We start from the raw sequence: 53944 nt of genomic DNA on the forward strand, positions 1-53944 counted from the left end.
GAGCCGTTTAGTTTTAGGCTGCTGCTTTGATAGTTTACAGGATTTGATTTTCTATCCTACTTGAGCTACTTAGAAAATCTGAATGGTAGAACCTTTCTCAATTACTACTGCTTGGTCTGCTGCAACATGGAGAGTGCCCGGCAGACTGCCCTCTTTTGAACCATCAAAAGAAATAGTGATATGGCCCAGTCCAGTTAAATTTTTTTCTACTACATTTCCCACGGCAGTAATCGAATATTCCTGATTATCTACCACCAGCTTGCCGCCTTCTAGTATTGAACCTAGCAGATTTTTGTTATCAATCTTAAAACAATACTCTGCTAAGTCTCCCGGAGCTTCTTCTCCAAATAAAATGAGCATATTAGCGTCTTGAATCATATTCTGAGCTTCAGGTCCCACTTGAATTACTTTAGCTTCAAAAATTTTCTTCATCTAATTCCGATCCATCCTTTCTCTAATCTTTCATGTTCCTAATAGATAAGTTTAAGATACTATTTTTTATATGTGTGCACAACCTAACCATGCTCTACTGATAAAGACCAATACTAGCGACCCAAGCTACTAAGACCCGAGGAACACCATTGAGAAAACGTGAATAGAGAACAGAAGGGACACCAACCTCAACAGTTTCAGCTTTCGCCTCAGATAGCCCAAGTGCTACAGGAATGAAATCACAGCCATTTTGAGTGTTGATAGCAAATATAGCTGGCAGAGCCATTTGAGGCGGAATATTTCCTTTTCCGATTTCGACTCCAATTAAGGTTCCGATAATCTGACTGATAACAGCTCCAGGGCCCAACAAAGGAGATAAGAATGGCAAGGAACAGATAAAGCCAATCAAAATGAGTCCCCAAATGTTCCCAGCTAGAGGAACCATTAGTTTTGCCAGCCAATTTCCAACACCAGAACCCTGAATAACCCCAATTAGTAAAGAAACAAAGGCCATGAAAGGAATAATAGTATTGAGCATTGTTTGGATGGCTTCACGAGCAGCCTGGTTGAAAGTCGCAACAACCTTACCAGCCCCCATCCCAATTCTTGCTACAATACTTGTTTCTGCTTTTTGTTCTGTGATTTTTTTACTAGTATCGTAAGTTGGTTTTTCAGTAACCACCGTTGTCGCTTTTTCATCTTCATTAGCAGCGGAAATTTGATCAAGACCAACTGCTGATACATAGATTTCCTCTGTAATATACTGAGCTAGAGGTCCGCTTTTACCTGTAGCGACAATATTGATCGTCGGAATCCCCTTCTTAGGATAGATTCCACAGCGAAGAGTTCCGCCACAATCTACAATTGCCAAAGCAATTTCCTCATCAGGAATAGATGTTTTAAATCCATTAACAGCTTCCATACCTGTCAAATCAGCAATTTTATCCACAATATCTGGCTTTTCTCCGCCGCCAGTGATATAGATAAATTTATGCTTTGCCTCACTAGGAGTAATGACCAAAGGTCCTCCGAAACCGCCATTTCCTTTAACAACTTTTATACTCTTATATGACATAAATTCACTCTTTCTATCAATCAAATGTTTTACTCAAGGTAACCCCTTGCTGTTTCGCAACATAAGCAGTTGTAAAATCTGTTACCCAGCCACCTACAAAGTTCATGACAATCCCAACAAGCATGTAACGAATGGCTAAGTCCATTTGACTCAAGCCTAAAGTTTGAATCCCTGTCGCGATTCCCATCCATACAAACAATTCCCCAGGATTGATATGCGGAAATACACCATTTGAAGTGTGGCAGAACTGCATCTGAGCTGCTACAAAACTAGGTTTATAATATTCTGGTAAAAAACGTCCCATACTGATTGACATCGGGTTCCCCAGCATAAAGGCTGAAATGAAAGGTAAAATCATATACCGGCTAACAGGATTTTTGGCAGAAATCTTAGCCAGGGAATTGACCTTCTCTTCTCCCAAGAAAGCGATAAGGGTATTCATTGCAATCAATAGCATTAGGACAAGCGGTACAATATTTGTCATCCAGCTAATAAAGGTTTCTCCACCTAATTGGAAGAGTTTCATAAAATTCTCTGCAAATTTTGTAATGTGATTCATAAGGAACCCCTTTTCTTATTTTTTTTTAATAACTGTTTAATAGATAATTGTAAGTAATTCGCATAAAAGCCAAATCCCAAAAAAGAATCAGATGAACTTGTCTCTTTCTCAATACCTGCCTCATGCAAAAGATAGACTTTTCTAGCATCTTCTATGGCTGATTGCATCAACTTATTTTCTTTTCTCACAAGAGGATTATACTTGTCAAAATAATGGATGTCTTCTCCAACATAATCGTCCATATTTTGAAAACGCGCTAAGATTGTGACTCCTTGCATTTTGCTAGCTTTAAGAACCCGACCGTTTTCATCAACCGCGAACATGACAATCGTACCGGATTTGATTCTTCCGGACTTCCTGCCAATCGCTACGCGACCCAGTTTTCGGAGCATCGTATAGGTCTTATTGAAGTCTTTGAGTTGCTGCCAGCCGAGGAACATTTGAAATATATAAGCTGCCATTACAAATACGGCGAAAATTATTAGCGAATTCATTAAAATACTCCTTTGCTCTTAGAAAATGATAGAAACTCTGTCTCTGTTTCTACCGATCTCAATGCCTCTTTCAGAGAAGGCTCTCCTGCAATTCTAAAAATATCATCATACAATTCCAGTAATTCACTTTCCATTTTTGTTTCAATTTCTGAGGGAATGGCGACTAGAAAGATAAATTCAATCCATTCATCTCCTTTTTGATAAGGCTCTTCTAGTTTTCCAAACATTAAAATAGTCTTTGCATAACCCTGGTTAATTGTATGGGGGAAGGCAATTCCTCCACCAAAAATGGTTGATTGCTTTTTCTCCCTATCAATTATCCGTTCTATAAAACCTTTATCAATCATCTGAAGTTTCCCTAACTCTGCAACCATATTTAGCAAGTATTGCTGATAGGTTTTTTGGGGGCTTAATCGAAGAAAGCGTAAGCTAACTGTTTCTAGATTTTTTTGATGAAAAGCATTGGCTTTCTGCCATTCTTCCTGCAGCCATTGATCATCAAAAAGATGATTAACTTGAATGACTGGAGATTTAGAATCTTTATATTTTAGAGGAACTGTCGTAAAAATCGCGAAATAGTCCTGATTCAATTCCACATTAAAATCCTCTTCAGAATACTGAGTAATGTCTACATCATTTCCAAGGACTCGTCTGAGTTGCTGAATAATCATCGCAGCGGTTCCTCTTCCTGTTGTGCAAACTACAGCTATCTGCTTGCGAGAACCCTTAACAGCAGAATTTTGCTTTCTTAAAATCATTTCAAAATACAAAGCCAGATATCCGATTTCAGATAATTCCAATTCTGAACCCAAAATTGCAGATAGTTCTTCTCCAGCAATTTTCGCCATTTCAAAAGCAAAAGGATATTGAGTTTGAACCTCGCCATGAAATATATCATTAGCTTGCACATGGAAAATCAGTCGATTGATTAAAGCGCCTAGATGAGACTTTATTTCTTCAAATAATTCTTCATCATCAAAGTGAACCAACATTGTTTCTTTGACTTTCTTGACAATCCCTTGAAAAATGTTTGCAACCTGTTCAGATTGATAAGACGGCTTGCTTAAAGTGTCAATAAAACGGACATTAAACGGAAAACACAAAAAGTCTATTTCAAACTGACTGAGGGAAATCTTATAAGTCATCTCAATATGATAGATTAATTTCTCAGCCAAAGGTGTCTCTGTTAAATCATTCTTATAATAAGGAATAGAACAATTCAACACCTTAGATGTATGAATACGTTCCACCATAATTGAAATGGTCTTTCGAAGGAGTTCCTGTGTTTCTTTAGGGATTTTATAGTCCTGGACTAGCGTCTCCAGAAAAGAAGAGGTTGCCTCAGTGAGTGTCCTTTCTTCAAAGTAAGGAGCCACTTGGTGAATATAGAGCAAGCGCAAATTCAGCTCGCTCCCCAAGACCTCCAGCCCACGGTTGGGCTTTCCTGAAATAGTAATAGAGTAACTCTCTGCCAAAGATTTTACTTGTTTTAAATCCTTATTAAGGGTACTTCTACTAACACCTACTTCCTCAGCCAAGTCGTCAATAAGAAGAGGGGAGGTTGACTCAATTAAACGTTTTAGCAAATAGGCAATTCTTTTACTGGAAGAATTGAAGTCACTCTCCTGTTTTAAACTACCAGATAAAATCCTTTCCAACTCTGTATAGTCATACACTTCCAACATTAACAGATCATCTTGTGAGATAATCTGGATATTAGGAGCCAAAACATCATTTAATTGTTGGATACTCTTTTGCAAGGTTTGCAAACTAATATCCAGTTCTGAGCGCATATCTACCAAGGAATAAGTTGGCTGCGAAACCATTTTGTCTAAAATATTATACCATCGATTTACTAAGGTCAACTCTCTTCCCCACCTTCATTGTTTTATCCGCGAGTTTTACCTCCGGCAATATTTGTAGTGACACCTGTTATATAGCTAGAACGGTCTGAAATATAGAACGCTACAAGATCAGCTACTTCACGTAGTTTCCCACTCCGTCCCAATGGAGTCGTTGAGGTTGAAGCATAACCAGCTCGAATATCTTCTACCGTCTTTCCACGGGTATAAGCAAGAGCTTCCTCATAAGAAAGAGTTCGAAGTCCCGTAGCTTCCATAATTCCTGGAGCAATTCCAACCACACGTACACCATGCTTACCAAGCTCTTTCGCCCATGAACGAGTGTAACTATAGACTGCTGCTTTTGTTGCAGCATAGGCACTTTGTCCTTCAGAACCTTCCAAGCCTGCTTCTGAAGCCATGTTCACAATTACACCTTTTCCATTTTTCACTAAAATACGTCCTACTGCCTGACTAACCAAATACAAACCTTTTTGATTAATCATTGTTATTTTTTCGAACGTCTCATCGTCCAACTCGTAAGGACCTTTAGGATTTTCTGCATCGATTAATAATCTAGGTACATTAATCCCCGCATTATTGACTACCGCATCAATATTGCCAAATCTTTCAACTATTTTAGCGACTCCTGCTTCTACTTCAGAGCGAGAAGTTACATCAACTTTTACAAATAATAGATTCGGGTGACGCAAATCGTTGTCGCTAAGATCAAAATTCGCTACATTGACTCCTAATTCCAACAATTCTTCGACTATTGCCTTACCAATCCCAGATGACGCACCCGTCACAAGAACTGTTTTGCCTTTAATGTCTAACCAATCATTCATTTTGATACCTCTCAAATTTTATTTACAAGGCAATTATACAGCGCTTTCATAAAAGAATTAAGACACTCTTTTTTACACTGTTCAAAAAATTAATAAACTAATTAAGAGGCTTGTACTAAAAAATCCACTAGAAATGAACTTGTGGATCTTTTTATATTCTAAATGAACTCAAAGCATATGAGAATCAAAGACGTGCATTCAACTCAGCACCAAGCTCTTCAAAGCCTGGTTTACCAAGCAAGGCAAACATATTCTTCTTGTATGCTTCCACACCTGGTTGGTCAAATGGATTGATACCATTCAGGTAGCCAGAAAGAGCAATAGCTAACTCAAAGAAGTAAATAGTATAGCCCAAAGTGAACTCATCTTGCTCAGGCAGGGTCACAAACATATTTGGCACTCCGCCGTCTGTATGAGCTAACAGCACTCCATCTGTTGCTTTCTTATTGACAAAGTCAACATCTTTTCCTTGCAGATAGCCAAGGCCATCCAAGTCTTCTGCTAATTCAGGAATCAACACATTTTTGCGAGGCTTATCTACACGAATAACTGTTTCAAAGAGGATACGAGTTCCTTCTTGAATAAATTGCCCCAAAGAGTGCAGGTCTGTTGAGAAGTTCGCTGAAGTTGGGTAAATACCTTTTTGGTCTTTACCTTCTGACTCACCAGCCAATTGCTTCCACCATTCTGAGAAGTATTGCAATGATGGTTCGTAGTTAGCTAGAACTTCTGTCAGATAACCTTTACGGTACAAGATATTGCGTACAACTGCATATTGATATGCTTCATTTTCAGCCAACTTATCAGAAGCATAAGCCTTGCGAGCAGCATTTGCTCCTTCCATCAACTTGCTGATATCAGCCCCTGCAGCTGCGATTGGCAAGAGTCCCACTGCTGTCAATACTGTAAAACGACCACCAACACTATCAGGCACTACAAAAGTATCCCAGCCATTAGCATCTGCTTCAACCTTAACTGCACCTTTAGCGCGGTCTGTAGTTGCATAAATCCGTTTATTTGCTTCTTCCTGACCATACTTCTTAACCAAGAGTTCTTTGAAGACACGGAAAGCAATAGCAGGCTCTGTAGTTGTTCCTGACTTAGAAATAACGTTGACAGAGAAATCTTTGTCTGATACATAGTCTACCAAATCAGCCAAATAGCTTGATGAGATAGAGTTTCCAGCATAGAGGATTTGAGGTGCCTTACGTTCTTCCTTGCTTTGTAGATTTACAAAAGAATTATTCAAGAAATCAATCGCTGCACGTGCCCCTAAATAAGATCCTCCAATACCGATGACGATTAACACTTCACTATCAGATTGGATTTTAGCAGCCGCCTTTTGAATACGAGCAAATTCATCTTTATCATATTCTTCAGGCAGATTCAACCAGCCTGTCATTTCTGCTCCGGGACCTGTTCCGTTTCGTAGAGCATTATCTGCTGCTGTAACTTGTGCTTGCATGTATTCCACTTCATGTGGTGCAACAAATTTGTCTAATACTTTTGAATAATCAAATGTAATATGAGCCATTAGTTTCTCCTTTAAAAAAATCAATTCTACCCTTTATTCTACTCTTTTATTTATCTTTTGACAATACTTTTTACCCTTATTAGGTCAAGATAGGCTACAGTTACTATCTAAATGCAAGGTCTGCTTCAAGGCCATAGTGATCACTTACTAGAGGTTGATTGTTTCCATCAAAAATGACACTAAGGCGATTTACTGTCCACTCTTGGCTTGCAAAGACATAATCGATACGTAAAGGCTCTTCATTGCCCTTCCAGCCATCGATACCAGGTCCAACTGTATAGCTACCAGTTGTTTCTTTAGCTACTTCAAAACTATCTTGAAGATTGAGTGGGCTAGCCAAAATGGCTTGATAACCTTCGCGACCTGCTGGGTTGTTAAAGTCACCTGCTAGGATGAGTGGTTTTCCAATAGCTTTGAAACGTTCCTCAATACGTACCCACTCTTCTTGGAAACCTTTGTCCCACCATGAAAGGTGAACACTAGCAACAGCCACTTCTCGGCCATCTACAGTGGTTTCAGCAACTGCTACACGGCGTGTATGGTAGTCAGTTGGATCATCAACATCTGAAACCAAGATTTCGCTAGCTGTCAATGGTTGACGTGACAAGACGGCAACCCCTTCATTAAGGTGATCATAACCAATGTGATTATAAGCCCAAGTCCAATGGTATTGAAGACCTTCTTCAGCCAACTTTTCCACAAGAAGACGGACAAAGTGATCTTGGTGGATTGGTGTTGCTGATGGAAGTGCATGATAGTAATCATCCGTGTCTACAACAGAAGTCTCTATTTCTTGGTTAACTTCTTGGAAGCAAATAATATCATACTGAGCTTTAAGAATCTGTTCCTTTAAGGTTTGGAATTTCCCTTCTGCATCTTCTTCCATCCAACTGTGGGTATTTAAAGTTAGAAATTTCATAAGTTTATCCCTCTTCTGACTTGCATCTAGAAATGACATAGGGTCATTTACAAACAAAACAGCCCAAGGGCTGTCTGCTTGTTTATCGTTTAGCAAATTAAAGTTCTACTTTTGCAACTGGAGCGTTAGCAGCCAATTTACCTGTATGTTCTACTTTAACTGATTTGATTGCATCTACATTTGTAAAGACAACAACTGTAGATGTTTCACGACCTGCTTCACGGATAGCATCAAGGTTCGCTTCAACCAAGAGATCACCTGCAGCAACTGTTTGACCTTCAGTAACTTTAACGTCGAATGGTTTACCTTCAAGACTAACAGTGTCAAGTCCGATGTGAACCAAAACTTCAAGACCATTGTCTGTTACCAAACCAAGAGCGTGTTTAGTTGGGAAGATGCTTGTCACTTTACCAGCTACTGGTGAAACGATTTTACCGTTTTCTGGTTCTACAGCGAAACCGTCACCCATCATTTTTTGTGAGAATACTGGGTCTTTAACATCTTCGATGTTGATAACTTGACCATCAGCAACTGAATGTACTTCGTCAGTCACACCTTTGAAGGTAGCTTCTGCTTTTTGAACAGCAGTCATTTGACTTGGAAGTGTTTCAGGAATAACTTCACCTGAATCAAGAACGTCTTGAATATCAGATTTCAATACGTCTGCTTTAGGACCATAGATAGCTTGAACCCCTTGTCCTTTCATGACAAGACCCATAGCTCCTTCAGCTTTCCATTGTTCTTCAGTTCCGACTTTATCAGCATCTTTAACAGTAACACGGAGACGAGTCATACATGCGTCAACGTCGACGATGTTAGCACGTCCACCAAGAAGGTTGATGATGTTGATAACTTGTGAGCTTGCTGAGCTTGTTCCAGCACTTGCTGATCCAGCAGATTCTGATGGAGCATCATCACCTTGCTCATAGTTACCGTTACGTCCTGGTGTAGCGTAGTCAAATTTCTTAATCATGAAGTTCGCGATGAAGAACATGATAACACCAAAGAGTACAGTTACCCAAATGAAGTTAACGATATCCATCGCCAAACCAGCGTTAATAGCAAGTGGTGTACGTGTCAAGAACTCGATAGAACCGAATGAGTGAACACGAAGGTTAACGATATCAGCCATGGCAAAGGCACATCCTTGTACCAAAGCATAAACGATGTAAAGTGGAGTAGCCACGAACATGAACATGTACTCGATTGGCTCTGTTACCCCTGTCAAGAATGTTGCAAGTGCAGTTGCAGTCAACATCCCTTTGTATTGATGTTTTTTATCATCATCGACGTTACGGTAGATGGCTACTACGATACCCATCAAGATACCGAATGAACCAATCATTTGTCCAACTTTAAAGCGGGCTGGTGTAACAGATTCAAGAACGTGTTTGTATTGTTCTGGGTGTGCACCTTTAAGGTTTGCAAGGTCAGTAACCCAAGCAAGCCAGAGTGGGTCTTGACCCAATACTTCAGTCCCTTTAGCAGCACCTGTCAAAACTTCATAAGTACCACCCAATTGAGTGTAGTTAATTGGGATAGTCAACATGTGGTGGAGACCAAATGGCAAGAGAAGACGTTCCAAAGTACCGAACAAGAACGGTGCCAAGATTGGAGCAGTTTCTTTTGAGTTGGCAATCCACATACCGAAGCCGTTGATTCCTGATTGGATAACCGGCCATACGATAGCAAGAACGATAGCTGCGATAGCTGAACGAAGAATAACTACGAATGGTACGAAACGTTTACCATTGAAGAATGATAAAGCTTCTGGCAATTTACGGAAGTTATAGTATTTGTTGAAGGCAGTAGCTCCGATGAAACCAGAGATGATACCTACGAACACACCCATGTTGAGGGCTGGAGCTTCCAAAACACTGATGAAGTAATCAGATACCTTGATTGATTGACCAAAAACGGTGTGGACTGTAGCAGCCTTATCAGCAAGAATATCTGAAGTAACACCAAAGATTGAACCAGTCAAACGGTTAATCAAGATAAAGGCAAGACCTGCCGCAAAGGCACCGCCTGCACGTTCCTTAGCCCAGCTACCACCAATGGCAAGGGCGAACAAGATGTGAAGGTTACCAATAACCCCCCAACCAATCTGCTCAAGAAATCCACCAGTAATAACGAGTGGTGCCACGTTTGGATTAATCATGGCAACTGTTTTACCGAGAGAAATCATGAGACCTGCTGCTGGCATAACTGCGATAACAACCATGAGGGCTTTACCGAATTTTTGCCAGAACTCAAAGCCAAATTTTTCTTTTAGCTTATTCATTTCATTTCCTCCTATGTTTCGATGCAAACGTTTGCATAACTTATGTAATTATTATAGCATCTTTTTACGATTTGTAAAGCGTTTTCGTAAACTTTTTTTGAATTTTTTTACAAATTTAAAAACCCCCAGAAAAACAGGGGTTACTTGATTATTTTTAAGCCATCAAAACCATCAAAATTGGGATAACAACCATAGTTGCAAGGGTAGTCTCAGTAACCATAACAGCTGCGTAATCACTATCAGCTCCATAGAGTTTAGCAACTACTGGAGCATTGGTCATGACAGGCATGGCAGACTGGATGATAAAAACTTGTTTCATCAAAGTTGGGAGAGGTGCCCAGTAAACAATGGCAGCCATCAAGAGAGGGGCAACTACAAAGCGTCCCAACAAAATCAATACCTGGTCCTTTTTAAGAACCAACTGCTTGACACCTGCATTTGACACTGACAAACCGATGAAAATCATAGATAAAGGAGTCGTCAAACTACCCAAATACTTCAAGTCAGTGGCTAAAAAAGTTGGTAATTTTATATGAAGGATAACAATAATAAGACCTAACATGAAACCCATTAGAGGGGGAGAGAAGATCTTTTTCAGACTTGTTTTTAAATCAAATTCTGCCTCTCCTTCCCCATCTCGCTGAATAAGGTAAGTTCCCAAGGTCCAGAAAAAGGTCGTATTGCACATATAATAGATAAGAACATAGGGAATACTAGCATCGCCAAAGAGGGCTTGATTGATAGGGAGCCCCACAAAAATAGTATTCGAATTAAAAAACATGGAAATAAAGAGGCCACGACGCTCCTTTTTCACTGCAAAAATGCTAGCCACCGCTGTCGCAATGCCAAGCAAAATCACCATAGACAGAGCAGGAAAACGCAATTCTGGTAACATCTTGAGCAGGTCTGTCGCTGTGAAACGCTGTGTGATTGTATAGAGCATATAACAAGGCAGGGCAATTTGAGTGACTAGCTTAGCTATAAGACCACGTGACTTGTCATCAAACCAGCCTTTTTCGCCCATAACGAATCCCACTAAAATCATACCCAAGATGACTAGTATTCCCGATATACTCGTTAAAAAGATTTCCATGCTTTCTCCTTTTTTGTTACTGTTACAAATAATAGTAGACACCAGAAAAAACTAATCATTTTTTCTGCCTAGAAATCTACCATTCTTATTTTAACTTCTCTCAAAAACCACTTTAGTATATCACAAAAAGAGCTTGATTTCTCAAGCCCTTTTCTTCTATTATCTATTCTGCTTTTAAGAGAGGTTCAAAGATGGATACCAGACCAAAGAAGGCGATGAAGATAAGGGTAATAGTGGCACTAGCTGGTGTTTCCCAATAATAGGAAATAAAAATACCAGAGAGCATGCCAACCAAACCAATACCAATAGCCCAGAAAATGACAGATTTAAAGGTTTGACCTATTTTCATACCAATAGCTGCTGGAAGAATCATGATGGTGGAAACCAAAAGTGATCCTGCTGCTGGAATCATCAGGGCAATAGCTATCCCTGTCACAATATTGAAGAGGAGGGACATGAGACGAACTGGTAAGCCATCTACATGAGCAGTGTCCTCGTCAAAGGTCAACAGATACATAGGACGAATAAAGAGTAGAGTCAAGACCAGTACAATGGCCGCAATAACAAAGAGGGCACGAACCTGCTCAGAGCTAATCGTGATGATAGAACCGAAAAGATAGCTATCCAGACTCATGCTACTGCTACCTGCCTTGTTACTAAGAATAAGAGCCACTGCCAATCCCATTGACATGAGGATAGCTGTTGAAATCTCCATATAATGCTTGTAACTAACCCTGAGATATTCTAAAACCAAAGCAGCGATAACCACAACCACAAGGGTCATCCAAGTGGTTGATTGGCCCAAGAAAATCCCAACAGCCACCCCAGCTAGGGACACGTGACTCAAGGTGTCACTCATCAGACTCTGACGACGAAGAATTAAGAAGAGCCCCAAAATTGGCGAAAAGATGCTGATAGCAATCACGGAGAGAATAGCACGTTGCATAAAATCATAGGCTAATAATTCACTAATCATGTTTGTGCTCCTCTCCATCCTTTTCATGGACATTGAAACAACGCCAAGGCAATTTCTGGTTACGAACCAGATGAATATTACGGTCTGTGTACTCCTTGACTTCCTCTGGGTCGTGGGTAATCATCAAGACAGACTTGCCATGTTTGTGAGCCGAATGGTGCATGAGTTCATAGAAAGTATTGGCTGTTCCTGCATCCATACCCGTCGTTGGCTCATCCAAAACAAAAATATCTGGATCTGAGGCAAAAATACGAGCAATAACAGCACGTTGCTTTTGCCCACCTGAGAGACGCCCAATTTGCTTGTGACGATTTTCCCACATACCTACAGACTCAAGGGCACGTTGAACATGCTCCAAGTCGTGCTTAGTCAAACGACGGAACCAGCCCTGACGAGGATAACGACCAGACTTAACAAACTCGTAGACCGTGCTTGGAAAACCTGCATTAAAGCTGGCAATCTGCTGTGGAAGATAGGCCATGCGAAGCTTTTTACCATCTTTATTGGTTTCAGAGATGGTTACAGTTCCCTTCTTAGGCTTGAGAATTCCTAGGGTAGCCTTAATAAGCGTTGACTTGGCAGCTCCATTTTCCCCAGTTAGGGTCACAAACTCCCCAGAATCCAAATGATAGTGAATATTGTCCAGAACAGGCTCCGCATCATACTGGAAGCTCAGTCCTTCAACTGTAATATAGCGCATCTTATTCCTCGATTTTTTCTGCTAATGTTGTCAAGAAACGTCCAATCACCTGACGCTCTTGATTATCGAACTGATCCAATACAGACCGATAAACCCCCAAGGTCTCTTGGTGGTGTTCCTCATGCTCTTGGGCTATGGGTTTAGCTTCTTGTGTCAAGACAAAGTAGGTCACGCGCCCATCATCCTTGTCTTTCTTAGCCTCCAACATGCCCTCTTTGACCAAGGTTTTAACTGCCTTGGTAACAGCAGCTTGGCTGACATTGAGGGTCTTAGCCAACTCAGAATTGGTCTTTCGTCCCTCAGACAAAAGCATGAGAATATGCTCCTGAGTATTGGTCAACTTAACCTGACTACGGCACTGACCAATGAGGAGCTCATGCTGATTTTCAGCCTTAAGCAAAATCTGATTAATCAATTGATTTACTTGTTCTTCTAGTTCTAGCATTGCTTTCTCCATTTACTTAACCAGTTAATTATATCGAAAACACAGAGGTTTTGCAAGGGTGGACCAAGAAAAAGATTAGCGATAGGCTATTATCACTATCAAGAAAGAATAAAGGTAAAATAAAAACCTAACCAATCTGGTTAAGTTTTCATCATTTATAAATTTATCGTAAAGTCGCAAAGATTTCTTCGACCTGAGCCACAGACTCGGCACGTGAGACTTCGCCACGAACCTTAGCTGCTCCCGCTGTTCCACGAAGATAGTGTGGTGCAAGACCACGGAATTCACGGACAGCAATCTTTTCACCTTTAAGGTCTACCAAACGTTTGAGGTGGTCTTCAGCGATGTCCAATTTCTTATCAAATGGAAGCTCTGGCAACTCCTCTCCTGTTTCGAAGAAGTGGTTGATTTGCGTGAAAATGTAAGGATTGTTCATAGCTGCACGACCCACCATAACAGCATCTACACCAAGTTCTTCAATCATGAGTTTAGCATCTTGAACGCTTCGAACATCACCATTTCCGATAAATGGAATCTTGGTGATAGCCTTAGCAACACGGGCTAAAGTCTCGTGATCACAGTGGCCTGTGTACATCTGCTCACGAGTACGGCCGTGCATAGCAAGGGCAGAAACACCCGCAGACTCAGCCGCAAGAGCATTTTCCACAGCTAAATCACTGTCTGACCAACCTGTACGCATCTTAACGGTCAAAGGAATATCAAGTACTGATGTTACTTCCTTGACGATGTGGTAAATCTTGTCTGGATCCTTGAGCCACTTGGCACCCGCTTCATTTTTGACGACCTTATTGACTGGACAACCCATGTTGATATCAACAATATCAGCCTTGGTATTGGTCTGGATAAAGTCGGCTGCACGCTTCAAGCCCTCAGCATCACCACCGAAAAGCTGGATAGACATCGGATGCTCATTCTCATCAATATGAAGCATATGAAGGGTTTTCTCATTATTGTAGAGGAGACCTTTTTCAGAGATCATCTCCATAACTACGAGACCAGCACCGAATTCCTTGGCAATGGTACGGAAAGCCGAGTTGGTAACACCTGCCATCGGAGCTAATACTGTACGATGAGGAATCTCCACGTTTCCAATCATGAAGGACGAATTAAGTTTAGTCATTGATGAGTTCCTCCAAGTCAGCTTCTGAAAATTCATACTTAGTTTGGCAGAATTGGCAGACGATTTCAGCCCCATGATCCTCGTCTTTCATGGCTTGAAGTTCATCCTTACCAAGCGTCAAGAGGGCATTTTCAAAACGTTCACGTGAGCAATCACACTCAAAGCTAAGCTCCTCTTCAGACAAACGTTTGAAAGGTTCATCCCCATAAATGGCATTCAAGAGAGCTTCGATATGGTCATCAGACTCCAAAAGCGTTGAAATGGCTGGCATCTCTTGGATGCGTTTTTCGTAACGAGCGATTTCTTCTTCGCTAGCTCCTGGTAAAACCTGAAGCATGAAACCACCAGCAACCTTAACCTTGTCCTCTTCGTCAAGAAGTACATTAAGACCAACAGCAGATGGCGTTTGCTCAGATTCTGTCAAATAGTAGGCAAAGTCTTCACCGATTTCACCAGAAATAAGTGGTGTTGATGACGTGTAAGGATTACCAGTTCCATAATCGATGATTGAGACAAACTGCCCTTGCCCCATAAAAGGCCCCACCAAAACTTCACCAGTCGCTGTTTTCTTGATGTCCACACCTGGATTTTGGATATAGCCCTTAACATGTCCTTTGGTATCAGCTACAGAGATGACATGACCAAAAGAGCTGTTTCCGATAACCTTAACCGTAATTTTGCTTTCACCTTTTTGGTTAGCAGCCAAGATTTGGTTGGCAATAAGGGTACGCCCCAAAGCAACTGTCGATGATGATAGAGTATTGTGTTTTTCTTGTGCGGTTCTAACAGTTTCTGTGCTATCAAGAACGTAAGCACGGAAAGAACCTGATTCTGAAATTGTTTTAATTAATTTATCCATAGTGATTCTATTATAACACAAAAAAGAGGGTGGAAAAATCGTAAACGCTCGGCGTTTCGCTTCCACACCCTCTACCAAATTACCATGAAAATTCGGACAGTTTTTCCCTCAAACTTGCTATTTTTCTATCATCAAAATGGTGTTTTTGCCTTATTACAGGTGGCAAATTCTCCAAATACTCAATATAGACGCTGACAAGGAGATTATAGTCATTAGTTGTCAAACGTTTGAGTTGACTATGAATGAAGGTAGTTGCCTGATCATACTGTTCATGGATTAACAAGTCGTCAATGTAGTCATTGCCATCAATCGTGTGACCTTGCTCGTCCTCCACCTGACCTAAATCAATATCCAGAGTCTCAAATTTAAAAGCCTTACTGACCACATTAGCTGTCCCTCGAATTTGATTGAGTAGCCAGTCACTGTTATACACTCCCATATTAGTCCCCTCCATTACTTGCTATTCAAATCTATTATATCTTTTTAAATACCGATTGTAAACGCTTTCTACACTTTGCAATTACTCTGTTACTAACAGTTATCTAGAGCTCATTGCTCGATTTTTCTAGCAAAACAAAAAGGACCATCTGGTCCCTTTAAATTATCAGAGTTTTTACCCAACTGATCCTTCCATTTCATAACTAATCAAGCGGTTAAGCTCAACAGCATATTCCATTGGAAGTTCTTTGGTAAATGGTTCCACAAATCCCATAACAATCATCTCTGTTGCTTCTTGTTCTGAAAGTCCACGACTCATGAGGTAGTAGAGTTGCTCTTCAGAAATCTTAGAAACTTTAGCTTCGTGTTCAAGGGCAACTTGTGAGTTATGGATTTCGTTAAATGGGATAGTGTCTGATTTAGACAAGTCATCCATCAAGATGGTATCACATTCGATGTGAGATACCGATTTCTTAGAATCCTTGTTGAAAGTGACTTGTCCACGGTAGTCAACCTTACCACCGTTACGAGCGATTGATTTAGAAACAATAGATGATGATGTATGCGGTGCATTGTGAATCATCTTAGCCCCTGTATCTTGGTGTTGACCTGCATTGGCGAAGGCAATTGAAAGCATGGTACCACGCGCACCTTCTCCATCAAGGTAAACAGATGGGTACTTCATAGTGACTTCGGCCCCAAGGTTACCATCAATCCACTCAACAGTCGCATTTTTCTTAGCGGTAGCACGTTTAGTTACCAAGTTGTAGACGCTATCTGACCAGTTTTGGATAGTTGAGTAGCGCATGTAGGCACCATCAAGTGCAAAGATTTCAACAATGGCTGCATGAAGGCTAGCCGTTGTGTATGTTGGCGCTGTACATCCTTCAACATAGTGAACGCTGGCACCTTCATCAACGATGATAAGGGTACGTTCAAACTGGGCAGTCGCTTCGTTATTGATACGGAAGTAGGTTTGAAGCGGAATATCCACCTTGACGCCTTTAGGTACATAAATAAAGGTACCACCTGACCAGAAGGCAGAATTAAGGGCCGCAAATTTATTGTCTGTTGGCGGAACCAGTTTTGAGAAGTACTTCTTGAAGAGCTCTGGATGCTCTTTAAGAGCTGAGTCCGTATCTGTAAAGATAATACCCAACTTGTCATACTCTTCTTTCATGTTGTGGTAAACCACTTCTGATTCATACTGAGCTGAGGCTCCAGCAAGATAGGCACGCTCTGCTTCTGGGATACCAATACGTTCAAAAGTTTCCTTGATTTTCTCAGGAACGTCTTCCCAGTCACGAGCAGGTTTGTCTGATGCTTTTTGGAAATATGTCAAGTCATCAAAGTTAATACCAGAAAGGTCTGGTCCCCACTCTTGCATGGCCATTTTGTTAAAGGTTTCCAATGATTTCAAGCGGAATTCAAGCATCCACTCAGGCTCCCCTTTTTCAGCAGACATGGCACGGACCACATCCTCGCTGATTCCTTTTCCTGTTGAAAAGACTGGTGTCACATCGTCATGGAAACCGTATTTATATTCCCCCAAATCAATGGGTTTTGGTTCTACTTTTTCATTTGTTTCAGTCATAGTATTTTCCTTTATTAAAGGTTTGATTCGTTTTCCTTTTTGCTTGGTCAAGGAGACTAACTGCTCCTTGACTTCCTAAAGCTCGCTTCTCTCTATGGCTTTTTTGAGGGCATTCCAAGAGAGTGTTGCACATTTGATACGTTGTGGAAATTTAGAAACCCCCGCCAAGAGCTTGGCTTCGCCTAGCTTATCTTCATCTTTATGATCTCCTTGAATCATAAGAGAGAAAATCTCCGCTAGCTCCAAAGCCTCGGCCTTGTTTTTTCCAATAACTGCATCCGTCATCATACTTGATGAAGCTGTAGAAATGGTACACCCATCACCAGCAAAGGCAATGTCTTCAATCACGTCACCATCAAATTTGACTGACAGATTGATAACATCTCCACAAGTCGGATTATTCAGTTGAAGTTGCTCCACATCAGGTAGGACACCATGATGGTGAGGGCTCTTAGAGTGATCGGCCACAACAGCCATATATAAACTATCTAGTCTAGAGAGTGCCATTGAAAAACTCCTTCGTCGCAAGAATTGCCTCTACAAGCTTGTCGCAATCCTCTTTGGTATTGTAAATATAGAAACTTGCTCGGGCAGCTGATGAGATTCCTAAATGATTAATTAAAGGCTGAGCACAGTGGTGACCCGCACGCACTGCCACTCCTTCATAATCAAGAGCTGTCGCCACATCATGAGGGTGAAGCCCATCAATATTAAAGGCAATAACACCTGCATGCTGACTAGGATCCTCTGGACCATAGACTGTCAGACCATCAATCGCCTGAAGCTTAGGCAAAACATAGTCTACCAATTCTTGCTCGTAAGCATGAATATTTTCCATGCCTAAAGCAGAGAGGTAGTCCACAGCAGTACCAAGAGCAATAGCCCCCGCAATGTTAGGTGTACCAGCCTCAAATTTCCAAGGCAATTCCTTCCAAGTGGCTTCCTGTTCGTAAACGAAATCAATCATCTCACCACCGAATTCAATAGGATTCATCTGGTTAAGAATCTCTTCCTTGCCATAAAGAACCCCAATCCCTGTTGGGCCTAACATCTTATGTCCAGAAAGGGTGAAGAAATCACAATCCAAATCCTGAACATCAATGGCCATGTGGGGCGCCGATTGGGCACCATCCACCACCATATAGGCACCAACTTGGTGAGCAAGCTTGGCAATCTCTTTGACAGGATTGATGCAGCCTAAAACGTTAGAGACCTGAGCTAGACTGACAAATTTTGTCTTTTCAGTAATCTTGTTAGCCAAATCTTCCATATCCAATTGGCCATCTTTCAAGTAGGCGTAAACAAGTTTAGCCCCTGTCTTCTTACAAGCTTCCTGCCAAGGAATGATATTTGAGTGGTGTTCCATAATTGAAATAACCACCTCATCTCCTGGCTCAAGAACCTGCTCTGCAAAACGACCAACCCAGTTAAGACCAGTTGTCGTTCCACGTGTAAAGAGGACCTCTTTGGTTGATTTAGCATTGATAAACTGACGAAGCTTTTCACGACTAGCTTCGTAAGCAGCTGTTGCACGCTCAGCCAAAGTATGCACACCACGGTGAACATTGGCATTGTCCTCATGATAGTAGGCCATGAGAGTGTCCAAAACTACTTGAGGCTTCTGAGTCGTTGCTGCATTATCCAAGTATACCAAAGGTTCATCATTAACTACCTGATCTAAAATGGCAAAATCTTGTCGAATCTTATAGGCATCTAAAGCTGACATCTTATCTCCCTATCTAGATATATCATAGGTTAGACTATCTGCGTCGATAGTTCCTAACGTTTGTTTAGTTTTGTATCAGTTACAGAAATCATTTCATCGCGCACTTCTTTAACTGGGATTTCAGTAATAACTGCTCCTAAGAAACCGCGAATAACCAAACGTTCTGCAGTGTCTTGATCAAGTCCACGACTCATAAGGTAATACATATCCTCTGGATCTACCTGACCGATTGAAGCAGCATGTCCTGCTGTAACTTCGTTTTCGTCAATCAAGAGGATTGGGTTGGCGTCTGAACGTGCCTTGTCAGAAAGCATAAGCACACGGCTTTCTTGTTGTGCATCAGCACCCTTAGCACCTTTGACAATGTGACCAATACCATTGAAAGTCAAAGTACCACGTTCCAAAATAACACCATGTTGTAGGATATGTCCCACAGAGTTGTTACCATAGTTCGTCACACGAGTATCAATCCCTTGAACCTGACGACCTGATGAAAGACCAATAACTTTAAGGTTGGCATGACTTCCATTGCCAATCAAGTCACTATCAAAGTCAGCAATAACATTGCCCTCGTTCATGATCCCGAGAGCCCAGTCAATGCTGGCATCACGACCGATACGACCTCGACGACTAATATAAGTTGTGACGTTTTCACCCAAACGGTCAATAGCCGCAAACTTGACTTGTGCACCGTCTTGAGCAATGACTTCAACTGAAATATTGGCACTAGCTTTTTCAGTCGCTTCACCTAGCGTTTCAAAGCGCTCAAGGTAAGTCAATTTACTGTTTTTACCAGCCACGATCAAAACGTGTTTGTTAAATGGAACATTTGAAGTTCCATCTTGGTAAAAATAGCTTTCAACTGGCAAGTCAACTTCAACATTATCTGGTACATAAAGGACTGCTGCACTATTGAAATAGGCATAGTTATAAGCTGCCAATTTGTCCTCGTCATAGGCTACAGCCTTACCAAAGAAGGCTTCAACGACTTCTGGGATTTCCTCAAGAGCAGTCGTAAGGTCTGTGAAGACCACACCTTGACTAATCAAGTCAGCTGGCAATTGTTCAAGTACAGTATTTGTTCCTACTTGGACCAATTTAGGGTTGTTTCCAAGCGCTGTAAAATCAGGCACATTTGCTGATGGTTCATTTTCAGTAATCGTTCCATCACCGAGATTCCAACGGTGGAATTTAACACGCTCAATTTTTGGAAGAGCCAAACTTTCAATCTTATCAAAGGCTGCTTGACGAAGGTCTTGCAACCAAAGTGGCTCTGCCTTTGCTTGTGAAAAAGCGATAATAGATTCTTTTGACATAGGTTACTCCTTTTCTAGTTATTTCGAGTAACAGACTTACGCTTCTTCGTGGTACTCGTAACCGAGCTCTTCAGCGATTTTCGCATAACCTTCTTGCTCAAGACGAGCAGCCAATTCAGGACCGCCTGAAAGAACCACTTTACCTTCCATCATTACATGTACGACATCTGGAGTGATGTAGTTCAAGAGACGTTGGTAGTGAGTGATAATCATAGCACCGAAGCCTTCGCCACGCATAGCGTTAACCCCTTTTGAAACCACTTTAAGGGCATCGATATCAAGACCTGAGTCAATCTCATCGAGAAGAGCAAACTTAGGTTCCAACATAAGCAATTGAAGAATTTCGTTACGTTTTTTCTCACCACCTGAGAAACCTTCATTAAGGTAACGCTCAGCCATTTCTTCACGCATACCAAGCAATTCCATCTTTTCATCCAATTTAGTGATGAAATCAAGAACAGAAATCTTTTCGTCATCTTCTTTACCAGCGTTCATAGCCGCACGGATGAACTCAGCGTTTGTGATCCCTGGGATTTCAGCTGGATATTGCATAGCAAGGAAAAGACCTAGGCGTGCACGTTCGTCAACTTCCAAGTCAAGGATGCTTTCACCATCAAAAAGGATGTCCCCTTCTGTGATTTCATAGTTTGGGTTACCCATGATAGCAGCTGAGAGGGTAGATTTACCAGTTCCGTTAGGACCCATGATAGCAGCAATCTCACCAGTTTTAAGAGTCAAATTAAGACCCTTCAAGATTTCTTTATCTTCAACAGAAACATGAAGATTTTTGATTTCAAGTACAGACATTGTATACTCCTTTTTCATATATACAGCGAGCACTTGCTCGCTAATTTGCATTATTTTTTTGAAAATAGTCTTGCTATTTTCTGGAAAATAAAAAGAGAACTTCCATTTTCCTTAATTAGAATCATTATAACAAAAAAGCCATTACTTGGCTTTTCAAATGTTTAATTTTTTCGCCCTTGCTTCCATTTTAACATGGTTGCTTGGCGATAATCACTATTCCCGATAAATTTCAGGAAGTTGAAGAGAGGTGTTCGACCAACGCCCCAAATCTCAAGCCCTTCAATCAGAATTTCCATTCCCAAAATCAAACTCAAGAGTAGGAGAATACCACCGAAACGGCTGGAAACGTTTAACAGGAGGGCAATCAATGAAAAGAGGATAGCGATGGCATAAACCACCAGAACCGCCCCTCGATGAGTGAAGCCCATGGCTAGAAGGCGATGATGCAAGTGCATCTTGTCAGCCTCCATGGCTGGACGCCCTGACAATTTCCGGCGGACAATGGCTACCACTGTGTCAACAATAGGCACTCCAAGGATAATAACAGGTGACAAAATAGCCACTGCAGTTGCATTTTTCAATCCTTGCAATGACAAGACACCAATCATAAAGCCAATAAAGAGCGCCCCCGTATCACCTAGATAGATAATTGCTGGATGATAATTGTAGGGGAAGAAGCCCATAATGGCAGCGACCAAGACAAAGATGGTCATGGTCAAGAAAATATCAGTATCATAGAGGAAGAAATAAGAAATCACCCCCATAGTCATAAGGGAAATGATAGAAACTCCTCCAACCAAGCCATCTAAACCATCAATCAGATTAATGGCATTGGTGATGGCCGCAATCCATAACACCGTTAAAATCAAGGTCAGGACTGGCCCAAAATGAATCATGGGACCACCAAATGGAATCTTAAAGCTATCAAATCGGAAGTCTGTAAAAGCCCAAACGATAACAGCTCCAATAACAATACCAAGCATCTTAGGTAGAGGCTTTAATTCCAAGATATCATCAATGAAGCCCGTCAGAGCTACGACAGATCCACCCACAACAACCGGTAAGATATACCTGATGTAGGAAACATGCCAAATATCCTTATGGATAATCATAGGCATAAAGACCAAGGTCGCTAGTACAAAGGCCAACAAAATAGCTAGACCACCAGCACTAGGCATTGGCTTTTTATTGATACGTCTTGCATTGGGATTGTCAACAGCTCCGACACGTAAGGCCAAAGAGCGTACCAAAGGGGTCGTCACGATGGCTATCAAAAAGGTCCCAATCAAAACGAATATATAATTAATGGTCCAAGGCATGTCTTAGCTCCATTTCGTTGCTTGTAGTACCGGTAAGGCGTCCTCTTCCATCAAGATTGTTGCATGCTCTTGTAGGTAGGCACGTGTTCGGTCTGCCACATTCGCATATTCAAGAAAACGCGCATACATATTGTTCGCGTAATAATCAGGCTCATCAGCCAAGTAAAGAAGGACTGTCATATAGTAGACATCCCCAAGTTTATAAAGCTCAGAACCTTCAACAGGCACATCCTTCAAACCTTGCGTAAAAGTCACCACTTGATCAAAGTCAGAGAAGGCCAAGACATAGTGGGTATAGTCTTCACGAATATTTTCTTCAGCCACTTCCTTGGTAGGCTCTGTCATAGCCTTATCAACCTCTTCCAAGGTCTTTTCAAGCTCTTCGAGCTTATGGTGTGCTTCGATGTCACCCTTGTCCATAAAGTTACCCTCAAGAGCCTTGAGGAACTCTTCTGGAGAAAGCCCTGAGTAGTCATCCATATCTGACAAATCGTTGAAATCAAGGTCTTCCTTAAGATCTGATTTAGTCACAAAGACATCCACACGATCCTTGCGTGGCGTGACACGGAAGCTCAGCATCCCACTATTTTTAAAGTTATCAGGCAAGTCCAACTCATCCATGACAGTATAGAAAAATTCCTCTGTTTTTTCCTGGGGAATCAAGAAATCCTTCAATTCCATACCATGTTCTTCAAGATCTTCCATGGTAATCATGATTTTTAGAGTTGTCTCGCTTATTTGTTTCATTTCCATATGTAAAAAACCTCGCACGAGTAGTTATTTCATTATACTAGAAAAGCCAAGAGATAGCAATTTCTGAGCAAGTTTGAGTCTTATTTTGGAAAGGATTTCTAAAAACTTCTTAATACTAACAAAACCTTGTATTTCCCCATTTATACCTGTCATCTATCCTAGATTGGAGTATAATAAAAGTGAAGATATACATGGAGGTGATGACCATGACTGCCTATAAAAAAGGGTGGCTACGAGCTAGCATTGCTGGAGGAATAACGAGTTTATTGACGCTCTTTCTCTACTTATCGGGGCAACCTTATCAAGTAAACAAATCTACCTTTCTTACAGGGCTAATCGTCGCCATCATACTAGCAACTGCACCCATTTACGACGATAATCGTTTATCGCTCAAACAGCAATCTCTTCTCCACTTCTCAATCATGTGTGTTACCATCCTTCCAATTCTCTGTTTGTCCGGATGGTATCCCTTGCATAATATCGTGGACTTCTTGAAAATCCTAGCTAGCTTCTTGACTTGCGGACTGGTCCTATGGTTGCTAGCTTACCTTATCTTTGGAAAACTTCTCCACAAATAATCTCTAAACCAGATAAAAAAGGACTTCAATTGAAGTCCTTTTTCAGTTTACTTGAACGTAATTATCCGAAAATAAGTTTGACAGCTCCATAAAGAAGCACAATAATACCAAGCACGATACGGTATTTTCCGAAAACTGTGAAATCATGTTTCTTAATGTAATTCATCAAGAAGCGAATCACGAACAAGCTGACAACAAAGGCTGTCACACTAGCTACCAAGAGAATAGCCACTTGTCCACCTGTCAAGGTATTCCCGTCAATGAAATACTTAACCGCCTTAAGTCCACTATAACCAAACATGGTTGGAATACCAAGGAAGAAGGTAAAGTCAGCAGCTACGCTACGACTAGTACCAACGATGATACCCCCAAGAATAGTAGCACCTGAACGGCTTGTCCCTGGAATAATACTCAAGACTTGGAAAAGACCAATATAGAAAGCCGTCTTGTAAGACATACGTGCCAAATCCGTTACCTTAGGCTCTACACGTCGATTGCGGTCCTCAATCCAAATAAAGGCAATCCCGTAGACCACCAACATGATAGCTACTACAAAGAAATTACTGAGATGGGCCTCCATCCAGTCATCTAAAAGAAGACCAAAGAAGGCTGAAGGAATACAGGCAATGACCACCTTGAGCCAAAGCTGCCAAGTCAATTGCACTTCACGTGCTGTCTTACCAGGTTGGAAGGGATTCAAACGTTTAAAGTAAATGACCATAACCGCAAGAATAGCACCAAGTTGGATAACGATATTAAACATATCGATGAAGTCTTTACTTTGTCTCAAGTTCAAGAATTCATTCACCAAAATCAAGTGACCCGTAGATGAAATCGGTAGCCACTCAGTGATACCTTCGACAATCCCAAGAAAGACTGCTTTTAGTAATTCAATAATAAATTGTGCCGTTTGCATAATTATCTCCGTTTTAAAATGCTAGCCTCATCACACCAAAAATGATCAAGGCTCCAAATCGTCCTTCCCATTATATCAAATTACAACTTGTATTTGAAGACAATCTTGATATAGAGATTGTTTTTCTAATCCCAACTTATTGTCATTAATCCTAATTTCCTGTAAAATAGTAAGGTATGACATTTTTATAGGAGACATTGTTTCAATGAAAAAAATTATTATAGCCTGCTTTGCAGCGCTCCTCCTCGTTTTTGGCGGAGTATCAAGCGCTCAAGCAGACGAGTATCTCCGTGTGGGTATGGAGGCTGCCTATGCACCTTTCAACTGGACGCAGGACGATAACTCAAACGGAGCCGTTCCAATCGAAGGTACCAAACAGTATGCCAACGGTTATGACGTGCAAATCGCTAAAAAAATCGCTGAAGCTCAAGGCAAGAAACCCTTGGTAGTCAAAACAGCTTGGACAGGTTTGATTCCTGCCCTCACTTCCGGCAAAATCGATATGATCATCGCAGGTATGAGCCCAACAGCTGAACGTCGTCAAGAAATCGACTTTTCAGACAGCTATTACCGAAGCGAACCTGTCATGGTTGTCAGCTCAGACGGTGATTATGCCAACGCTAAGAGTCTCAAAGACTTCAAGGATGCTAAAATCACAGCTCAACAAGGGGTTTATCTCTATAATTTGATTGACCAAATCCCAGGTGTCAGCAAACAAACCGCTATGGGAGACTTCGGTGCTATGCGCCAAGCCCTTGCATCTGGTATCATCGATGGTTATGTTTCAGAGCGTCCTGAAGCAAAAACTGCCGAAGAAGCTAGCTCAAAATATAAGATGATTACGCTTAAAGATGGTGGTTTCCAGGTTTCAGACGATGACGTCTCCTTGGCCGTCGGCCTTCGCAAAGGAGACAGCCAGCAAATGGAACAAGTCAATAAGGTCCTTGCTGGAATCAGCCAAGAGGAACGTGCTAAACTGATGGATCACATCATTGACATCCAACCTGCAGATAAGACTGATGAGGCTAAAAAAGGAAACTTCTTTAGTCAGATGAGCAATATCATCGCTAAGAACTGGCCACAATTCTTACGTGGTACAGGAATTACCCTTCTTATCTCAATTATCGGTACAGTTGTGGGTACTTTCATCGGTCTTATGATTGGTGTTTACCGCACAGCTCCTAAGGCTGCTAATAAATTTGTAGCCTTGCTCCAAAAACTCTTCGGTTGGGTGCTTAATGTCTATATCGAAGTTTTCCGTGGTACGCCAATGATTGTACAATCTATGGTTATCTACTACGGTACTGCCCAGGCCTTTGGTATCAATATTGACCGTACCCTAGCAGCTGTCTTCATCGTTTCTATCAACACTGGAGCCTACATGAGTGAAATCGTTCGTGGTGGTATCTTCGCTGTAGATAAAGGACAATTTGAAGCTGCAACTGCTCTTGGATTTACCCATGGTCAAACCATGCGTAAGATTGTTCTTCCACAGGTTATCCGTAACATCTTGCCAGCTACTGGTAATGAGTTCGTTATCAATATCAAGGATACCTCTGTTTTGAACGTTATCTCTGTTGTGGAACTTTACTTCGCAGGTAACACTGTCGCAAGCCAAACTTATCAATACTTCCAAACATTCTTTGTTATCGCAGCAATCTACTTTGTCCTTACCTTCACAGTGACACGCATCTTGCGTTATGTAGAACGCCGTTTGGATCAAGATACTTACACACAAGGAGGGGTTCACTAATGACTGAGACGATTTTAGAAATTAAAAACCTCAAAAAATCATACGGAAAAAATGAAGTCCTCAAAGATATCTCCCTCAGTGTCAAAAAGGGTGAGGTTATCTCAATTATTGGTTCTTCAGGTTCAGGGAAATCAACCTTCCTTCGCTCTATTAACCTACTCGAATCACCTTCAGGTGGTGAAATCCTCTATCATGGGGACAACGTCCTTGAAAAAGGTTACGACCTCACTACCTATCGTGAAAGACTCGGTATGGTTTTCCAATCCTTCAACCTCTTTGAAAACCTTAATGTCTTGGAAAATGCTATCGTAGCTCAAACAACTGTTCTCAAACGTGACCGTAAAGAAGCTGAAAGCATCGCCAAAGCTAACTTGGAGAAAGTTGGTATGGGGGAACAATACTGGAAAGCTAAACCAAAACAACTTTCAGGGGGACAAAAACAACGTGTAGCAATCGCTCGTGCCCTCTCTGTTGATCCAGAAGCCATCCTCTTTGACGAACCAACTTCAGCCCTTGACCCAGAAATGGTAGGGGAAGTACTCAAGACTATGCAGGAGCTATCCGAAACTGGTTTGACCATGATTATCGTTACCCATGAAATGGAGTTCGCACGTGATGTTTCAGACCGTGTCATCTTCATGGATAAAGGGGTAATCGCTGAACAAGGTAGCCCAGAACAAATCTTTGAAAATCCTAAAGAAGAACGTACTAAGGAATTCCTTAAACGTTTCTTGGGTTAAATACGAAAAAGTTAAGGTTTCGACCTTAACTTTTTTAGATTCTCAGACATATAAAAAAACGGCAACTGCCGTTTTTTTTATTATGATTAGTTACGACGTGTACGTCTGTCAACGAAACCAAGGAAGGCCAATAGTGTCATGAAGATACCTACAAGACTGAATCCTGCTGCAGTTGACTCACCTGTTTCTGGCAAGCTATCTGCTTCTTGTACAGGAGCTTGTTTCTCAGCTTTTGTTTGACCATAATTTACAGGAACTTGCGCTACAGTTTGAGCTGCTTGTTCTTGTGTTGTGAAAGCAATAACTTTACCATCTACATCGTAAACAGGTACTGGTGTGAGACCTTTAGATGTAATGTTAGCGAACTCTTTAGCCAATTGTGTTTGACGCTCTTTGTCTGCCTTAGCTTTCATGTAGTTATCGAAGGCCGTTTGAACAGTCGTGTATTCGCTCGTTAATTTATCACGCTTAGCTGACAATTCAACAAGTTTCGCACGTTCGGTTGAAAGAGCACCTTTGGCTGCAGTAAGTTTAGCAAAGGCTGTTGCACGTTCTGCTTTAGCCTTAGCTAGGTTACCTGAAGCATTTGTAAGGGCTGCTAGACGGTTCTTAGCAGCAGTCAAAGCTTGGTTAGCTTGTGTCAATGCTACTTGTTTCTTAGCAGTATCTTGCTTAGCAGCGTTGTATGCATTTGTCAAACGTTGCAAGGTTGCAGAACTTGTCGCAAGTTTATCTTTAGCTGTTTGAAGCTCTGCTTGTTTTTCATCAAGAGTTGCTTGAGCTTTGCTAAGGGCTGCTGCTTTTTCTTGTGCGTTAGCATTAAGGTTTTCAACTGCAGCGTTAGCTTTTTCCAATTCTGATTTAGCAGTTGCAAGGGCTGCTTGTTTTTCAGAAAGGTTATTCTGAGCAGCTGCCAACTTGCTTGCAGTCGCTTTAAGAGCTGCAAGTTCTGACTGAGTATTCTTAAGCTTAAGAGTTGCTGACTCAGAAGCCGCTTTCTTGCTAGCCAAATCACTTTGAGCTTGATCGTTAGCTTGCTTAGCAGCTTCATAAGCTGCTTTTGCAGCAGCAAGATTTGCATTTGAAGATGATTGAGATTGGTTACCTTCATATGGGTTAGCAATCTTAGTTGTGTCAAAGCTACTATCAGAAGCGATAGAATTTTTATTGACATTGTTTACGTGAACGTTAAAGGCACCGGCAACAACACTGATATCTGTACCAATGTAAGACTCACCACCATCTGCTGTAAGACCAGAGATAGAACGAGCATGGTTCCACTCATTACCGTTAAACATGAAGTCAAGCATAGCTTCATAGACATATTTCTTAATGTCGTTAAGGGTAAATGGTCCTGTCAAACCTTGCCATGTATTAAGGTTTTCACCAATACTTACACTATTAAATGACTTACCAGCACGGTCAAGAGCGGCACTATCATGTCGTTGATGGGTAATAGCTTCCCAACCCCAGTTATCTGCTACATAACCATCTGAAACACGGTCAGCCGCAAGAACACTACCTTTTGAAACAGATGTTTGAGTTGTACCAAAGGCTGTACGAATTTGGTTAATCAAACTTGAAGCATACAATGACAAATCTGTAATTTGAGCTTCACTAAGGTTATTCAAATCACTAATTTTAACATTTTTATCCGCTTCATTATCTTGATAACTATTGTTACCACGATCACGTTTATTAACGTTCTTCAAGACTTGTTCAGCTTGAGCTTTTTCTGCTGCGGTCGCTGTTTTAGACTCATGAATCTTAAGAGCATTGACATACTCTTGTGACACTGAGAATTTTTGACGAACATTAGCTGTTGAAGTTGTTGAAGATTCTGCTTTTTTCTTAGCTGCTTCAGCGGCTGCAAGAGCAGCTGCCTTTTCATTAGCTACTGTTTGAGCAGTCTCATAAGCTGCTTTAGCTTGGTTTGCTGCATTTTGATCTGCAGTCAATTGCCCTTCTTTAGCTGAAATAGCAGTAGCTTTTTCTTTATCAGCTGCCTGAGCGGCTGCCAATTCTTCTTGAGCTTTTTTCTCAGCTGCTGTTGCAGCATCAAAAGCTGATTGTGCTTTAGCCTGATTCGAAGCTGCCTCAGAAGCGCTAGAACCATTAAGGGCTGCTTTAGTGGCATCTACTGATTTTTGAGCATTAGCCACTTCAGTAGCTTTTGCATTGACATTAGCTTGATCTGTATTAACGACAGCTTGCTGTTTGTCTGCTGCATCTTTGGCAGTTTTTTCTGCAGATTGAGCTGTTTCGACTGCTGACTTAGCTTCCTTAGCTGCATTTTCAGCAGTAGTTACTTGACCTTGAGCGGTAGCAATAGTTTCTGGACTTGCTTCATCGGCTGCTGTTTGTGCCTTTTGCAAGTTAGCATCTGCTGTCGCTAGGTTTGCTTGAGCCTGGTTTGCATCTGCTTCATGATTAGCAACTACTGACTCTTGTTGCGATACTGCTTGATTTGCAGCGCTGGCTTGTTCTCTAGCCGCTTCGACTTGGGCTTGAGTTGGGACAGCTTGTGTAGCTGTCGATGATACTGATGCTGTTGTTGAGGCTTGATCGTTTGTCGTTACCTCATCAGCTTTAGCAACTGTAGCAGAAACTGCAAGTGCTGCAATTCCGGCTGTCGCCAAAACCTTTTTATTCATAAGACGAACTCCTTTTTATGTTAAAAATTCACTACTATATAATAACATTTTAATAATCCTGAAACAAGATGCTGACTCCTAATTTTTAAAATTTAATTATTTTATAAGCTTTCATAGCCTGTTTACAAAAATCATTAAATTGTTAGTCAAAAGTAGAGTTGCTGTTTCAAAGTCCTTTTTTAGTCTTTGATTCTGCCTTATCGTTTTATTCTATCAAAACTTCGTTACAGTTTCTTAACTTTCTTTAAACGTTTTTTTGATATAATGTGTACTCATCATATGCAAATGGAGGAGAAAAGTGGCAAAATCATTAAAAACATTGAGTAACATCTTACTAGGAATGCTCTCACTGGCCTTGTCTTATTGGTTTTATAGGGGGCATCTCGAACAGTACGTTCATTACATCGCCCATTATGGCTCCTACTTTCAAGTCTTACTCAACCTAGTCATTATTGTCCTACTGAGTTACTTTGTCTACGCTTTTTTGAAACTCCTTCTTACTAGAAAGCTGAAAAAACAGACACTACTCCTACTCTACTTCATTTACTTTCTTGCTCTCTTCTACCTACTTTTCTTGAAAAACATTGGTACCCAGGGTCTATCACTTAACCCCCTTTCCTTCGCTCGGGAATTATATTGGGGTAGCCACTTCGTTCCCATCATGAACCTGTTAATGTTCATCCCTCTGGGACTCCTCTTTTCTTCACGATTGAGTAATCTCCTACTCTGTCTCCTTACCCTTTTCTCCGTCGAATCCATTCAATACTTCGGACATTTAGGAGTCTTTGATTTGGGAGATATCACCTTAAATATGTTAGGTATCCTTGTCGGAACTGCTATCCATCAACTCCCTCAATTTCAAACAGTTATCAAAAAGATTTTAAGTTAAAAAACTTCCAGAATTAATTTGGGAGTTTTTTTGTTTGTTCTATAGATTAATCATCGTCAGAAATTTTTAGAGGAATGCAGAAAAACAGCCCTCTACATCTAGAGAGCTGTTTTGAACTCGGGCTAAAATCCTAGTGAATAAAAAAACTGCCCCATCATAGAGCAGTTCCATTTTCGTGTATTCAATTGAACAAGGCCTAGGCACTTGTATCTTGAATTAACGACGAAGTCCGAGTGAGCTGATCAACTCACGGTAACGGTTGACGTCTGTGCGGCGAAGGTATGCCAACAAGTTACGACGGTGACCGATTTTTTTCATCAAACCACGGTAAGTAGCGTGGTCTTTTTTGTGTTGTTTAATGTGTTCGTTAAGGTGGTTGATTTCCCAAGTAAGGACAGCAACTTGAACCTCTACTGAACCAGTGTCACCTTCGTGACGTGCGTATTGAGCAATGATTTCATTTTTTTTCTCTTTTGAGATTGCCATGTTTTTTCTCCTTTTTTTGCTCCATCCGAGTCTTAGGATTGGCTCTCCTAAAACCAAGAAAGAGTTGGTTTGTCTTTACGACCTCTCTATTTTAGCTCATCTACTAATCTTTGTCAATCGCAAGATTTCACTGATTAAGTTTTTGAAGCTTAGACTTTTTTGCCATTTTTGCATTCAGAAAGAATCCAAGGAAAAGTAGGAAACTTACGATAGCATAAGCTAGAAAAATCCAACTAAAACTTGGAGATATGAGTGCTAACAATTTCAAAACATAAGGGGAAATGGCTGACCCTAGGTTACACCCTAAGAGGACATAGGCTGTCGCCTTATTCAACAGATTTCTAGCAATAGACTCAGAAAGTCGGTTAAAGATAATTGTCAAAATAATACTATAAAAGAAACCAACACCAACTGAAGATAAAATCAAAATCGGTAAGTTACTAGCCACTGACATCCCAAAGAGACAAACCGCTAACAAGAACATCACTATAAGCAAAAGACGATTTTTAAAATGTCCTATAAGCGAGGCGAAACTCAGTCCAGCTACAATTCCAATTCCCTGATCTAAACTCAGTACTAAGGCTGATTGACCACTCTCAATAGTCTTACCAGCAACTTGAAACAGAGGCACGCGCAAACTAATCGAAGAATTGATACAGATGACAAAACCTGCTAAAAGAGCCATGCCAAGAATCATACCAAGGTCTTTTTTGTTCAGAACTTGTTTTCTTTTTGTAATCTGCTTCTTCTCCACCTGCTCCATCGATGGCACAAAAAGGAGGTACATAATCAAAATCACAAAACCAAAACCATAGATAAGAAAGGCAAAGGTCCAATGAATTTTCAGTAATTGTCCAACTAAAAGAGAACAAGAAGCTCCACCAATCAACTCCATAGAGCCACGAATACCTAACATCTGAACTCGCTCTTTACCTTGATAACGTTGGCTGATAATGGCAATCGCCTTAGCATTGATAAGACCAATCCCCATTCCAAAAGCAATACGTGACAGTAAGACAAGAGGATAGGCTTGTACAAAAAAAGGAAAAATCCCAGCACTACTAAGTAAGAGCAGCCCAGTCACAATTAGCTGTCTATCACTTAGCCATTTGTCAATAAATGAATTAAGTAAGAGCATCGCGACTACGGAAAATGAAGGGACAGATACTAAAAGCTCCACTTGCGCGGCAGAAAAGGTTGGGCTATAGTAGTCCAACATAGGTGGTAACGCTGTTGAAATCGAAAAGGCCGAAATCAAGAGCAAGGATAGCCCAAGCAGGCTCATTTTTTCTAAAATTCGTGTCATAATATAGGGATAAGAATATCCTTTCCTTACTTGTCTAATAGTTATTTTTTCATTATAATCTAAGGAGACTTTAAAAAATAGGACCTAGGTCCTAAAAAAGGAGATGTATGCGTAATCATACCATAAGACCTCAACTTGACCAGGTCTTTCCACCCCCCTACCTCAACCAATTACAGAAAGTCACCTTTCAAAAGAACGATTATATTTGTACCCAAGGGCAAGCTATCACTGAGCTGACCTACATTTTATCAGGAAAGGTAAAAATTGTTCGTTCTCTCTTCAATGGTAAAGAACATATCCTAGAAACGCTCAATCAACCTCAAATATTGGGAGATGTAGAACTTATGACCAACCAACCAGCAGGATCATCAGTCATTGCTTTAGAAGATGTTCAAGCAGTTCAGCTCCCATTAAATAATAAAGAAGAACTCCTCAAAGACCCTGTTTTTCTCTACCAAATTGGACGTAACCTAGCTATGGCACTGCATAAGCAAGGTATCACTGCCTCAACGAATGCTAGCTACTCTGTCAAAGAGCGTCTGGCCACCCATATTTTGAATAGTGAAGAAGAGAATATCTTTCAATTATCGCCATCCATTTTAGCTTCCCGTTTTGGGACTAGCTATCGTCATGTACAGCGAGTCATCAAACAATTTATCGACCAGGGAATTATTGAAAAAGAGGCTTTTAAAACCTATCGTATTTTAGAGAGACAAACCTTGGAGAAACTGGCTTTTATCGATTAGAAAAAGCCTCACTTTAATCCTTGATGGTTTAATTTTCAACCCTTTTGTGCTATAGTTATAAACAAGTAAATCAAAGAAAATAGAGGTAAACAAATGGACGCTCAAACCAAAATTATCCGCGCCAGCCATATGATTGATATGAATGATATCATTCGCGAAGGAAATCCAACCTTGCGTGCTGTCGCTGAAGATGTAACCTTCCCACTGTCAGACGAAGATATTATCCTAGGTGAAAAAATGATGCAGTTTCTTCGTAACTCACAAGATCCTGTTATTGCCGAAAAAATGGGGCTTCGTGGAGGAGTCGGTCTTGCAGCCCCTCAATTAGATATCTCAAAACGCATTATCGCCGTTCTCGTTCCAAATCCTGAAGACGCTGAAGGTAACCCACCAAAAGAAGCATATAGCCTTCAAGAAATCATGTACAACCCTAAAGTAGTTGCCCATTCTGTTCAGGATGCTGCTTTGGGCGATGGCGAAGGATGCCTCTCAGTTGACCGCGACGTCCCTGGTTACGTGGTTCGTCATGCTCGTGTAACTGTTGAATACTTCAACAAAGAAGGCGAAAAGCAACGTGTTAAACTCCGTGGTTACAACTCAATCGTTGTTCAACATGAAATCGACCATACTAACGGTATCATGTTCTACGACCGCATCAATAAAGACAATCCATTCGCCATCAAAGATGGACTCTTAATTATCGAATAAAGAAAACCTCAGTAGAAATACTGGGGTTTTAGTTTGAAGATAAGGCATTAGTACCACTTTATAGCTAAGTCAAAGTAGAAAAGAACCGACTTCGTCGATTCTTTTTTCATTGTCTGAACCTGTCCTCAGACAAGCATATTGTATAGTGTTTCGTTACCGTGAAGGTTGATATAACTTGGGTCAAAGGCCGAAAGACGCTCGAGAAGTCCATCATAGTCGTTCTTATCACTAAGAGCTATACCAATGAGAACCGGACCTTTTCCTTTATTAGCACGTTTGATGTACTCAAAACGAGTGATATCATCATTTGGTCCCAAGATATCATTTACAAATTCACGAAGGGCACCAGGACGTTGTGGGAAGTTAACCACAAAGTAATGCTTGATACCATCGTAGATAAGCGCACGTTCTTCCATCTCTGGCATACGGTTGATGTCATTGTTACCACCTGAAATGATGCAGACGATGGTTTTTCCTTTAATCTCATCTTTGATCACTTCCAAAGCTGCCACTGATGCCGCACCTGCGGGTTCTGCAATGGTACCAACCTTAGAGTACATATCAATTAGGGTTTCTGAAATCAATCCTTCATCAACTCCCAAGAGGCGGTCAACATATTTACGTGCGACTTCATAGGTCTTGACACCTACCTTTTGAACAGCAATCCCGTCCGCAAACTTATCAATTTCTTCGAGTTTTACAGGATAACCACGGTCAAAGGCAGCACGCATACTACGAGCACCACTAGCCTCAACACCAATAACCTCCATAGATGGTGCTACATCCTTGATATAGGTAGATACACCAGAGATAAGGCCACCGCCTCCGACTGGAACCAAGATACTATCAAAGGAAACACCTTCCTCTTGAGCCTGCTCATAAATTTCATAAGCAACAGTTCCTTGCCCCGCTTGGACATTATAATCGTCGAATGGATCAATGAAAGTCATCCCTTCAGACTTGGTATATTCCTGTGCTGCTTGAGCAGAAGCATCAAAGGTATCTCCCACCAATTTGATTGTTACAAACTTGCCACCAAAGAAACGGACTTGACCAATTTTTTGGAGAGGTGTTGTTACTGGCATAAAGATGGTTGCCGGAATCTTCATCTCGTTACAAGTGTAGGCAACCCCCTGAGCATGGTTTCCGGCTGATGCACAAACCACACCACGCGCCTTATCCTCATCACTCAATTGATGGATAGCATAGTAAGCTCCACGCAATTTGAAAGAACGTACCTTTTGCATATTTTCTTTTTTAATATAAATAGTCGCCCCGTATTTTTCAGATAAGTAGCGATCAAAATCCAGTGGTGTGCGTTCCACCACGTTTTTTAAGACTTCATTAGCCTTTACGATATCATTTGCAGTAATCATTGGCTCTCCTTTGACACAATATTCAAACTATTTCTATTGTATCACAATTTTCAGAAAAAATAGCAGCCAGTATAAAGAAAACTCCTTGTTTACACAAAGAGTTCTACTTATTATTTATCAACTTTTTTTGACATCAAGAAGTTACGAAGAGCTGCAAGGGTTGCCGCACCTGCAAGGACAATAGCTGTAAGGATAGCTACAGCGTGTTCTCCCCACTTGTGAGATTTTGCTGTTTTAGCAATTGTAGCCTTAAGATCTTCAGTTGTTCCTTTTTCACCTGCTTGCGTCGTTGTCTTACTTGCAAGGTTAAGATCTTGACTACCATTGTAAGTGTTATCTGACGAAGCTGTATTGACAAGGTCTTGACGGCTACTGCGAGTATAGCTGACATTTGTTGTAATGCTATCAATCATCTCAACAATATTTCTGATTGTTGTTGCATCGTACAAGCCACCCTCAGTATCTTTCAAGATAGATACTGCTAATTTTTCAATAGAAACTTCTGAAGAAGCTGCTACCATAGAGTGAGATTCTGAGCTTGCTGTTTCTGAATATCTTGCATAGTTGCTAAAGAGTGATGCTGCTTCTGTAATCGTTTCAGAAGTACTTGGTAAGGTTTCTGAGACGCGAGGAGCTACAGAGAGTCTATTCCAACTATTGATGTTTTCTGATAGTCCATCAAGGATGACTTCCTCTGATGTGCTTACTGTTTCTGAAATCGCCGAAGTCACTTCTGAAGTGCTCACTTGACTTTCTGATTCTGTCAATGAAACAGCTGGTTCTTCAACTACTTCTGATTCTGAAACGACTGTGCTGATTGAATTCTCTGATTCAGATGCTGAAGTCTCTGAAGTTGATGCTTCTGAGATAATATCAGTTTCTGAGACCTTCGATGATACTGTTGTGCTTTCTGATACTTCTGACGGAGCAACTGAGACAATTGTGCTTGTAGTTTCTGAAACAAGGCTAGTGCTTGCCTGACTCTCTGATTCTGTCAAAGAAGCCACTGGTTCAACTACTGCATGTGATTCTGAAATTGCTGTCGTCGTTGAAATTGCTGACTCTGAAATTGATGCTACTGAACTATTTTCAGTTTCTGATGCTTCCGATGATACTGTTACACTTTCTGATACTTCTGATGAGACTGTTGAGGCAGCTGTGCTTGCAGCCTCTGAAGCTGGTGTAGTGGAATCTGATGCTACTGTACCTTGATCCGTATTAGATACTGAGTTGTCATCTTTCTTATCATGTGCGGTCTCTGACACAGCTATCGCCACTGGAACAGCTGCTGAGTTTACTAACTCGTCAACTGATGGTGCTGGTTTAGTTGTTTCATCGAGTTTAGGAGCTTCAACAGATGGTTTCGTATCAGTTGGAGCCTCTGAACCTTTATTTACTGTTGTATTTTCTGATTTAGCTGTTACTGAGCTTGCTTCAGATGTTACGGTATTATCTACTTTCTTACCAGATCGGTTAGTAACTGGTTTCAAGACAACAGGTTCTACCGGTGTTGCTGTTGTGTCTTCCTTGATATAGAGCATGTTCCAAAGAGTTAGTTTAGGAACTGAAATGACAAGCACTGGTTGACCATTTTCATCTGTTTCAAGACTTGCTTGTGCCTTCTTCATGCTTGAAGTTGCCCAATCATCTGGTGATGTCACATAGACTTGATCAGCAATTTTAGCTGCTTCTTGGGCTGTTTTACCTGCTAGACTAAGACGAACTGTGAGATTTTCTTGTGCGTCCGGTGTTTTATTGTCCGCATAACCCTCTTCATTATGCCAGCCCGCATTGATGCCCATCATATTAATCATTTGAACAGTTGAGAAACCTTTTCCTGATTTAGCAAATGTCCAAACTTGATCTCCTGTAACACCAAGAACATCCTTAGAAAGGATTTCACCAGCAGCATTCTTTGTAGATACAGACTGAGTGCTATTAGTCACACCCTCACCACGGAGAAGATTTTCATAAGCAGTGATAAACTGTTGGTAATTGTAAAGCTTACGAATAGTGTCCTTAGCTACACTGAGGTATTGCGTTGGGTAATAGGCACTTTGAAGAACGTTAAGGGCTGCATTAGCATTGGCAAGGGCTGCAATGGACATGTGATAGCCACCGGCTGCAGCTACTGTCGCATCTACGAGAAGTGTCGCATCAGCTTGCAATGGTTTACCAGCAAGGGCATCTTTACCCGCACCGTTAGTTGCTTTTCCGCCAGGAACAGTATAGTCAATACCTGGTTCTTCCATGTAGGCACCAACGATAAGTGATTTACCAGTTTTATTGCGTACCATATCGATACGTGCTTTCAAATCACCATAGGCAACCTGCATACGTCCTGGAATAACTGAACCACCATTTGTCCAAAGCTCATTATAAACAACATCTTGACGTGCCTTGGCTAGTTTATCGTCATTACCACCATTAACATCATTGATTGTGATGTAGTACTTTTCACCGATGAGATCTTTCATAGCATTAATAAATGACGCATATGAATCAGACATCATGTGTGAGTCAGCCTCGTCTGTGCTGTTACGGTGCTCATAATCAGTCACACGGTTGTCACCAATTGTATCACCTTGCCAACCATCGAATCCCATACGATCCATAGCTGATTTCATGACACCTGCGATATATTTTTGCCAATCTGGATTCGCCGGATCATAGTAAACTTGAGTTGGGTTATCACCGATAGTGTAAGTCATCGGTTCACCCTTCTTACCAAAGCTATCGTAGAAGTTATAAGCCAAAGCAGCAAGTGGAAGGGCTGGATTCTTTGGATTTGAATCTGCTGAAATCATGTTATAAAGCATGGCAACAGCACCTGACTTATGAACTTGGTCAACCAATTCTTTAATAGCCTTAGTGTCAACCTGAGTGTGACTCCAGGTATTCCATTTTTGAACAAAGCTATCGACACCTTCTGGGAAAGGATCTGTAGCTTCATTATAAGCATCATAGAAGAAATATGAGTTAATATTCATAGACTTCATGAGCTCAAGCTCTTTACGGTAGGCTTCAAGATTTTTAACAAGAATACTGTTTTGATCAGTTGGCGAACCTGCTACGATACCGTAACGTGGGAAAACTGTCCAATCATCTTCAACAGACAAGCCAGCACGCTTGCTTGACAAAGTACTACCAGATTTATCGTTGACACTGATTGTCACCAAGTAACCTGTATTGTTTGTCAACCACTCTGACGCTACTGTCAAGTTTGAAACCTTGGCTGAAGCTCCTGCCGCTAGCGTAAGGTCAACGTTATCTTGACCGATAATTTCTGAAGCATGTTGAAGTGTCAAGTTGACAGTCATCGTCTTAGTTTCTGCTGTTGGATTAGACACAACAACGGAATAATTAATATCACCATCTGTCTTGCTATAAGCTGCTTTTGTTGTTTCTGGATCTGTCAAGTAAGCATCACCATTCAAGTTTTGCTCTGTCACTTCTGTAACTGGTGTTACTTGAGCAGTTGAATGGCGTCCTGCCTCAGTAGCATTATCAGATGATGATGTGATAGTTTCCACAGCAGCTGACTCAGGAGCTAATGCTTCACTGGCTACAAGCGTTTCTGAGCTAGCACTCTCTGCTGGCACAGCTTGTGAAAAGATTGTAGAAGCTGTCGCTGTTGTTGCAGTATCTGTCGCAACAGCGGCAGATGATGGACCTACTTCTGTTGTCGCTACTGGAGCAACGGCCTCAGTTGGTACCACCACCAAGTTATCTGCTTCAGTTGTAATAACTGGTTTTGTTGCTTCTGAACTGACCACGTTATCTGCCTTGGTGACCTGATTCATCCCTAGGACACCACCGGCTACAAACAAACCTGATAATAATTTAGTTGACGCTACTTTCTTTGACATATCTCTCTATCCCTCTAAAAAAGTTTAAATCACCTCGGCGTTTCAAATTATCACTATTTGTATTTGCATGCTGTAAACTCGAGTTATTTTTAGTTTCATAAAAATCGCTTGGTGTTTCTTATAAAATTAATGTTAACTTAATCTTTTTTGTAAGACAAGGGAATTTCCGGTAATCCTCGTAAACGGTAATTTTTTCATCATGAATGGTCAGGTTTTTTCAGAAATTTGAGAACAACATTTTCTAATTTCATTAAATATTCACTTGATTCAGTCTACTTAAAATGACAAAAATAAATCCCAAATAATGAAAATCCATCACCTAAATAGTTCATGCGATGAGAATAAAAAACCACCTCTCACACAAGGCGAGAAATGGTTTGTTTATCGATTTTTAGTATCTAAAATAATGGTCACAGGTCCGTCATTAACCAGACTAACCTGCATATCTGCACCAAAGCGGCCTCTTTCTACAGGAACATGAGTTGACAAGGATTGGTTGAAATCGTCATAGAGCTGGCTAGCCATGTCGGGCTTTGCAGCACCCGTAAATGCTGGTCGATTCCCTTTTTTCGTATCTGCAAAAAGCGTAAACTGAGAAATCGACAAAATCTGGCCACTAACATCCTTAACAGAAAGATTCATCTTGCCATCTTCATCTGAAAAAATGCGCATATTGACAATCTTACGAACTGCATACTCTAGGTCCTCTTTGGTGTCCTCGGGACCAACTCCGACCAAGAGTAAGAGCCCCTGCTTAATAGCGCCAACCGTACAATCCTCAATAACCACAGAGGCACTTTGAACACGCTGAATTACAATCTTCATCGCAGAAACTCCTTACCCATTCGTACGTTTAACACTGTAAACGTCAGGAATAATTTTAATCTTATCCACAAGACCAGTCAATTCAATAAGGTTTGCAATTTCAAAGCTAACGTGAATATTGGCAAACTTCATGTCCTTAGTTGGTTGCGCATTGACCGTAGCAATGCTCTTGGTCGTATTTGACAAGATTTGAAGAACATCATTCAACAGACCAGAACGGTTAAGGCCATAGATGTCAATCTCTGCCAAATAAGATTTATTGGCATTACGTTCATCCCACTCCACTTCGATTAAACGTTGCTCATAACCTTCTTGACTCTTGATATTATTACAATCGGAACGGTGAATTGCAATCCCACGGCCCTTGGTGATATAACCTTCAATCTCATCTCCAGGTACTGGGTTACAGCACTTAGCGATACGCATGAGGAGACCTGAAGCACCTTGAATGATGACGCCATTTTCACTCTTAACCTTAAGAACTTCTTTCTTCTCAGTCTTAACTTCGCCACCGTTCATTAGCTCTTCAGCTTCAGCTTTTGCCTTCGCACGCTCTTCTTCACGGCGTTCTTTTTCCGTCAAACGGTTGAAAACAGCAGCAGCACTAATTTCACCAAAACCAACAGCGGCATAGAGAGCTTCTTCACTACGCACACTCATACGAGGGAGAATTTCCTCAATATGTTTCTTGTCTAGGTACTTATTGGCAACATAGCCATGCTCTTGGAAGTAGGCAATCAAAAGCTCACGACCCTTGGTGATAGAGGCTTCCTTGTCCTGATTTTTAAAGAATTGACGAATTTTATTTCTGGCCTTGGTGGTCTTAACCATCTTAATCCAGTCACGGCTAGGGCCAAAGGAATTGGCATTGGTAACAATCTCAACCACATCACCTGTCTTGAGTTTGGCAGTCAAGGGCACCATACGGCCATTAACCTTAGCACCTGTGGCCTTCTCACCGACTTGAGTATGGATGGCATAGGCAAAGTCAATAGGTCCTGAATCTTTAGGCAGTTCCTGAACAGCACCATTTGGCGTAAAGACATAAATACGCTCCGAGAAGATATCCTCTTTAACAGAGTCAACAAACCCCATAGCATCACCATTTGAGGCGTCTTGAAGTTCAACAAGATCTTTAATCCAGTTCATTCCCAAAGCAGACTCTTTCGAATCTACCTTGCCCTTGATACCTTTCTTGTAAGCCCAGTGAGCTGCAACCCCGTATTCGGCAACTTGGTGCATTTCCTTGGTACGGATTTGGATTTCAATAGGTCCTTTTGGCCCATAAACCGTTGTATGGATAGACTGGTAACCATTGGATTTAGGATTGGCAATATAGTCTTTAAAACGGCCAGGCATCGGACGCCAGAGCTCATGGATGTATCCCAACATGGCGTAAACATCACTATGCGTCTCCATAACACAACGGATGGCAATCAAATCATAAATTTGATCGAAGCGCTTTTTCTTGTCGCGCATCTTACGGTAAATAGAGTAGATATGCTTTGGACGACCATACACATCACCAACAAGTCCTTGTTCAGCTGTGTAGGTCTTAATTTTATCGACAATCTCGTCCACAAGTTCCTCACGCTCACGACGTTTTTCCTTCATCATGTGAGAAATCTTGTAGAATTCCACCTCATTAAGGTAACGGAAGGACATGTCTTCCAATTCCCATTTGATACGACTAATACCTAAACGGTGGGCCAAAGGAGCATAGATTTCCATAGTTTCGCGAGAAATGCGCTCTTGCTTATCCTTACGAAGATGCTTAAGGGTACGCATATTGTGCAAACGGTCGGCCAATTTAACCAAGATGACACGGATATCCTTAGACATGGCCATAAGCATCTTACGGTGATTTTCAGCCAACTGCTCCTCATGGGACTTGTACTCAACCTTACCAAGTTTAGTAACACCGTCCACGATATTTCGTACATCTGTGCCAAAATCCGCTTCCAAATCATCAAGCGTTTTTTCGGTGTCTTCAACGACATCGTGTAAGAAACCACAGGCTACTGTCACTGCATCAAGATGGAGATCTGCCAGGATACCTGCCACTTGAATAGGGTGAATAATATAAGGTTCTCCTGACTGACGAAATTGCCCACTATGAGCATCTGTTGCATAATGCCAGGCTTTTTCAACTAATTTCAAATCATCTGCTGACATGTAGGCCGAACAAATGTCTAAAATTTCTTCTCCTGTTACATTTTTATCTTTAGCCATGATTTCTTCCTTCGCTTCTTTTAATAACCTTTATTTTATCACTTTTACAAGTAAAGAAAAAGAGCTAGATAGGCAATTCTTAACCGCAAGGAGCTAACTTGAAAAGCACAATATCTTGTGTTAGAATGATTGAACAAACACAAGATATAGATAGAAAGAGGACGCTTATGTCTCAACTTACCCTCGTTTATATTAGTCTAAGCGGTAATACCCAAAGCTTTGTCAAACGTATGTCTGACTATCTGTCCCTCAACCACGGGATTGAATGTCGCCAAATCAATATTAAAGAGCTTAATCATGAAACCTTCCAAGTAGATGAACCCTTTGTCGCACTCTTGCCAACCTACCTTGAAGGAGGAAATGGCGTTGACAATGGAGATGTTGAAATCCTAACCAATCCACTGGGTGACTTTATCGCAGCCCATGGCAATCACGAACGTTGCTTTGGTATCATCGGTTCTGGTAACCGTAACTTCAATAACCAGTACTGCCTAACCGCCAAACAGTACAGTCAACGTTTTGGTTTCCCAATGTTGGGAGACTTCGAGCTACGCGGCACACAGTCCGATATCGAACGTCTGGCACCTATTATCCTAGAAGCACAAAAGAACTTTAACCAACGCTAAAACTAGAGCAAAAAAGCCCTGATAGGGGCTTTTTCCTTTGCTTAATTTTTTTCGTGTTTTTTGATTCCAAAGAATCCAGCCAAGGTCATAAGAACCAGACCAGCTAAAGTTGCTGACACAGATTCGTCTGAACCAGTGTTTGGCAAGGCCTTAACTGAACTTGAACCTTGGGCTTCTTGTACTTGAGCTTGAGGCAAGATAACGACTTGAGCATTTGACAATTGGATAGCTGGGGCAGGTTTAGCCACGCTAGCACCTACAGTAGCTTTTGGTGTCTCACGCTTAGTTTGATCCGCTGTCTCAGAACCTTTTGGTGACTTCTCAGATTCTTTCTTAGTCGTATCCTCAACTTGATTTGCCTTTTCCTTAACAACCAAACGATACTCTGCAAATCCTGCTTGTGTTGATGGTCCTACATAACTAATGGCATCCTGACCAGCAAGGTGGGCACGCGCATTATCAGATGAGGCAAAACGGATATCTGCATTCGTGATATTAGGGACGAAACTCCAATTTCCATCGGCACTCGGATTAATCGTTTTCTCGCTGACAATATAGTCAATGATGGCCTGACGATTCTCAAGATTGAGGAGACGTTTTTCTGCAGCATCTTTAACACCAGGGAAGTTACCAGTCGCACGATAGTTGTTAGTCACGACAAGGAAAGTCTGATTCAAATCAATAGGTTTCCCTTGATAAGCCAAGTCACGAACACGGCTAGCATCTGGGTTAACCAACTTACCTTCGCGATCGTATTTGTTAGGTTGTGTCAAATCAAACTTATAAGTCAACCCATCAATCACATCGTAATTGTATGAGCGATAGCTACTGTTAATGAGTTGTTGTGGTTCTTTGCTGTTAGGATCAATTTGATTGAACTGTCCTGCAGACATTTCCAACCATTCTTTAATTTGTGCCCCAGTCACTTTGAGTAGGGCAGTAACATTGTCGTAGAGGTAGAGGTCCGCGACGTTCTTAATGGCCAATGGACCAGCTGGGATATCGGTATAGTAGGTCGCATCCCCACGAGTCCCTGCCTTGAAAGGTGCAGCTGCTGAGAGGAGTGGAAGATTTTCATCTGCTGTTCCCGCTACTTGTTTTTTAGCATACCATAGTTGTGCATTATTAACTATTTGAATAGATGGATCATCCTGAACCTGAGCAAAGTAGCTAGTAATTGGTGCTGTAGTCTCACCAACTTCCTTACGAACATAGTTGATTGTTCCATTATGGTCATGAGCTGCCATGTCAATTAAGTCCTTGTCCGCAACATCTGACTTAGTGTCAATCTTTTCAAGCTTAGCCTTACTGTTAACAACTTTCCATTTGCCATTCGTGTAAGTCAATTTGACATCCATGATACCTAGATGATCCCCGAATTTACCAGCCATAACCACAGGTTTCCCATTGATTAGACCATTGACATCATCTACACCAGGGTATTTCGCATAAAAACTTGTGCCATCTCCATTTGGGAAATCCGCATGAGAATGCCCTGTCGCAACAGCATCAACACCTTCGATACCAGCAATTTGGTAACCTTCATTTTCCTCGTTCTTAGTGTATTCATTGTCACCAATACCAGAGTGAGCAGCAACAAGAATATAGTCAGCTCCTGCAGCCTTCATCTTAGGAACGATAGCCTTAACAGCCTCCATTGGATCATCAACGGTTACCTTACCTTCAAGGTTGGCCTTATCCCAAACCAAAATTTGTGTTGGAAGGACACCAGTAATACCGATTTTTAGTGTTACCTGTTTGCCGTCCGTATCGGTAAAGGTCTTGTTAACAATCTTATAAGGATTGTAATAGTAATCACCAGTCTGAGCATTACGCACATTAGCATTGATAATGTTAATCTTAGCAGCCTTAACCATACGATCCAAAAATTCTAGACCATAGTTAAACTCGTGGTTTCCAAGCGTTTCGGCGTCATACCCAAGCATCTCGAAAGCCTTGTACATAGGGTGAGTCTCACCTTGGGCAACAGGATCAATCAAGGCCTTATAAGTCCCAAAAGGAGTTCCCTGAATCGTATCCCCACTATCCACTAAGACCGTATTGGGATTAGTTTCACGGGCTTTTTTGATAAGGACAGCAGTTTTAGACAAACCAACTGTTTGAGACGGCTTATCTTGATAATAATCATAGTTAACTAAGTTGGTATGAAGGTCTGTTGTTGACAAAATCTGCATATCAACGGTCTGCCCCTCATGAGCAGGCTCTGTAACAGTTTCGACCTGTACTGGCACTGCTGGTGTCACCTGATTGGCATTTGTCAAAACAGCACTGGCTTCTTGACTTGCTTGGTTCGTTGAGGTATTAGCTGATGGCTCTGTAGACGCATTTGTCGCTACTGTTGTTGGTGTAGCAGAGACAGTCTCTGTTCCTCCTTGAACAGCTGTCCCAGAAGTTCCTTGTCCTGATACTACTGATGCACCACTATCTGCCACAGTTTCCGTAGAAGTAGTTGATACAGGTGCCGTTGCTTCATCGGCTTGCCCTACGACTTGTGGCACAGTCAAGAGAGCAAAGAGGCCCAAAACCACAGCGGATTGAGTCACATAACGATTCGTTTTCATTAAAAATCTTCCCCTTTTATAAAGATAATACAATTATATTAAACCTATATAAGATTATCAACTTTTTTAGAAATACTCGATTTGTCATACAAAACCAATGACAAGATTCAATCTTAGCTTAAAAGTGTCAAATACAAAAAAGTTGGAACAAGGCCAACTTTCTTTTATTTATTCAATTCTAGGGCATAACTGACACTACTCAAAGCGTAGAGAGGAGCCGTTTCCGTCCGCATAATACGCGGTCCAAGGCCAATTTTAAGGCCACCAGCTTCTTCAAATGCATCAATCTCAGACGGAGAAATACCACCTTCTGGTCCAAAGATAAAGAGAATTTTCTGACCATTCTCTACCTGAGCCAACTCACGAGCTAAAGTAGCCAACTCGCCTGCTTTGGCTGTTTCCTCATAGGCGATAAAAATCTTATCAAAATTATCTAATTCTGATAGAAATTCTCCCTTCTTCTCGAACAATCTAACTTCTGGCACACGATTACGCTTGGATTGTTCTGCAGCTCCTAGAGCAATCTTGGCAAGTTTATCTTCCTTCTTGGCAAGCTTCTTACCATCCCACTTGACCACAGACCAGTCGGCAGGGAAGGCCCAGATAGCCTGAGCTCCAAGCTCTGTTGCCTTTTGTGTCACCAACTCTAGCTTATCTCCCTTGGGAAAGCCAGAGGCAATGGTTACAGATACAGGCATCTCAACATTATCATTTAAGTCTTCAATCACTTCAAAGACATGATTCTCACGGTCAGTCACACGCGCAAGACGCTTGATACCGTCTTCAAAAACTAAGACAACCTGATCATCCTCTGTTAAACGCATAACGTTAAACATATGCTTTACAGTATCCTTGTCTTTGATAGTTACTGGATTTTCAACTTGCCCCTTTATAAAATACTGTTGCATTTAGCCTCCAATCACACCTGAAATATCATCTGTCTTCTTGAAGACACAAGCATTCCACTCTCCCTGAACCATGTGAGTTTCTAGGAAGAAACCTGCTTTCTCAGCCGATGCACGCACCATATCCCATTTTTCAGAGATAATCCCTGACATAATCAAATAACCTTCGTCCTTAACCAAACGGTAGGCATCTTCCGTCAGATGGATGAGAATATCCGCCAAAATATTAGCCACGATAACATCAGCTTCTTGAGTTACACCCTTCAAAAGATCACCTTCAGCAACGTGGATATTTTCCATGCCAGGATTCATATCAATGTTTTCCTGTGCCACTCGAACCGCCACATCGTCAAGGTCATAGGCATAGATTTCCTTAGCTCCAAGAAGAGAACTAGCAATCGAGAGGACACCCGAACCAGTTCCCACATCAATCACCGTCTCGCCACCACGAAGCACCTGTTCGAGTGCAAAAAGACTCATCTTAGTCGTTGGGTGTGTTCCGGTTCCAAAGGCCATGCCAGGATCTAGCTTGATAATCTTCTCACCTACTGATGCCTCATAATCCGTCCATGACGGTACGATAGTCAAATCGTGGGTAATGCGAGCTGGTTCATAGTACTTCTTCCAATTCTCAGCCCAGTCTTCTTCAACCAATTCTTGAGTAGCCAAGTGAATATCTCCAGTTTCAAGACCAAAATCTGTCAACTCAGCCAAACGCTCATTAACCTGCTTAGTAATAGCTTCGATATCTGCTGACTCCGGATAATAAGCCGTAATTTTAACCGTCTCAACCTGTTCAACCTCAGGATAAAGCTCACCAAAACGGTCTGCATTTTCCAAATAATCTGCACTATCATCAATAGCCACACCTTGACTACCAGATTCAATTAAAATATTAGAAGCCGCCTCTTCGACCTCACGATTAACTTCAATCGTTAGTTCTTGCCATTTGTCCATATATTATTTTCTTCCTTTTCTGATAAATAGTCTTTAAAACGTTCCTGCAACTGGGGAATGACACCTTCTGCTTTTATAAAATCCTCTACAGGCATTAGTTTAAATTCCTGCCCCTCGTCACCAAAATGAATCTCACGATACTGCTCTTGACTAATTTGGCCAACCACAAAAACGGCTGACCTATCTTTATCCAACATACTAGGATAGATTTTCGACCAAATAATCGATTCCTCTTTCAGAGCCAATCCAAGCTCCTCCCAGACCTCACGTTGAAGACATTCAAGAGGCGTTTCTTGACCTTCTCTTCCACCACCTGGCAACTCCCATGTATTTGGCCAAGGAATATCTGGTTTATTATCTCTAAGAATAACCAAAATACTTTGCGCTACGAGTAAGGCAACCTTAACACCTGTAAAATCAAACTGATTTTTTAAATAAGCATCCATCCTTTTTCGCTCCCTTTAATACCTCGGATAAGCAAAAAATTCCTTCTCTTCAAGTTGAGCTTCCCCTTTTTCGAAAGCTTCTTTGTCCCAAACCAAACCGAATTCCTCAGGTCCATCATCAGATAGAAAATCCATCAAGTCACTCAATCCTTCTGTCGCCACCTCATTCAAAGTCTCCGCAAAATAGGCCAAAAACTCACGAGATAGACCTTTCTTAGGTTCATATGGGATTGTCACTAGGTAGTCCTCTTCATCAAAACGTGATTTTGCTGGATTGTAAAAGAGCACGTAGTCTTCAAAAATGACATCTTCATCAGACACTTCACCCTTATCATCAATAGTCTCCACATTGCTACTGTTTTGTGCTTCTAGGATAAACGTTACTTCTACAGCGTGATTCTTTTTATCCCAGTCCATAGCGAAATCATAGTCCAGGTGCTTATCCAATTCTTCTTCTAATACTGACAAAAAGCCGAATTTAGCCATTTGTTTTCCTCGTTCTTTCTTATTATTCCCTTTATTTTAGCATAAAAGGAGCCAATAAAAAACAGAGTAGGCTGCCCCACTCTGTCCTAGTTTATTATTTAGCATTTTCAACCGCTGCTGTCACAAAGGCGGTGTAAAGTTCCTCAGCATGGTTTGGACGGCTATGGTATTCTGGGTGGTATTGCGCTGCCACAAAGAATTTCTTGTCTGGGAGTTCTACAACTTCCATCAAACGATTATCTGGTGACACACCTGAGAATACAAAGCCCTCAGCCTCAAACTGTTCACGGAACTTAGTATTAAATTCATAACGGTGACGGTGACGACGTTGAACAACTTCTTGATTACCATAAGCTGCAGCTGCCTTAGAACCTGGTTTCAACTTACATGGGTAAAGACCGAGACGAAGAGTACCACCCATATCTTCAATGTCAATTTGATCACGCATAATATCGATAATTGGATATTTTGTGTTTGGATCAAGCTCAGCTGAATTAGCGCCATCCAAGTTAAGGACATGACGAGCAAACTCAATACATGTCAATTGCATACCAAGACAGACACCCAACATTGGCACATCATTTTCACGTGCATAACGAATAGCTTGAATCTTTCCTTCAGTACCACGTTGACCAAAACCACCAGGAACGATGATACCATCAGCATCAGCCAAACGAGAGGCAACATTTTCAGCAGTCAAATCATTAGCATTGACCCAGTCAATATCAATAGCAGTATCATTTGCCAAACCAGAGTGTTTAAGTGCTTCAACCACTGACAAGTAAGCATCGTGAAGCTCCACATACTTACCGACAAGGGCAATCTTAGTTGTCTTCTTAAGATTAAGTACCTTATCAACCATAGCAGACCATTCTGTCATATCTGCAGCTGGAGCATCTAGTTTCAAATGATCACAAACGATTTGATCCATACCTTGAGCCTGCATATTAAGTGGCACTTGATAGATATGTTCCACGTCGAGTGATTCGATAACAGCCTCAGGTGCAACATCACAGAACTGAGCCAATTTATTCTTAATTCCTTGACCAGCAGGTTGTTCTGTACGAATAACCAACATATTTGGTTGGATACCCAAACCACGCAATTCCTTAACAGAGTGTTGCGTTGGTTTTGTCTTCATTTCACCAGCAGCCTTCAAATAAGGAAGAAGCGTTGTGTGGATATACATAACATTATCAGAACCCACATCAGCCTTCATTTGACGAAGAGCTTCAAGGAATGGAAGACTTTCAATATCCCCAACCGTACCACCAACTTCAGTGATAATGACATCTGAATCAGTCGTTGTCGCTGCACGCTTAATCTTGTCTTTCAAAGCATCGGTGATATGCGGAATCACCTGAACAGTCGCACCAAGATACTCCCCTTTACGTTCCTTACGCAAAACTTCGCTGTAAATCTTACCAGTAGTCACGTTAGAGTATTTATTAAGATTGATATCAATAAAACGTTCGTAGTGACCAAGGTCAAGGTCAGTTTCAGCACCATCATCAGTGACATAAACTTCACCGTGTTGGTAAGGACTCATTGTCCCTGGGTCAATATTGATGTAAGGATCGAATTTTTGAATCGTAACCTTAAGACCACGGTTCTTAAGCAAACGTCCAAGACTTGCAGCTACAATCCCTTTACCAATTGAAGATACCACACCACCAGTGACGAAAATATATTTTGTCATGTTAACTCCTTATAATATTATTCAAAACAACTACAGATAGTAGATTGATTACCCACTCAAATAATCACGACAGCCCTTTCCTAGTACCTGATTGGAGCAGTACAAAGTACCTCACCTTAGACAAGTCCAGTAAATGACTAAAAACAAAAATGACCCCCAAGAGTTTCACTCTGGGAGCCTTAATCATGACCTCTTCAAAAGAGGTGCCCGATAAATAGTCTAAACTATCCAAGACCATTTGTCAATGAAAACTTAGTCGTTTGACTCATCCTCATAGTCATCGTCATCATCTTCTTCTGACAACTCAACATCATCCAAATCATCATCTGGAATAATTTCATTCAACTCAGAGTCATAAGATTCCACTTCGGCTTTCTCATCATCTTCGCTATCGTCGTCATATTCAAGACTATCAGAATCAGGTGTGAAGTTTTCGTCTTCTGGATCATCGTCATTATAATCGATGGCATCTTCATCACCATCCATGAAGGCATTAACTTTCTTGTTCTTACGTTTTGGTGCATTTTCATCAGTATCTTCCAATGTGATGACCTCTTCATCGATTTCATCAATTGCATACCATGAACGCAAGCCCCATTTGTTATCACCTAGTGGAATGAAACTTCCATCCGTATTCAAATCTGAATAAAAGAATGGCAAAGCATTGCGGATATCAGCATCCGATTTTTCTAAGTAATTTTGAATTTCATTGACCAAATCATTGAAATACATTTCATTATCACGACCACGTGTTTCTAAGATAGCACGGGCCACTTCAATCATTGATAATTCACTTTTTTCTTGTCCAGCAAATACGTCTAGTTCCAAAGTGGTTCTCCTTCATTCTTACTCAAGCTAGTTTCCATCAGAAATAGCTCAGCAATCAATTTTTCGCTACCTTTTATTTTACGCTAAAAAGAGTCAATAGTCAAAGCATTTATAGAAGAAAAAATCAAGTCTCAACAGAAACTTGATTTTAGTCATATTATTTAACTTTTGCTGTGCTTGTGATAACTTCAACAGCTTTCTTCATAGTGATATCGTGTTTAAGCATTTCAGGTGAAAGAAGTGCAGAAACTTGTGATACTTCCATGTTGTACTCAGCTGCAAGATCATTGATTTCTTTTTGGATTTCTTCTTCTGTAGCGTCGAATCCTTCAGCAGCAGCAACAGCTTCGATAACAAGGTTAGTTTTCACACGTTTGTCAGCGTCAGCTTCATATTGTTTGTGAAGATCTTCTTGAGTTGTACCAGTGATTTGGAAGTACATTTCAGGAGAGATACCTTGACGTTGCATGTTACCCATGAATTCGTTCATAGCACGGTGAACTTCGTCTTCAACCATTTCTGCTGGCAATTCAACGATTTCAGCGTTTTCAACAGCCAAATCAAGTGCAGCACCTTCAACAGCGTCATCATATGCGATTTCTTTAGCTGCTTCAAGTTCTTTACGGTATTTAGCTTTCAACTCATCAAGAGTTTCAACTTCATCGTCAAGATCTTTAGCCAACTCATCATCAAGAGCAGGAACTTCTTTAGCTTTAACTTCGTTAACTTTAGTAACAAATACAGCAGCTTTACCTGCAAGATCAGTAGCTTGATAGTCTTCTGGGAAAGTTACTTTAACTTCTACTTCATCACCAGCTTTTGCTCCAACCAATTGGTCTTCGAATCCTGGGATAAATTGACCTGAACCAAGTTCAAGAGAGTGGTTTTCACCTTTACCACCGTCAAATTCAACACCATCTACTGAACCAACAAAGTCGATAACAACAGTGTCGCCATTTTCAGCTGCACCTTCTTTAACGACCAATTCAGCCAAGTTTTTGCGTTCGTTTTCAAGCTTAGCATCAACTTCTTCATCAGTAACTTCTTTAGAAGCTTCAACTGAAACTTCAAGATCTTTATATGCACCAAGTTTTACTTCAGGTTTTGTAACAACTTCTGCAGTAAGTGTCCAATCTTGACCTTTTTCAATTGATTTTACATCAATTTTTGGTTGTGCAACAACATCAAGACCAAGTTCAGCAATCGCTGCTTCATAAGCTGCTGGAAGAATTGCATTCAAAGCATCATCGTAAAGAGCTTCTTCACCAAATTTTTGGTTAAATACGGCACGAGGCATGTGTCCTTTACGGAAGCCTGGAGCGTTCAAATTCTTTTTAACCTTGTTAAACGCTTGATCCAAAGCTGGTTGAATTTTATCTTGACCGATAGTGAATGTCACCACACCACGGTTAGTGGCTGTGTTTTCAAATGATACAGACATGTAGTCATTCTCCTTAAAATTTTTTATAGATACAGTTTAGTTTACCATATTTCAAAGCCTTTTAAAAGTTTTTTTCTCCAATTTAATCACAAGAAAATCGTTAGGAACTGTTACTTTTTCAAATTTTTGATAAACTAAAGCTATGAATATTTTACAAAGATACATCCAACAATTTAATTTTGAAGAGACCCTAATGGTACTCATTACAAAAGGGATTAAGCTCCTCATTCTTCTCATCATCTTTCTTCTTAGTAAGAAGATTATCAACTTCCTTTTTAAACATACAGTTGGACGCTCTCTAGCTTGGACAATTCAAACACCTGCTCGACAAAAAACCATTGAACGTTTACTACACAATTGCATGAACTACGTGCTATACTTTTTCCTTGTTTACTGGCTTCTTAGTATCCTTGGGGTTCCAGTATCTAGCCTCCTTGCTGGTGCAGGACTTGCTGGGGTTGCTCTTGGTCTAGGAGCTCAAGGCTTCCTATCAGATGTCGTTAATGGTTTTTTCATCTTGTTAGAAAACCAATTTGAAGTCGGTGACTCAGTTGAAGTAGGACCCGTTACAGGCCTTATTTCAACCGTAGGTATTCGAACTACTCAAATTCGAGGATTTGATGGAACTCTCCACTTTATACCTAACAGAAATATCACAATTGTATCCAACAAATCTCGAGGGGATATGAGAGCTCAAATTGATATCCCAGTCTATCCGTCAACCGATATCAATAAGGTGACAAGCATCATCCAAGAAGTAAATCAAGAAAACATTGAAAACTATCCTCAAATCTGTGGAGCACCAAATATCATTGGATTAAGCACAACTCCTTCTGGACAACTGGTATTTCGTATTGATATCTTTACAAAAAATGGACAACAAACTCATATCTATGCAGACTTCTTGAAACTTTACCAGGAAGCCCTAATCAAAGAAAATATTGAACTTCCAAGATTTATTGGAAACCCTATAGCAGTAAAATAAATTCATTACATTAAAAACACTTCAAAAGATAGATAAGATGAATCTACTTTCGAAGTGTTTTTTATTCATATTAAACAATATTGCCAGTCAAGGTTCTATATTAAGAATTAATCATCTTCATTGTAAGGATCAAAATCAACCATCCAAAATTTTAACTCTCGAATCATCTTTTTCCGACCTCTAAAACACTCCCCAGCTAGCAAACGGTCTAACTTAGTAGCATCTTCCGAAGACAACTGATTACGGAAAGCATTAAGCTGCTCATCATAAACAAGCCTATCAACAGCATCTAACTCTTTATTTGGAAGACAAAAAGCAATATCTGAAATTTCAATATAACATTGTCTATTGGCTTGTCGTTTTACAGACTCCTGCCTTCTAACCTCATCATTAAGTCTATTCCTAAATTTCGTTTTAAAATAACGCCGTAACTTATCATCATCAGACTTTAATTCAGGAAACTTTTCTAAAAGCTGATAAAGCGTCATCATAGCTTCTTGCTCCATATCAGCTTGGTCCCAAAGTTGGATGAAATATTGTCGACTAGCCTTAAGTACAATCGGCCTAACAACCTCATATGCGTGAACAAAAACTTCTTGTTCCATTCAACCTCCTATTAATAGATATAATTTTTGTAATTAAATTAATTACGAGACCTATTATAAGAGATAAATAAGAAATAAAATAGTGACATATATGTCACTATAAAAGGTGATAAAAACAAAAAAAAAGCTAGACCTACGTCCAGCAATGAAATC

The 53944-nt window shown here is 40.9% G+C and carries 48 protein-coding genes; 8 read left to right on the top strand and 40 right to left on the bottom strand.

All coding sequences use genetic code 11. The features are described from left to right. Positions 1–69: 69 nt before the first annotated feature. The 23 genes from HMPREF1519_RS02515 to mecA form a co-directional block, all read right to left on the bottom strand. Positions 70–432: a PTS glucitol/sorbitol transporter subunit IIA gene (locus HMPREF1519_RS02515; protein ID WP_022496545.1), complete on the bottom strand. Its 363-nt coding sequence runs from the start codon at positions 430–432 to the stop codon at positions 70–72. 94 nt (positions 433–526) lie between these two features. Next, a complete protein-coding gene (gene srlE, locus HMPREF1519_RS02520) occupies positions 527–1507 on the bottom strand; it encodes a PTS glucitol/sorbitol transporter subunit IIB (RefSeq protein WP_022496544.1) in 981 nt (326 codons plus the stop codon). A 16-nt stretch (positions 1508–1523) separates the two neighbouring features. After that, the gene (gene srlA / locus HMPREF1519_RS02525) at positions 1524–2066 is read right to left on the bottom strand and encodes a PTS glucitol/sorbitol transporter subunit IIC (protein WP_022496543.1); all 543 of its coding nucleotides are present in this window, start codon (positions 2064–2066) and stop codon (positions 1524–1526) included. Beyond that, complete coding sequence (locus HMPREF1519_RS02530) at positions 2063–2560, bottom strand: transcriptional regulator GutM (protein ID WP_022496542.1); 498 nt, start codon at positions 2558–2560, stop codon at positions 2063–2065. Before HMPREF1519_RS02530 ends, srlA begins: the two co-directional genes overlap by 4 nt. Next, positions 2560–4386, bottom strand: a complete 1827-nt coding sequence (locus HMPREF1519_RS02535; protein WP_081721218.1) for a BglG family transcription antiterminator — start codon at positions 4384–4386, stop codon at positions 2560–2562. Before HMPREF1519_RS02535 ends, HMPREF1519_RS02530 begins: the two co-directional genes overlap by 1 nt. A 62-nt stretch (positions 4387–4448) precedes the next feature. Then, entirely contained in the window at positions 4449–5249 is an 801-nt protein-coding gene (locus HMPREF1519_RS02540; RefSeq protein ID WP_022496540.1) for an SDR family oxidoreductase, read from the bottom strand. Between the two features lie 184 nt (positions 5250–5433). Next, positions 5434–6783 (bottom strand): glucose-6-phosphate isomerase, encoded by a 1350-nt coding sequence (locus tag HMPREF1519_RS02545; protein ID WP_022496539.1) that lies wholly within the window; start codon positions 6781–6783, stop codon positions 5434–5436. Positions 6784–6886: 103 nt separating this feature from the next. Further along, a complete protein-coding gene (locus HMPREF1519_RS02550; RefSeq protein WP_037600399.1) occupies positions 6887–7702 on the bottom strand; it encodes an endonuclease/exonuclease/phosphatase family protein in 816 nt (271 codons plus the stop codon). Between the two features lie 97 nt (positions 7703–7799). After that, complete coding sequence (locus tag HMPREF1519_RS02555; RefSeq protein WP_037611131.1) at positions 7800–9986, bottom strand: PTS transporter subunit IIBC; 2187 nt, start codon at positions 9984–9986, stop codon at positions 7800–7802. Between the two features lie 154 nt (positions 9987–10140). Beyond that, positions 10141–11079, bottom strand: a complete 939-nt coding sequence (locus HMPREF1519_RS02560) for an AEC family transporter (RefSeq protein ID WP_037611132.1) — start codon at positions 11077–11079, stop codon at positions 10141–10143. A 163-nt stretch (positions 11080–11242) separates the two neighbouring features. Beyond that, the gene (locus tag HMPREF1519_RS02565; RefSeq protein ID WP_037611133.1) at positions 11243–12055 is read right to left on the bottom strand and encodes a metal ABC transporter permease; all 813 of its coding nucleotides are present in this window, start codon (positions 12053–12055) and stop codon (positions 11243–11245) included. After that, positions 12048–12755, bottom strand: a complete 708-nt coding sequence (locus HMPREF1519_RS02570) for a metal ABC transporter ATP-binding protein (protein WP_002883613.1) — start codon at positions 12753–12755, stop codon at positions 12048–12050. Before HMPREF1519_RS02570 ends, HMPREF1519_RS02565 begins: the two co-directional genes overlap by 8 nt. 1 nt (position 12756) lies before the next feature. After that, positions 12757–13200 carry a zinc-dependent MarR family transcriptional regulator gene (locus HMPREF1519_RS02575; RefSeq protein WP_002883584.1) on the bottom strand — a complete coding sequence of 148 codons (444 nt, stop codon included), beginning with the start codon at positions 13198–13200 and terminating at the stop codon, positions 12757–12759. Between the two features lie 163 nt (positions 13201–13363). Continuing rightward, positions 13364–14341 carry a tRNA dihydrouridine synthase DusB gene (dusB, locus tag HMPREF1519_RS02580; RefSeq protein ID WP_002883588.1) on the bottom strand — a complete coding sequence of 326 codons (978 nt, stop codon included), beginning with the start codon at positions 14339–14341 and terminating at the stop codon, positions 13364–13366. Continuing rightward, positions 14334–15200 carry an Hsp33 family molecular chaperone HslO gene (gene hslO, locus HMPREF1519_RS02585; RefSeq protein ID WP_037611134.1) on the bottom strand — a complete coding sequence of 289 codons (867 nt, stop codon included), beginning with the start codon at positions 15198–15200 and terminating at the stop codon, positions 14334–14336. The genes dusB and hslO overlap by 8 nt, the downstream gene beginning before the upstream one ends. Before the next feature lie 79 nt (positions 15201–15279). After that, entirely contained in the window at positions 15280–15639 is a 360-nt protein-coding gene (locus tag HMPREF1519_RS02590; RefSeq protein WP_002883594.1) for a hypothetical protein, read from the bottom strand. A gap of 174 nt (positions 15640–15813) precedes the next feature. Next, positions 15814–17232, bottom strand: coding sequence for a Fe-S cluster assembly protein SufB (gene sufB, locus HMPREF1519_RS02595; protein ID WP_002883666.1), 1419 nt, complete (start codon positions 17230–17232; stop codon positions 15814–15816). 75 nt (positions 17233–17307) lie between these two features. After that, a complete protein-coding gene (gene sufU / locus HMPREF1519_RS02600; protein ID WP_037611135.1) occupies positions 17308–17739 on the bottom strand; it encodes a Fe-S cluster assembly sulfur transfer protein SufU in 432 nt (143 codons plus the stop codon). Further along, entirely contained in the window at positions 17726–18958 is a 1233-nt protein-coding gene (locus HMPREF1519_RS02605; RefSeq protein WP_037611136.1) for a cysteine desulfurase, read from the bottom strand. Before HMPREF1519_RS02605 ends, sufU begins: the two co-directional genes overlap by 14 nt. A gap of 53 nt (positions 18959–19011) precedes the next feature. Continuing rightward, a complete protein-coding gene (gene sufD / locus HMPREF1519_RS02610; RefSeq protein WP_013989976.1) occupies positions 19012–20274 on the bottom strand; it encodes a Fe-S cluster assembly protein SufD in 1263 nt (420 codons plus the stop codon). Between the two features lie 36 nt (positions 20275–20310). Then, positions 20311–21081, bottom strand: a complete 771-nt coding sequence (sufC, locus tag HMPREF1519_RS02615; RefSeq protein ID WP_002883600.1) for a Fe-S cluster assembly ATPase SufC — start codon at positions 21079–21081, stop codon at positions 20311–20313. A gap of 161 nt (positions 21082–21242) precedes the next feature. Beyond that, a complete protein-coding gene (locus tag HMPREF1519_RS02620) occupies positions 21243–22400 on the bottom strand; it encodes a glycosyltransferase family 4 protein (RefSeq protein WP_002883603.1) in 1158 nt (385 codons plus the stop codon). 3 nt (positions 22401–22403) lie between these two features. After that, positions 22404–23153 (bottom strand): adaptor protein MecA, encoded by a 750-nt coding sequence (gene mecA, locus HMPREF1519_RS02625; RefSeq protein WP_002883698.1) that lies wholly within the window; start codon positions 23151–23153, stop codon positions 22404–22406. Between the two features lie 206 nt (positions 23154–23359). Here mecA and HMPREF1519_RS02630 point away from each other — a divergent pair, with 206 nt between their 5' ends. Then, complete coding sequence (locus tag HMPREF1519_RS02630) at positions 23360–23731, top strand: DUF3021 family protein (RefSeq protein ID WP_022496532.1); 372 nt, start codon at positions 23360–23362, stop codon at positions 23729–23731. Positions 23732–23792: 61 nt separating this feature from the next. On the opposite strand, the gene HMPREF1519_RS02635 is transcribed toward HMPREF1519_RS02630, so the two are convergent. Continuing rightward, on the bottom strand, positions 23793–24647 hold the full coding sequence (locus tag HMPREF1519_RS02635; RefSeq protein ID WP_002883622.1) for an undecaprenyl-diphosphate phosphatase: 855 nt from the start codon (positions 24645–24647) through the stop codon (positions 23793–23795). 205 nt (positions 24648–24852) lie between these two features. On the opposite strand from HMPREF1519_RS02635, the gene HMPREF1519_RS02640 reads away from it, so the two are divergent. Beyond that, complete coding sequence (locus tag HMPREF1519_RS02640; protein ID WP_022496531.1) at positions 24853–26400, top strand: ABC transporter substrate-binding protein/permease; 1548 nt, start codon at positions 24853–24855, stop codon at positions 26398–26400. After that, the gene (locus tag HMPREF1519_RS02645; RefSeq protein WP_002886432.1) at positions 26400–27140 is read left to right on the top strand and encodes an amino acid ABC transporter ATP-binding protein; all 741 of its coding nucleotides are present in this window, start codon (positions 26400–26402) and stop codon (positions 27138–27140) included. The genes HMPREF1519_RS02640 and HMPREF1519_RS02645 overlap by 1 nt, the downstream gene beginning before the upstream one ends. Positions 27141–27226: 86 nt before the next feature. Here the strand turns inward: HMPREF1519_RS02645 and HMPREF1519_RS02650 are convergent, their stop codons facing one another. Beyond that, positions 27227–29794, bottom strand: coding sequence for an SEC10/PgrA surface exclusion domain-containing protein (locus tag HMPREF1519_RS02650; protein WP_022496530.1), 2568 nt, complete (start codon positions 29792–29794; stop codon positions 27227–27229). 340 nt (positions 29795–30134) lie between these two features. Between HMPREF1519_RS02650 and HMPREF1519_RS02655 the strand changes: the two genes are divergently transcribed. Further along, positions 30135–30683: a VanZ family protein gene (locus HMPREF1519_RS02655; protein WP_045002105.1), complete on the top strand. Its 549-nt coding sequence runs from the start codon at positions 30135–30137 to the stop codon at positions 30681–30683. Between the two features lie 216 nt (positions 30684–30899). On the opposite strand, the gene rpsO is transcribed toward HMPREF1519_RS02655, so the two are convergent. Then, the gene (gene rpsO / locus HMPREF1519_RS02660) at positions 30900–31169 is read right to left on the bottom strand and encodes a 30S ribosomal protein S15 (RefSeq protein ID WP_002883618.1); all 270 of its coding nucleotides are present in this window, start codon (positions 31167–31169) and stop codon (positions 30900–30902) included. Between the two features lie 127 nt (positions 31170–31296). Further along, on the bottom strand, positions 31297–32475 hold the full coding sequence (locus HMPREF1519_RS02665) for an MFS transporter (RefSeq protein ID WP_022496528.1): 1179 nt from the start codon (positions 32473–32475) through the stop codon (positions 31297–31299). Positions 32476–32582: 107 nt separating this feature from the next. On the opposite strand from HMPREF1519_RS02665, the gene HMPREF1519_RS02670 reads away from it, so the two are divergent. Further along, positions 32583–33221, top strand: coding sequence for a Crp/Fnr family transcriptional regulator (locus tag HMPREF1519_RS02670; RefSeq protein WP_022496527.1), 639 nt, complete (start codon positions 32583–32585; stop codon positions 33219–33221). A gap of 93 nt (positions 33222–33314) precedes the next feature. Continuing rightward, the gene (def, locus tag HMPREF1519_RS02675) at positions 33315–33929 is read left to right on the top strand and encodes a peptide deformylase (RefSeq protein ID WP_002883663.1); all 615 of its coding nucleotides are present in this window, start codon (positions 33315–33317) and stop codon (positions 33927–33929) included. Positions 33930–34054: 125 nt separating this feature from the next. On the opposite strand, the gene ilvA is transcribed toward def, so the two are convergent. The 4 genes from ilvA to HMPREF1519_RS02695 form a co-directional block, all read right to left on the bottom strand. Further along, positions 34055–35305 (bottom strand): threonine ammonia-lyase IlvA, encoded by a 1251-nt coding sequence (gene ilvA, locus HMPREF1519_RS02680; protein WP_022496526.1) that lies wholly within the window; start codon positions 35303–35305, stop codon positions 34055–34057. A 110-nt stretch (positions 35306–35415) separates the two neighbouring features. Beyond that, positions 35416–39174 carry a glycoside hydrolase family 66 protein gene (locus HMPREF1519_RS02685; RefSeq protein WP_037611137.1) on the bottom strand — a complete coding sequence of 1253 codons (3759 nt, stop codon included), beginning with the start codon at positions 39172–39174 and terminating at the stop codon, positions 35416–35418. Between the two features lie 381 nt (positions 39175–39555). Next, a complete protein-coding gene (gene dtd, locus HMPREF1519_RS02690) occupies positions 39556–39999 on the bottom strand; it encodes a D-aminoacyl-tRNA deacylase (RefSeq protein ID WP_037611138.1) in 444 nt (147 codons plus the stop codon). Between the two features lie 12 nt (positions 40000–40011). Then, positions 40012–42231: a RelA/SpoT family protein gene (locus tag HMPREF1519_RS02695; protein WP_002886425.1), complete on the bottom strand. Its 2220-nt coding sequence runs from the start codon at positions 42229–42231 to the stop codon at positions 40012–40014. 167 nt (positions 42232–42398) lie between these two features. Here HMPREF1519_RS02695 and nrdI point away from each other — a divergent pair, with 167 nt between their 5' ends. Next, entirely contained in the window at positions 42399–42857 is a 459-nt protein-coding gene (gene nrdI, locus HMPREF1519_RS02700; RefSeq protein WP_002883589.1) for a class Ib ribonucleoside-diphosphate reductase assembly flavoprotein NrdI, read from the top strand. A gap of 41 nt (positions 42858–42898) precedes the next feature. Here the strand turns inward: nrdI and HMPREF1519_RS02705 are convergent, their stop codons facing one another. From HMPREF1519_RS02705 to tig, 8 genes are all read right to left on the bottom strand, one after another. Next, positions 42899–45439, bottom strand: coding sequence for a bifunctional 2',3'-cyclic-nucleotide 2'-phosphodiesterase/3'-nucleotidase (locus HMPREF1519_RS02705; protein ID WP_037611139.1), 2541 nt, complete (start codon positions 45437–45439; stop codon positions 42899–42901). 164 nt (positions 45440–45603) lie between these two features. Next, a complete protein-coding gene (locus HMPREF1519_RS02710; RefSeq protein WP_037611140.1) occupies positions 45604–46347 on the bottom strand; it encodes a 16S rRNA (uracil(1498)-N(3))-methyltransferase in 744 nt (247 codons plus the stop codon). Then, positions 46348–47301: a 50S ribosomal protein L11 methyltransferase gene (gene prmA / locus HMPREF1519_RS02715; protein WP_037611141.1), complete on the bottom strand. Its 954-nt coding sequence runs from the start codon at positions 47299–47301 to the stop codon at positions 46348–46350. After that, positions 47280–47747, bottom strand: coding sequence for an NUDIX hydrolase (locus tag HMPREF1519_RS02720; protein ID WP_037611142.1), 468 nt, complete (start codon positions 47745–47747; stop codon positions 47280–47282). The genes prmA and HMPREF1519_RS02720 overlap by 22 nt, the downstream gene beginning before the upstream one ends. A gap of 15 nt (positions 47748–47762) precedes the next feature. Then, positions 47763–48233, bottom strand: coding sequence for a DUF3013 family protein (locus tag HMPREF1519_RS02725; RefSeq protein ID WP_037611143.1), 471 nt, complete (start codon positions 48231–48233; stop codon positions 47763–47765). A gap of 94 nt (positions 48234–48327) precedes the next feature. Beyond that, entirely contained in the window at positions 48328–49932 is a 1605-nt protein-coding gene (locus HMPREF1519_RS02730; protein ID WP_022496517.1) for a CTP synthase, read from the bottom strand. Positions 49933–50184: 252 nt separating this feature from the next. Next, positions 50185–50760, bottom strand: coding sequence for a DNA-directed RNA polymerase subunit delta (gene rpoE / locus HMPREF1519_RS02735; protein ID WP_002885605.1), 576 nt, complete (start codon positions 50758–50760; stop codon positions 50185–50187). A gap of 157 nt (positions 50761–50917) precedes the next feature. Then, on the bottom strand, positions 50918–52201 hold the full coding sequence (gene tig / locus HMPREF1519_RS02740; protein ID WP_002885606.1) for a trigger factor: 1284 nt from the start codon (positions 52199–52201) through the stop codon (positions 50918–50920). A gap of 142 nt (positions 52202–52343) precedes the next feature. On the opposite strand from tig, the gene HMPREF1519_RS02745 reads away from it, so the two are divergent. After that, positions 52344–53186: a mechanosensitive ion channel family protein gene (locus tag HMPREF1519_RS02745; RefSeq protein ID WP_037605435.1), complete on the top strand. Its 843-nt coding sequence runs from the start codon at positions 52344–52346 to the stop codon at positions 53184–53186. A 107-nt stretch (positions 53187–53293) separates the two neighbouring features. On the opposite strand, the gene HMPREF1519_RS02750 is transcribed toward HMPREF1519_RS02745, so the two are convergent. After that, positions 53294–53791, bottom strand: a complete 498-nt coding sequence (locus HMPREF1519_RS02750) for a sigma factor (protein WP_021143466.1) — start codon at positions 53789–53791, stop codon at positions 53294–53296. Positions 53792–53944: the final 153 nt, after the last annotated feature.

This window comes from Streptococcus sp. SR4 (assembly GCF_000517725.1).
In the GTDB taxonomy this organism is placed as follows: domain Bacteria; phylum Bacillota; class Bacilli; order Lactobacillales; family Streptococcaceae; genus Streptococcus; species Streptococcus salivarius_F.

What these genes read in the sequence shown, in the direction of transcription:
- HMPREF1519_RS02515 (WP_022496545.1), bottom strand. Translation starts at nt 432, where the DNA reads ATGAAGAAAATTTTTGAAGCTAAAGTAATTCAAGTGGGACCTGAAGCT.
- srlE (WP_022496544.1), bottom strand. Translation starts at nt 1,507, where the DNA reads ATGTCATATAAGAGTATAAAAGTTGTTAAAGGAAATGGCGGTTTCGGA.
- srlA (WP_022496543.1), bottom strand. Translation starts at nt 2,066, where the DNA reads ATGAATCACATTACAAAATTTGCAGAGAATTTTATGAAACTCTTCCAA.
- HMPREF1519_RS02530 (WP_022496542.1), bottom strand. Translation starts at nt 2,560, where the DNA reads ATGAATTCGCTAATAATTTTCGCCGTATTTGTAATGGCAGCTTATATA.
- HMPREF1519_RS02535 (WP_081721218.1), bottom strand. Translation starts at nt 4,386, where the DNA reads ATGGTTTCGCAGCCAACTTATTCCTTGGTAGATATGCGCTCAGAACTG.
- HMPREF1519_RS02540 (WP_022496540.1), bottom strand. Translation starts at nt 5,249, where the DNA reads ATGAATGATTGGTTAGACATTAAAGGCAAAACAGTTCTTGTGACGGGT.
- HMPREF1519_RS02545 (WP_022496539.1), bottom strand. Translation starts at nt 6,783, where the DNA reads ATGGCTCATATTACATTTGATTATTCAAAAGTATTAGACAAATTTGTT.
- HMPREF1519_RS02550 (WP_037600399.1), bottom strand. Translation starts at nt 7,702, where the DNA reads ATGAAATTTCTAACTTTAAATACCCACAGTTGGATGGAAGAAGATGCA.
- HMPREF1519_RS02555 (WP_037611131.1), bottom strand. Translation starts at nt 9,986, where the DNA reads ATGAATAAGCTAAAAGAAAAATTTGGCTTTGAGTTCTGGCAAAAATTC.
- HMPREF1519_RS02560 (WP_037611132.1), bottom strand. Translation starts at nt 11,079, where the DNA reads ATGGAAATCTTTTTAACGAGTATATCGGGAATACTAGTCATCTTGGGT.
- HMPREF1519_RS02565 (WP_037611133.1), bottom strand. Translation starts at nt 12,055, where the DNA reads ATGATTAGTGAATTATTAGCCTATGATTTTATGCAACGTGCTATTCTC.
- HMPREF1519_RS02570 (WP_002883613.1), bottom strand. Translation starts at nt 12,755, where the DNA reads ATGCGCTATATTACAGTTGAAGGACTGAGCTTCCAGTATGATGCGGAG.
- HMPREF1519_RS02575 (WP_002883584.1), bottom strand. Translation starts at nt 13,200, where the DNA reads ATGCTAGAACTAGAAGAACAAGTAAATCAATTGATTAATCAGATTTTG.
- dusB (WP_002883588.1), bottom strand. Translation starts at nt 14,341, where the DNA reads ATGACTAAACTTAATTCGTCCTTCATGATTGGAAACGTGGAGATTCCT.
- hslO (WP_037611134.1), bottom strand. Translation starts at nt 15,200, where the DNA reads ATGGATAAATTAATTAAAACAATTTCAGAATCAGGTTCTTTCCGTGCT.
- HMPREF1519_RS02590 (WP_002883594.1), bottom strand. Translation starts at nt 15,639, where the DNA reads ATGGGAGTGTATAACAGTGACTGGCTACTCAATCAAATTCGAGGGACA.
- sufB (WP_002883666.1), bottom strand. Translation starts at nt 17,232, where the DNA reads ATGACTGAAACAAATGAAAAAGTAGAACCAAAACCCATTGATTTGGGG.
- sufU (WP_037611135.1), bottom strand. Translation starts at nt 17,739, where the DNA reads ATGGCACTCTCTAGACTAGATAGTTTATATATGGCTGTTGTGGCCGAT.
- HMPREF1519_RS02605 (WP_037611136.1), bottom strand. Translation starts at nt 18,958, where the DNA reads ATGTCAGCTTTAGATGCCTATAAGATTCGACAAGATTTTGCCATTTTA.
- sufD (WP_013989976.1), bottom strand. Translation starts at nt 20,274, where the DNA reads ATGTCAAAAGAATCTATTATCGCTTTTTCACAAGCAAAGGCAGAGCCA.
- sufC (WP_002883600.1), bottom strand. Translation starts at nt 21,081, where the DNA reads ATGTCTGTACTTGAAATCAAAAATCTTCATGTTTCTGTTGAAGATAAA.
- HMPREF1519_RS02620 (WP_002883603.1), bottom strand. Translation starts at nt 22,400, where the DNA reads ATGCCTTGGACCATTAATTATATATTCGTTTTGATTGGGACCTTTTTG.
- mecA (WP_002883698.1), bottom strand. Translation starts at nt 23,153, where the DNA reads ATGGAAATGAAACAAATAAGCGAGACAACTCTAAAAATCATGATTACC.
- HMPREF1519_RS02630 (WP_022496532.1), top strand. Translation starts at nt 23,360, where the DNA reads ATGACTGCCTATAAAAAAGGGTGGCTACGAGCTAGCATTGCTGGAGGA.
- HMPREF1519_RS02635 (WP_002883622.1), bottom strand. Translation starts at nt 24,647, where the DNA reads ATGCAAACGGCACAATTTATTATTGAATTACTAAAAGCAGTCTTTCTT.
- HMPREF1519_RS02640 (WP_022496531.1), top strand. Translation starts at nt 24,853, where the DNA reads ATGAAAAAAATTATTATAGCCTGCTTTGCAGCGCTCCTCCTCGTTTTT.
- HMPREF1519_RS02645 (WP_002886432.1), top strand. Translation starts at nt 26,400, where the DNA reads ATGACTGAGACGATTTTAGAAATTAAAAACCTCAAAAAATCATACGGA.
- HMPREF1519_RS02650 (WP_022496530.1), bottom strand. Translation starts at nt 29,794, where the DNA reads ATGAATAAAAAGGTTTTGGCGACAGCCGGAATTGCAGCACTTGCAGTT.
- HMPREF1519_RS02655 (WP_045002105.1), top strand. Translation starts at nt 30,135, where the DNA reads ATGCTCTCACTGGCCTTGTCTTATTGGTTTTATAGGGGGCATCTCGAA.
- rpsO (WP_002883618.1), bottom strand. Translation starts at nt 31,169, where the DNA reads ATGGCAATCTCAAAAGAGAAAAAAAATGAAATCATTGCTCAATACGCA.
- HMPREF1519_RS02665 (WP_022496528.1), bottom strand. Translation starts at nt 32,475, where the DNA reads ATGACACGAATTTTAGAAAAAATGAGCCTGCTTGGGCTATCCTTGCTC.
- HMPREF1519_RS02670 (WP_022496527.1), top strand. Translation starts at nt 32,583, where the DNA reads ATGCGTAATCATACCATAAGACCTCAACTTGACCAGGTCTTTCCACCC.
- def (WP_002883663.1), top strand. Translation starts at nt 33,315, where the DNA reads ATGGACGCTCAAACCAAAATTATCCGCGCCAGCCATATGATTGATATG.
- ilvA (WP_022496526.1), bottom strand. Translation starts at nt 35,305, where the DNA reads ATGATTACTGCAAATGATATCGTAAAGGCTAATGAAGTCTTAAAAAAC.
- HMPREF1519_RS02685 (WP_037611137.1), bottom strand. Translation starts at nt 39,174, where the DNA reads ATGTCAAAGAAAGTAGCGTCAACTAAATTATTATCAGGTTTGTTTGTA.
- dtd (WP_037611138.1), bottom strand. Translation starts at nt 39,999, where the DNA reads ATGAAGATTGTAATTCAGCGTGTTCAAAGTGCCTCTGTGGTTATTGAG.
- HMPREF1519_RS02695 (WP_002886425.1), bottom strand. Translation starts at nt 42,231, where the DNA reads ATGGCTAAAGATAAAAATGTAACAGGAGAAGAAATTTTAGACATTTGT.
- nrdI (WP_002883589.1), top strand. Translation starts at nt 42,399, where the DNA reads ATGTCTCAACTTACCCTCGTTTATATTAGTCTAAGCGGTAATACCCAA.
- HMPREF1519_RS02705 (WP_037611139.1), bottom strand. Translation starts at nt 45,439, where the DNA reads ATGAAAACGAATCGTTATGTGACTCAATCCGCTGTGGTTTTGGGCCTC.
- HMPREF1519_RS02710 (WP_037611140.1), bottom strand. Translation starts at nt 46,347, where the DNA reads ATGCAACAGTATTTTATAAAGGGGCAAGTTGAAAATCCAGTAACTATC.
- prmA (WP_037611141.1), bottom strand. Translation starts at nt 47,301, where the DNA reads ATGGACAAATGGCAAGAACTAACGATTGAAGTTAATCGTGAGGTCGAA.
- HMPREF1519_RS02720 (WP_037611142.1), bottom strand. Translation starts at nt 47,747, where the DNA reads ATGGATGCTTATTTAAAAAATCAGTTTGATTTTACAGGTGTTAAGGTT.
- HMPREF1519_RS02725 (WP_037611143.1), bottom strand. Translation starts at nt 48,233, where the DNA reads ATGGCTAAATTCGGCTTTTTGTCAGTATTAGAAGAAGAATTGGATAAG.
- HMPREF1519_RS02730 (WP_022496517.1), bottom strand. Translation starts at nt 49,932, where the DNA reads ATGACAAAATATATTTTCGTCACTGGTGGTGTGGTATCTTCAATTGGT.
- tig (WP_002885606.1), bottom strand. Translation starts at nt 52,201, where the DNA reads ATGTCTGTATCATTTGAAAACACAGCCACTAACCGTGGTGTGGTGACA.
- HMPREF1519_RS02745 (WP_037605435.1), top strand. Translation starts at nt 52,344, where the DNA reads ATGAATATTTTACAAAGATACATCCAACAATTTAATTTTGAAGAGACC.
- HMPREF1519_RS02750 (WP_021143466.1), bottom strand. Translation starts at nt 53,791, where the DNA reads ATGGAACAAGAAGTTTTTGTTCACGCATATGAGGTTGTTAGGCCGATT.